The sequence below is a fragment of the Arthrobacter sp. FW306-1B-G06A genome, assembly GCF_058781765.1.
Genome location: NZ_JBYSXB010000023.1, coordinates 1 through 56,180, shown reverse-complemented (window position 1 = coordinate 56,180; position 56,180 = coordinate 1). Strand labels below are relative to the sequence as shown.

General features: G+C 64.9%; 51 protein-coding genes and 3 tRNA genes. 38 read left to right on the top strand and 16 right to left on the bottom strand.

Going from position 1 to position 56,180, the window contains the following annotated elements; all coding sequences use genetic code 11:
- The first annotated feature begins 167 nt into the window (after positions 1-167).
- From AC3WJM_RS13405 to AC3WJM_RS13375, 7 genes are all read left to right on the top strand, one after another.
- On the top strand, positions 168-1,322 hold the full coding sequence (locus AC3WJM_RS13405) for an ABC transporter substrate-binding protein (RefSeq protein ID WP_284990960.1): 1,155 nt from the start codon (positions 168-170) through the stop codon (positions 1,320-1,322).
- 106 nt (positions 1,323-1,428) lie between these two features.
- Complete coding sequence (locus tag AC3WJM_RS13400) at positions 1,429-2,166, top strand: ABC transporter ATP-binding protein (protein WP_307053605.1); 738 nt, start codon at positions 1,429-1,431, stop codon at positions 2,164-2,166.
- On the top strand, positions 2,156-3,106 hold the full coding sequence (locus AC3WJM_RS13395; RefSeq protein WP_284990962.1) for an ABC transporter permease: 951 nt from the start codon (positions 2,156-2,158) through the stop codon (positions 3,104-3,106). The genes AC3WJM_RS13400 and AC3WJM_RS13395 overlap by 11 nt, the downstream gene beginning before the upstream one ends.
- Positions 3,107-3,183: 77 nt before the next feature.
- Positions 3,184-4,224, top strand: a complete 1,041-nt coding sequence (locus AC3WJM_RS13390) for an LLM class flavin-dependent oxidoreductase (protein ID WP_284990963.1) — start codon at positions 3,184-3,186, stop codon at positions 4,222-4,224.
- A gap of 79 nt (positions 4,225-4,303) precedes the next feature.
- Positions 4,304-5,560 (top strand): uroporphyrinogen-III C-methyltransferase, encoded by a 1,257-nt coding sequence (gene cobA / locus AC3WJM_RS13385; RefSeq protein WP_492272106.1) that lies wholly within the window; start codon positions 4,304-4,306, stop codon positions 5,558-5,560.
- Positions 5,561-5,590: 30 nt separating this feature from the next.
- Entirely contained in the window at positions 5,591-7,057 is a 1,467-nt protein-coding gene (locus tag AC3WJM_RS13380) for an FAD-dependent oxidoreductase (protein ID WP_307052448.1), read from the top strand.
- 109 nt (positions 7,058-7,166) lie between these two features.
- Entirely contained in the window at positions 7,167-8,546 is a 1,380-nt protein-coding gene (locus AC3WJM_RS13375; RefSeq protein ID WP_492272105.1) for a rhodanese-like domain-containing protein, read from the top strand.
- Between the two features lie 237 nt (positions 8,547-8,783).
- On the opposite strand, the gene AC3WJM_RS13370 is transcribed toward AC3WJM_RS13375, so the two are convergent.
- The 3 genes from AC3WJM_RS13370 to AC3WJM_RS13360 all read right to left on the bottom strand — a co-directional run bounded on the left by AC3WJM_RS13370 (position 8,784) and on the right by AC3WJM_RS13360 (position 12,343).
- Entirely contained in the window at positions 8,784-9,464 is a 681-nt protein-coding gene (locus AC3WJM_RS13370; protein ID WP_492272104.1) for a FadR/GntR family transcriptional regulator, read from the bottom strand.
- Entirely contained in the window at positions 9,461-10,726 is a 1,266-nt protein-coding gene (locus AC3WJM_RS13365; protein WP_332602758.1) for an MFS transporter, read from the bottom strand. Before AC3WJM_RS13365 ends, AC3WJM_RS13370 begins: the two co-directional genes overlap by 4 nt.
- Positions 10,727-10,900: 174 nt before the next feature.
- Positions 10,901-12,343: a PucR family transcriptional regulator gene (locus AC3WJM_RS13360; protein WP_284990969.1), complete on the bottom strand. Its 1,443-nt coding sequence runs from the start codon at positions 12,341-12,343 to the stop codon at positions 10,901-10,903.
- A gap of 144 nt (positions 12,344-12,487) precedes the next feature.
- Here AC3WJM_RS13360 and AC3WJM_RS13355 point away from each other — a divergent pair, with 144 nt between their 5' ends.
- Together AC3WJM_RS13355 and gabT are read left to right on the top strand one after the other, a co-directional pair.
- Positions 12,488-13,918, top strand: a complete 1,431-nt coding sequence (locus tag AC3WJM_RS13355; protein WP_492272103.1) for a gamma-aminobutyraldehyde dehydrogenase — start codon at positions 12,488-12,490, stop codon at positions 13,916-13,918.
- 69 nt (positions 13,919-13,987) lie between these two features.
- Complete coding sequence (gene gabT / locus AC3WJM_RS13350; RefSeq protein WP_492272102.1) at positions 13,988-15,352, top strand: 4-aminobutyrate--2-oxoglutarate transaminase; 1,365 nt, start codon at positions 13,988-13,990, stop codon at positions 15,350-15,352.
- Between the two features lie 122 nt (positions 15,353-15,474).
- Here the strand turns inward: gabT and rarD are convergent, their stop codons facing one another.
- Positions 15,475-16,482, bottom strand: a complete 1,008-nt coding sequence (rarD, locus tag AC3WJM_RS13345; RefSeq protein ID WP_332602760.1) for an EamA family transporter RarD — start codon at positions 16,480-16,482, stop codon at positions 15,475-15,477.
- Between the two features lie 186 nt (positions 16,483-16,668).
- On the opposite strand from rarD, the gene AC3WJM_RS13340 reads away from it, so the two are divergent.
- The 9 genes from AC3WJM_RS13340 to AC3WJM_RS13300 all read left to right on the top strand — a co-directional run bounded on the left by AC3WJM_RS13340 (position 16,669) and on the right by AC3WJM_RS13300 (position 27,009).
- Positions 16,669-18,102, top strand: a complete 1,434-nt coding sequence (locus AC3WJM_RS13340) for an FAD-dependent oxidoreductase (protein ID WP_332602761.1) — start codon at positions 16,669-16,671, stop codon at positions 18,100-18,102.
- A gap of 114 nt (positions 18,103-18,216) precedes the next feature.
- A complete protein-coding gene (locus tag AC3WJM_RS13335) occupies positions 18,217-19,662 on the top strand; it encodes an amidase (protein WP_492272101.1) in 1,446 nt (481 codons plus the stop codon).
- Positions 19,663-19,688: 26 nt separating this feature from the next.
- On the top strand, positions 19,689-19,961 hold the full coding sequence (locus AC3WJM_RS13330; protein WP_306973042.1) for a hypothetical protein: 273 nt from the start codon (positions 19,689-19,691) through the stop codon (positions 19,959-19,961).
- A 70-nt stretch (positions 19,962-20,031) separates the two neighbouring features.
- Positions 20,032-21,396 carry a GAF domain-containing protein gene (locus tag AC3WJM_RS13325; RefSeq protein WP_492272100.1) on the top strand — a complete coding sequence of 455 codons (1,365 nt, stop codon included), beginning with the start codon at positions 20,032-20,034 and terminating at the stop codon, positions 21,394-21,396.
- Between the two features lie 83 nt (positions 21,397-21,479).
- Positions 21,480-22,106, top strand: a complete 627-nt coding sequence (locus AC3WJM_RS13320) for a hypothetical protein (RefSeq protein WP_492272099.1) — start codon at positions 21,480-21,482, stop codon at positions 22,104-22,106.
- A 132-nt stretch (positions 22,107-22,238) separates the two neighbouring features.
- Positions 22,239-23,762, top strand: coding sequence for an acetaldehyde dehydrogenase ExaC (exaC, locus tag AC3WJM_RS13315; protein ID WP_441432622.1), 1,524 nt, complete (start codon positions 22,239-22,241; stop codon positions 23,760-23,762).
- A 124-nt stretch (positions 23,763-23,886) separates the two neighbouring features.
- The gene (gene adhP, locus AC3WJM_RS13310; protein WP_284990979.1) at positions 23,887-24,909 is read left to right on the top strand and encodes an alcohol dehydrogenase AdhP; all 1,023 of its coding nucleotides are present in this window, start codon (positions 23,887-23,889) and stop codon (positions 24,907-24,909) included.
- Positions 24,909-25,325 carry a DUF779 domain-containing protein gene (locus AC3WJM_RS13305; protein WP_059387249.1) on the top strand — a complete coding sequence of 139 codons (417 nt, stop codon included), beginning with the start codon at positions 24,909-24,911 and terminating at the stop codon, positions 25,323-25,325. The genes adhP and AC3WJM_RS13305 overlap by 1 nt, the downstream gene beginning before the upstream one ends.
- A 112-nt stretch (positions 25,326-25,437) precedes the next feature.
- A complete protein-coding gene (locus AC3WJM_RS13300) occupies positions 25,438-27,009 on the top strand; it encodes an amino acid permease (protein ID WP_306959028.1) in 1,572 nt (523 codons plus the stop codon).
- Between the two features lie 45 nt (positions 27,010-27,054).
- Here the strand turns inward: AC3WJM_RS13300 and AC3WJM_RS13295 are convergent, their stop codons facing one another.
- From AC3WJM_RS13295 to AC3WJM_RS13285, 3 genes are all read right to left on the bottom strand, one after another.
- Positions 27,055-27,690: a DUF2461 domain-containing protein gene (locus tag AC3WJM_RS13295; RefSeq protein ID WP_284990985.1), complete on the bottom strand. Its 636-nt coding sequence runs from the start codon at positions 27,688-27,690 to the stop codon at positions 27,055-27,057.
- 159 nt (positions 27,691-27,849) lie between these two features.
- The gene (locus AC3WJM_RS13290; RefSeq protein ID WP_492272098.1) at positions 27,850-29,334 is read right to left on the bottom strand and encodes a catalase; all 1,485 of its coding nucleotides are present in this window, start codon (positions 29,332-29,334) and stop codon (positions 27,850-27,852) included.
- A 7-nt stretch (positions 29,335-29,341) separates the two neighbouring features.
- Complete coding sequence (locus tag AC3WJM_RS13285) at positions 29,342-29,821, bottom strand: Fur family transcriptional regulator (RefSeq protein WP_059387252.1); 480 nt, start codon at positions 29,819-29,821, stop codon at positions 29,342-29,344.
- A 206-nt stretch (positions 29,822-30,027) separates the two neighbouring features.
- On the opposite strand from AC3WJM_RS13285, the gene AC3WJM_RS13280 reads away from it, so the two are divergent.
- Positions 30,028-31,299, top strand: a complete 1,272-nt coding sequence (locus AC3WJM_RS13280) for an MFS transporter (RefSeq protein ID WP_492272097.1) — start codon at positions 30,028-30,030, stop codon at positions 31,297-31,299.
- A gap of 154 nt (positions 31,300-31,453) precedes the next feature.
- A complete protein-coding gene (gene htpX, locus AC3WJM_RS13275; RefSeq protein ID WP_284990988.1) occupies positions 31,454-32,323 on the top strand; it encodes a zinc metalloprotease HtpX in 870 nt (289 codons plus the stop codon).
- A 50-nt stretch (positions 32,324-32,373) separates the two neighbouring features.
- Here htpX and efeB read toward each other — a convergent pair whose 3' ends face one another.
- The 4 genes from efeB to AC3WJM_RS13255 all read right to left on the bottom strand — a co-directional run bounded on the left by efeB (position 32,374) and on the right by AC3WJM_RS13255 (position 36,661).
- The gene (efeB, locus tag AC3WJM_RS13270) at positions 32,374-33,765 is read right to left on the bottom strand and encodes an iron uptake transporter deferrochelatase/peroxidase subunit (protein WP_492272096.1); all 1,392 of its coding nucleotides are present in this window, start codon (positions 33,763-33,765) and stop codon (positions 32,374-32,376) included.
- On the bottom strand, positions 33,762-34,973 hold the full coding sequence (gene efeO / locus AC3WJM_RS13265) for an iron uptake system protein EfeO (RefSeq protein WP_492272095.1): 1,212 nt from the start codon (positions 34,971-34,973) through the stop codon (positions 33,762-33,764). Before efeO ends, efeB begins: the two co-directional genes overlap by 4 nt.
- Positions 34,974-35,008: 35 nt before the next feature.
- On the bottom strand, positions 35,009-35,863 hold the full coding sequence (gene efeU / locus AC3WJM_RS13260) for an iron uptake transporter permease EfeU (protein ID WP_492272094.1): 855 nt from the start codon (positions 35,861-35,863) through the stop codon (positions 35,009-35,011).
- Positions 35,864-36,169: 306 nt separating this feature from the next.
- The gene (locus AC3WJM_RS13255) at positions 36,170-36,661 is read right to left on the bottom strand and encodes a YajQ family cyclic di-GMP-binding protein (RefSeq protein WP_059387254.1); all 492 of its coding nucleotides are present in this window, start codon (positions 36,659-36,661) and stop codon (positions 36,170-36,172) included.
- Positions 36,662-36,847: 186 nt separating this feature from the next.
- On the opposite strand from AC3WJM_RS13255, the gene AC3WJM_RS13250 reads away from it, so the two are divergent.
- Positions 36,848-37,108: a hypothetical protein gene (locus AC3WJM_RS13250; RefSeq protein ID WP_306959021.1), complete on the top strand. Its 261-nt coding sequence runs from the start codon at positions 36,848-36,850 to the stop codon at positions 37,106-37,108.
- A 133-nt stretch (positions 37,109-37,241) separates the two neighbouring features.
- Positions 37,242-37,323: transfer RNA gene (locus AC3WJM_RS13245), tRNA-Tyr, on the top strand.
- A 182-nt stretch (positions 37,324-37,505) separates the two neighbouring features.
- Here AC3WJM_RS13245 and AC3WJM_RS13240 read toward each other — a convergent pair.
- Positions 37,506-37,730 (bottom strand): hypothetical protein, encoded by a 225-nt coding sequence (locus AC3WJM_RS13240; RefSeq protein WP_441415060.1) that lies wholly within the window; start codon positions 37,728-37,730, stop codon positions 37,506-37,508.
- A gap of 139 nt (positions 37,731-37,869) precedes the next feature.
- On the opposite strand from AC3WJM_RS13240, the gene AC3WJM_RS13235 reads away from it, so the two are divergent.
- Together AC3WJM_RS13235 and AC3WJM_RS13230 are read left to right on the top strand one after the other, a co-directional pair.
- Positions 37,870-38,415 carry an acyl-CoA thioesterase gene (locus AC3WJM_RS13235; RefSeq protein WP_059387273.1) on the top strand — a complete coding sequence of 182 codons (546 nt, stop codon included), beginning with the start codon at positions 37,870-37,872 and terminating at the stop codon, positions 38,413-38,415.
- Between the two features lie 111 nt (positions 38,416-38,526).
- A complete protein-coding gene (locus AC3WJM_RS13230; RefSeq protein ID WP_059387274.1) occupies positions 38,527-38,898 on the top strand; it encodes a thioredoxin family protein in 372 nt (123 codons plus the stop codon).
- 51 nt (positions 38,899-38,949) lie between these two features.
- Here AC3WJM_RS13230 and AC3WJM_RS13225 read toward each other — a convergent pair whose 3' ends face one another.
- Positions 38,950-39,228 carry a putative quinol monooxygenase gene (locus AC3WJM_RS13225; protein WP_059387275.1) on the bottom strand — a complete coding sequence of 93 codons (279 nt, stop codon included), beginning with the start codon at positions 39,226-39,228 and terminating at the stop codon, positions 38,950-38,952.
- A gap of 102 nt (positions 39,229-39,330) precedes the next feature.
- Here AC3WJM_RS13225 and AC3WJM_RS13220 point away from each other — a divergent pair, with 102 nt between their 5' ends.
- On the top strand, positions 39,331-41,004 hold the full coding sequence (locus AC3WJM_RS13220; RefSeq protein ID WP_492272093.1) for an AMP-binding protein: 1,674 nt from the start codon (positions 39,331-39,333) through the stop codon (positions 41,002-41,004).
- A 38-nt stretch (positions 41,005-41,042) separates the two neighbouring features.
- A complete protein-coding gene (locus AC3WJM_RS13215; protein ID WP_492272092.1) occupies positions 41,043-42,005 on the top strand; it encodes a hypothetical protein in 963 nt (320 codons plus the stop codon).
- 26 nt (positions 42,006-42,031) lie between these two features.
- Here the strand turns inward: AC3WJM_RS13215 and AC3WJM_RS13210 are convergent, their stop codons facing one another.
- Positions 42,032-43,021: a DNA-3-methyladenine glycosylase family protein gene (locus AC3WJM_RS13210; protein ID WP_492272091.1), complete on the bottom strand. Its 990-nt coding sequence runs from the start codon at positions 43,019-43,021 to the stop codon at positions 42,032-42,034.
- A gap of 138 nt (positions 43,022-43,159) precedes the next feature.
- Here AC3WJM_RS13210 and AC3WJM_RS13205 point away from each other — a divergent pair, with 138 nt between their 5' ends.
- Positions 43,160-43,567: a VOC family protein gene (locus AC3WJM_RS13205; protein WP_059387279.1), complete on the top strand. Its 408-nt coding sequence runs from the start codon at positions 43,160-43,162 to the stop codon at positions 43,565-43,567.
- A 52-nt stretch (positions 43,568-43,619) separates the two neighbouring features.
- Here the strand turns inward: AC3WJM_RS13205 and AC3WJM_RS13200 are convergent, their stop codons facing one another.
- The gene (locus AC3WJM_RS13200) at positions 43,620-43,928 is read right to left on the bottom strand and encodes a VOC family protein (protein WP_306959017.1); all 309 of its coding nucleotides are present in this window, start codon (positions 43,926-43,928) and stop codon (positions 43,620-43,622) included.
- Between the two features lie 55 nt (positions 43,929-43,983).
- Between AC3WJM_RS13200 and AC3WJM_RS13195 the strand changes: the two genes are divergently transcribed.
- From AC3WJM_RS13195 to AC3WJM_RS13180, 4 genes are read left to right on the top strand one after another with little or no spacing between them, the layout of a single operon-like run.
- Positions 43,984-45,369, top strand: coding sequence for a cystathionine beta-synthase (locus AC3WJM_RS13195; RefSeq protein ID WP_306959016.1), 1,386 nt, complete (start codon positions 43,984-43,986; stop codon positions 45,367-45,369).
- Positions 45,370-45,383: 14 nt separating this feature from the next.
- The gene (locus AC3WJM_RS13190) at positions 45,384-46,547 is read left to right on the top strand and encodes a cystathionine gamma-synthase (protein WP_284990999.1); all 1,164 of its coding nucleotides are present in this window, start codon (positions 45,384-45,386) and stop codon (positions 46,545-46,547) included.
- A 53-nt stretch (positions 46,548-46,600) separates the two neighbouring features.
- Entirely contained in the window at positions 46,601-47,128 is a 528-nt protein-coding gene (locus tag AC3WJM_RS13185) for a winged helix-turn-helix transcriptional regulator (protein ID WP_492272090.1), read from the top strand.
- Positions 47,125-48,486, top strand: a complete 1,362-nt coding sequence (locus tag AC3WJM_RS13180; protein WP_492272089.1) for an MFS transporter — start codon at positions 47,125-47,127, stop codon at positions 48,484-48,486. The genes AC3WJM_RS13185 and AC3WJM_RS13180 overlap by 4 nt, the downstream gene beginning before the upstream one ends.
- 30 nt (positions 48,487-48,516) lie before the next feature.
- Here AC3WJM_RS13180 and AC3WJM_RS13175 read toward each other — a convergent pair whose 3' ends face one another.
- Complete coding sequence (locus tag AC3WJM_RS13175; RefSeq protein ID WP_492272088.1) at positions 48,517-49,701, bottom strand: acyl-CoA dehydrogenase family protein; 1,185 nt, start codon at positions 49,699-49,701, stop codon at positions 48,517-48,519.
- A gap of 91 nt (positions 49,702-49,792) precedes the next feature.
- Between AC3WJM_RS13175 and AC3WJM_RS13170 the strand changes: the two genes are divergently transcribed.
- The 7 genes from AC3WJM_RS13170 to AC3WJM_RS13140 all read left to right on the top strand — a co-directional run bounded on the left by AC3WJM_RS13170 (position 49,793) and on the right by AC3WJM_RS13140 (position 56,067).
- A complete protein-coding gene (locus AC3WJM_RS13170) occupies positions 49,793-51,277 on the top strand; it encodes a sensor histidine kinase (protein WP_306959011.1) in 1,485 nt (494 codons plus the stop codon).
- Positions 51,274-51,948 carry a response regulator gene (locus AC3WJM_RS13165; protein WP_059387283.1) on the top strand — a complete coding sequence of 225 codons (675 nt, stop codon included), beginning with the start codon at positions 51,274-51,276 and terminating at the stop codon, positions 51,946-51,948. Before AC3WJM_RS13170 ends, AC3WJM_RS13165 begins: the two co-directional genes overlap by 4 nt.
- 21 nt (positions 51,949-51,969) lie before the next feature.
- Positions 51,970-52,632, top strand: a complete 663-nt coding sequence (locus AC3WJM_RS13160; RefSeq protein ID WP_059387284.1) for an MOSC domain-containing protein — start codon at positions 51,970-51,972, stop codon at positions 52,630-52,632.
- A 427-nt stretch (positions 52,633-53,059) separates the two neighbouring features.
- Complete coding sequence (locus AC3WJM_RS13155) at positions 53,060-55,249, top strand: DEAD/DEAH box helicase (RefSeq protein WP_492272087.1); 2,190 nt, start codon at positions 53,060-53,062, stop codon at positions 55,247-55,249.
- A 126-nt stretch (positions 55,250-55,375) separates the two neighbouring features.
- The gene (locus tag AC3WJM_RS13150; protein ID WP_306959009.1) at positions 55,376-55,738 is read left to right on the top strand and encodes a LysM peptidoglycan-binding domain-containing protein; all 363 of its coding nucleotides are present in this window, start codon (positions 55,376-55,378) and stop codon (positions 55,736-55,738) included.
- 118 nt (positions 55,739-55,856) lie between these two features.
- Positions 55,857-55,928, top strand: a tRNA-Thr gene (locus AC3WJM_RS13145).
- A gap of 62 nt (positions 55,929-55,990) precedes the next feature.
- A tRNA-Met gene (locus AC3WJM_RS13140) sits at positions 55,991-56,067 on the top strand.
- Positions 56,068-56,180: the final 113 nt, after the last annotated feature.

Here is a 56,180-nt window from a genome sequence, read left to right as displayed (position 1 = left end):
TGAACGTGCGTGACCCCGGGTTTCCGGGTCGTTGAACGGCAAATATGACAGTCCCTATGGTGAATCCATGACCTCATCGGATTGGTCCTTGCCCGCCCGTTCGGGGCGATGTCGCAGGGCCTGATACACGCTCTGCCCCTTCCGCAACGCATCCCAAGGATTTCCCCATGTCAAACACCCCAGAACCCACGCCGCCCGGCTCGAACCCGGGAACCACGCGCATCGTCGCCGGCGAAACCAGCAAACCCAAGCGCCGCCGCACGCTCGAGATCGGCATCGCCGTCGGGCTCGTCCTGCTGATCGGTGCCGGCGCCGCCGTCGCATCGGTTGTCGCGAAGAACAACGAAACCCAGGCCGCGGCTGCAACGACGCCCGCCGCGGAACTCAAGCTGGGCTACTTCGGCAACGTCACCCACGCCCCCGCACTCGTCGGCGTGAGCAAGGGCATCATCGCCGGCAAGCTGGGCAGCACCAAGCTCACCACCCAGATCTTCAACGCAGGGCCCGCCGCGGTTGAGGCCCTGAACGCCGGCGCGATCGACGCCGCCTACCTTGGCCCGAACCCGGCCATCAACTCCTTCGTCCAGAGCAAGGGCGCGTCCATCAGCATCATCGCGGGCGCAGCCTCCGGCGGCGCGCAGCTGGTAGTCAAGCCAGGCATCAACACTGCCGCGGACCTCAAGGGCAAGACCCTGGCCTCCCCGCAGCTCGGCGGCACCCAGGACGTGGCACTGCGCGCCTGGCTGGGCAAGCAGGGCCTGAAGACCAACCCGAACGGCGGCGGCGACGTCGCCATCAACCCGACGGACAACGCCCAGACCCTCAAGCTCTTCCAAGACGGAAAGCTCGACGGCGCGTGGTTGCCTGAGCCGTGGGCCTCGCGTCTGGTGCTCCAGGCCGGCGGCAAGGTCCTGGTGGACGAGAAGGATCTGTGGGACAAGGGTGCGTTCCCCACCACGATCCTGATCGTGAGCAAGAAGTTCGCTGCCGAACACCCGCAGACCGTGACCGCATTGCTCCAGGGCCACGAAGCCTCCGTCAACTGGCTCAACAGCGCTTCGGCGGCCGACAAGGCCACCGCGATCAACGCCGCGCTGAAGGCGACCGCGGGCAGCACGCTGCCGGCCGACGTCATCGACCGCTCCCTGAAGAACATCACCTTCACCGTGGACCCGCTCGCCGGGACCTACAAGAAGCTGCTTCAGGACGGCGTCGACGCCGGCATCACCAAACCGGCCGACATCAACGGCATCTTCGACCTCCGCGCCCTCAACAGCGTGACCGGCCAGAAGACCTCGGCCGCAGGACTGGGCCAAGACTGAACCGACCGGCCCAACTAGCTCGCATTAATTGTCGCTTTGACGGCTCATAACGACAACAACTGCGAGCTAGTTGGGAAACAACAAGCAACAAACGAAGGACGGGACCATGCCAGTCGTACTGGAACACCTGGGTAAACGCTTCGGCGACGGCGCCCCGGTGCTGGACGACGTCAACGCCACCATCCAGCAAGGCGAGTTCGTCGCCCTGCTCGGTGCGTCCGGCTGCGGCAAATCCACCCTGCTGAACATCCTCGCGGGGCTGGACCAGCCGACGTCGGGCGCTTTGGAGGTGCCCAGCGACGGCGCCGCCTTCATGTTCCAGGATTCGGCGCTGTTCCCGTGGCTCACTGCCCGCGGCAACATCGAACTCGCACTGAAGCTCGCGGACAAGTCCGGCAGCCAGAGCAAAGCGTCGCGTGCTGCCCGTGCGGGGGAGCTGTTGGACCTCGTCCATTTGGGCGGCGCGGGGGACAAGCGCCCGCACGAGCTCTCCGGCGGCATGCGGCAACGCGTCGCCCTGGCCCGCGCTTTGGCCCAGGACCGGCAGTTGTTGCTCATGGACGAGCCGTTCGCTGCCCTCGATGCCATCACCCGTGACCTTCTGCACGACGAACTCGAGCGGATCTGGAAGGAAACGGGCCGCACCATCGTGTTCGTGACGCACAACGTGCGCGAAGCCGTCAGGCTCGGCCAGCGGGTCCTGCTGCTGTCCTCCCGTCCGGGGCGGGTCGTGGCCGAGTGGAACGTCACCGAGGAACACCGGACCGACGCCGGCCGTGCCGGGGAACTGACTGGAACCATTACCCGCCGCCTGCGCGAGGAGATCCGCCGCCATGCCAATTGAACAAGAGACCCGGCTTGCCGAAGGAGACACCGCCGAGCAAGCTCCACAGTCCCGCCACATCACCTCGCCGTCCCTGAAGGGAAACCCGGACGAACTCCGTGACCTCGAGGCCGGCCTGGACAAGCTGCAGTCGGATGCCCACCGCAAGGCGCACATCGACTGGACCCGGATCATCCTCCCGATTGCGGCACTTCTGGTCCTCATCCTGGCGTGGCAGTTCTATGTCTCCCTCGGTTTCAAGCGCCGCGACCAAGTTCCCGGACCGCTCGACGTCCTGAGCCAGTTCGGTTCCCTCTGGGCCGAAGGCAAAGCCCAGGAAGCCGTCTGGACCTCCCTTCAGCGCGGCGTGATCGGCTTCCTCATCAGCGTCGCCGTCGCCACCCCGGTGGGCCTGCTCCTCGCACAGGTGCAGCCGCTGCGCCGCGCCTTCGGACCCCTCATTTCAGGTCTCCAGGTCCTGCCGTCGGTGGCGTGGGTTCCTGCGGCAATCATTTGGTTCGGGCTCTCGGACGGCACCGTGTACTTCGTCGTCCTGATGGGTGCCATCCCGTCCATCATCAACGGGCTGATTTCCGGCGTGGACCAGATCCCGCCGCAATACCGGAGCGTCGGCAAGGTCCTCGGGGCATCGCGACTTCAGATGGCCCTGCAGATCGTCCTGCCGGCGGCCCTCCCCGGGTACCTCGGCGGACTCAAGCAGGGCTGGGCTTTCTCCTGGCGCTCCCTCATGGCCGCCGAAATCATCGCGGTGGGCGGCACCATCGGCTTCGGACTCGGTTCGCTCCTGGACCAGGGCCGCACCTTGTCCGATATGGCCACGGTCATGTCCGCGATCCTGGCGATCCTCTTTGTGGGCATCCTGATCGAGCTTGTCGTGTTCGCGCCGATTGAGCGCCGCCTCCTGCTGCGCCGCGGCCTGCTCGCGGGCAGCACGCGCTAACTGGCGGGGAGCACGCGCTACGGCGCGGGCAGCACGCGCTAAGGAATTCCCCGGCTTGTCCCGTGGTTGACGCGGGCATGAAACGAATCGGTTTTCTTTCCTTCGGCCATTGGGGTCCAGTCCAAGGCTCGCGCACTCCTTCGGCCGGCGACGCCTTGCTCCAAGGAATCGACCTAGCGGTTGCGGCGGAGGAACTCGGCATCAACGGCGCCTTCTTCCGGGTGCACCACTTTGCGCGCCAGCAGGCCTCGCCGTTCCCCTTGTTGGCGGCCATCGCGGCCCGGACCAGCATGATCGAGATGGGCACGGGCGTGATCGACATGCGCTACGAAAACCCGCTGTACATGGCAGAAGAAGCCGCGGCCACGGACCTCATCAGCCAAGGCAGGCTCCAATTGGGCATCAGCCGTGGTTCGCCCGAGCCGGCCCTGCACGGCGCCCGGTACTTTGGCTATGCGCCTGCCGAGGGTGAGGACGACTCCGCGATGGCCCGCCGCCACACCGCCGTATTCCGGCACGCGATCGCGGGCCACGGAGTGGCCGAAGCCGATCCCTCCTTCATGGGCGGCGGACGCGGGCTCCTGCCGATCCAGCCGACGTCGTCCGGGCTGCCGCGACGCATCTGGTGGGGCGCCGGCACCCGCAAAACCGCCGTGTGGGCCGCGGAACAAGGCATGAACCTCATGAGTTCCACGTTGCTCACCGAGGACACCGGGGTTCCCTTCGACCAGCTTCAGGCCGAACAGATCAGCATGTTCCGGGAGGCCTGGTCCGCAGCCGGACACGGTTTTGAGCCGCGGGTCTCAGTCAGCCGCAGCATCATTCCCGTGGTGGACGCCGAGGACGAACACTATTTCGGGCTCCGCGCCCAGGTGGAAAACCGGGACCAAGTGGGCATGCTCGACGGTGCGTTGTCGCGGTTCGGCAAGAGCTACGTCGGCGCTCCCGACGCCTTGGCCGAGGATCTGGCGCAGGACGCCGCGGTCCAGGCTGCTGACACGGTGCTGGTCACGGTACCCAACCAGCTCGGGGTGGAATACAACGCCAAGCTGCTGGGCAACATCGCCAAATACGTCGCTCCCGCGATCGGCTGGGAGGCACCCACCCCGCAGGCGTAATGTGACGCCGGGTTACCTAGCGTGAACTGGTGTTTCCGGACCTTTGAAGCATGTTACGGCCCGGCCCTACAGTTTTTTCATGGCAATACAGGACATCTACCCCACAGCCCTGCGGCTGCTTGGCCGCCCGGTGCTGGTGGTGGGCGGCGGACCCGTGGCTGCCCGACGCGCCAAGGGGCTGCTCGACGCCGGCGCCCGGGTGACCGTGGTGGCCCCCGTTGCCTCTGACGCGCTCCGCGAACTCGCCGCCTCCGGCCTGCTCACCTGGGAGCCGCGCACTTACCTTTCCTCCGACGTCGACGGCGCCTGGTTCGTCCAGACGGCCACCGGCGTCGCCGCTGTGGACGCCCAGGTAGCCGCCGACGCCGAGGCGCAGCGCATCTGGTGCGTCAACGCCTCGGACCACGAATCCTCGGCAGCCTGGACGCCCGCCGTCGCCGTCGTCGACGACGTGAAGATCGCCATCAACGCCGGGGGAGACCCTCGCCGCGCCATGGCCCTGCGCGACGCAGTTGCCACCGCGCTGGAAACGGGAGACCTCCCGCTCCGCCGTCGTCGTGCGTCCACCGCAAGCGTCGCGCTCGTGGGTGGCGGTCCCGGTGACTCGGGACTTATCACTGTCCGCGGCCGTCGCCTGCTGGGCCAAGCCGACGTCGTCGTCGCGGACCGCCTCGGACCGCGCGACTTGCTGCAGGAACTTGCTCCGGACGTCCGCGTGATCGAGGTCGGCAAGACCCCCGGCCACCACCCCGTGCCGCAACTGGAGATCAACCGGATCCTGGTGGAGGAAGCCCTGGCCGGCCACCGTGTGGTGCGGCTCAAAGGCGGCGACCCCTACGTCCTGGGCCGCGGCGGCGAGGAAGCCGAATTCTGCCGGCAGAACGGCGTCGAGGTAGAAGTTGTTCCCGGTGTGACCTCGGCGATCTCAGTGCCGGCCGCAGCGGGCATTCCCGTGACGCACCGTGGACTCGCAAAGGGTTTCAGCGTGGTGACCGGCCACGAGGAACTGTCCGAGGTCCCGGCCCGCCCCGACCACACCGTGATCCTGCTCATGGGTGTAGCCAAACTCCGCGAATCCGCCGCTGCCCTCGCGGACTCCGGAATGCCCTTGGACACGCCGGTAGGTATCGTAGAGAACGGCTACATGCCCGAACAGCGCGTCACGATCGGCACTTTGGCGACGATTGCCGATCAAGCCGAGGCCGCCGGCGTCGCAAATCCCGCAGTGATTGTGATCGGCGATGTGGTGCGTGTCAGCCCGTTTGCCCCCGAACATTTCAAGACCGCTGACTACAGCACCCTGACCCCCAACAAGCCCCGCGTCGTTACCCCCTAGCCCCGTTGCACACTGAAAAGGAACACAGCCGTGTCATCTAGCACCACCGTAGGAACCGCCGCACGTCCGCTGCGCGTCGCCGTCGTCGGCTCCGGCCCGGCCGGCGTCTACGCAGCTGACATCCTGACCAAGAGCGAGGCCGTCAAGAGCGGCGAGCTGACGGTCAGCATCGACCTCTTCGACCGCTACCCGGCCCCCTACGGCCTGATCCGCTATGGCGTTGCCCCGGACCACCCACGCATCAAGGGCATCGTGAACGCCTTGCACAAGGTCCTGGACCGCGGCGACATCCGCTTCTTCGGCAACGTCGACTACGGCACTGACATCTCCATCGAAGACCTGCGCACGCACTACGACGCCGTCATCTTCGCCACCGGCGCCATCAAGGACGCGGACCTGAACATTCCGGGCATCGAGCTGGAAGGTTCCTTCGGCGGCGCCGACTTCGTCTCCTGGTATGACGGCCACCCCGACGTTTCCCGCGAATGGCCGCTCGACGCCACATCGGTGGCCGTGCTCGGCAACGGCAACGTAGCACTGGACGTGGCCCGTGTCCTCTCCAAGCACGCCGACGACCTCCTGGTCACCGAAATTCCGGACAACGTCTACGCCGGCCTCAAGGCTTCCCCGGTCACCGACGTCCACGTCTTCGGCCGTCGCGGTCCGGCGCAGGTGAAGTTCACCCCGCTGGAACTCCGCGAATTGTCCCACTCCAAGGACGTGGACATCATCCTCTACGCCGAGGACTTCGAGTTCGACGACGAGTCTGACCGCCAGATCCAGACGAACAACCAGACCAAGACCATGGTAGGCACCCTCACCAACTGGATCGCCGAGCAGCCCGAGGACCTTTCCGAGCTCAAGGCCTCCCGCCGGCTGCACCTGCACTTCCTGCACAGCCCGGTGGAGATCGTGGACTCCGCGGAGACTCCCGGCAAGGTAGCCGCGATCAAGTTCGAGCGCACCGAACTGGACGGAACCGGCAACGCGCGCGGTACCGGCGAGATCGTCGACTACCCGGTCCAGGCCGTATACCGCGCCATCGGCTACTTCGGTTCCGCGCTGCCGGACGTCGAGTTCGACCACCGCCGCGGGGTCGTTGCGAACGACGGCGGCCGTGTCCTGGACGCTTCCGGCGAGCACGTTCCGGGCTTGTACGCAACGGGTTGGATCAAGCGTGGACCCATCGGGCTCATTGGCCACACCAAGGGTGACGCACTGGAGACGGTCACGTACCTCTTGGAAGACCGCGAAAACCTGCCGCTGGCCGCCGTTCCCGAGGCGGACGCCGTCGTCGAGCTCCTGGACGCCCGCGGCGTGAAGTTCACCAGCTGGGAAGGTTGGCTGGCCCTCGACGCCCACGAGCTCGCGTTGGGTGCCGCCGCTTCCGAGGCCGGCACGTCGCACGGCGTCGAGGTCAAGCGCGAACGCATCAAGGTTGTGCCGCGTGAGGACATGGTGGACATTTCCCGCGACGGCGTGGCTGCACAGGTCTAGTTCTACAACTGGGGCCCAAGCAACGCGGGGTCACTTAGCGCCCATCCGGGGCATCGGAATGGGCGTTAAGTGACCCCGCGTTGTTCTTTATCGGGGTTAGACTCTCCGCATGGACGTCGTCGTCGTCGAAACGACCCCACTGGGGGACCGCAGCTACCTCGTTCATGACGGCACTGTGGCGCTCGTGATCGACCCCCAGCGCGATACCGACCGCGTCGAATCAGCAGCGCGTGCTGCGGGAGTGGCCATCACGCATGTCGCTGAGACCCACCTCCACAACGACTACCTCACGGGTGGCCTCATCCTTGCCCGTGATCACGGCGCCCGCTACTTGGTGAATGCCGCGGACAAGGTGGCTTTCCAACATGAACCGATTGTTCCGGGGCAGGCGTTCGCTGTAGGTAGGCTTTCCGTCAAACCGGTGGCCACGCCGGGCCATACGCACACGCATCTGGCCTATATTGTTTCGGACCCCGATCCAGGGGCGGGCGTCCGGCAAGCGGTGTTCTCCGGTGGCAGCCTGCTGTACGGTTCGGTGGGCCGGACCGATTTGATTGGCCCGGAAGATACCGCAGGGCTGGCGCATGAACAGTACTCCTCGGTCCGGCGGCTTGTTGCCGAGGCAGCACCGGACGCGATCCTGTATCCCACCCATGGCTTCGGTTCGTTCTGCTCCATCGGTCCCGCGAGCAGGATCGCCGCATCGACAATCGGAGAGCAGGCCGCCACCAACCATGCGCTCACCGACCCGGACGAAGACCATTTTGTCCGGCACCTCCTGGCGAATATCACGGCCTACCCGAGCTACTACGCGCACATGAGCCCGCTCAATGCCTTAGGCCCGGGCCCCGCGACGCTCCAGATGCCGGAATCGGTGGAGTCCGCGGAACTGGAGCGCAGGCTCGAGGCAGGGGAATGGGTGGTGGACCTGCGCAACCGAGTCGCATTCGCCGCGAGCCACCTGCGCGGCAGTGTGGCCTTTGAATACGGGACAGGCTCGAGCTTCACGAGCTACCTCGGTTGGGTCCTGCCGTGGAACCAGCCGCTGACCCTGCTAGGTGCCCATGACGACGTCGAAAAGGCAATCCGCGACCTCGCGAGGATCGGAATCGACTCCCCGGATGCAGCTGTCGGCGACGATCCTGGGGCTCTTGCACCAGCCACTGCTTTGGTGCAATATCCGATCACCGACTGGGCGGGGCTGGAGCGGGACCGGGCTTCCGGTGAAACAGTTCTGGACGTGCGCCGAACCGAGGAATTTTCCGCCTCCCATGTGCTCGGGGCCGTGAACGTTCCGCTGCACGAGCTTTTGCTTCGGCTGGACGAACTGCCGGACTCAAGGATCTGGGTGCATTGCACTTCCGGCTACCGGGCCAGCGTCGCCGCAAGCCTGCTGCATCGTGCCGGCCGCAGCGTAGTGCTCATCGACGCACTCTTCCGCGAGGCGGCTCATGCCGGCGTCGAGCTGGTGAGCGCCGCTCCGGCCTAGATGCCCGGGCCACTGCGGACGCTCGCTCAGCTATGACGGCTTTTCGTGAAACCCCCGCTCACCTTTGGGGTGTTTCCTATAGACGCCCGCTCACATGATGTGAGCGGGCGTCGGTCAAAACCGCGATAGATGTGAGCGGGCGTCGGTCAAAGCCGGTCAGATGTGAGCGGGCGTCGGTCAAAACCGCGATAGATGTGAGCGGGCGTCGGGGAAAAACCAGCCATATGTGAGCGAGGGTCAGTGCGTGAGCCATTCCGCGGCGAAGTCCAGGTTGCGGTAAACGCTCGCGACGGCGGCGGCCTCGTCGCGTGCCTCGATGGCGTCGGCGAGCTCGTCATGGCCCTCGTGGGGGATGCCGTTGAAGCCGGCCTTGCGCTGTTGGCGCAGGAGGTCGTCGTGGAAGACCCCGCCGAAAGACACATACAACTGGTGCAGCAGCGGGTTGCCCGAAGCCAGGGCCACCCGTTCGTGGAAATCCCAGTCCGCCCGGGCCCAAGCGGGGTAGTCGGCCGCGAGCCATGCGTCGTGGCGTACTTGGAGGAGGGCACGCATTGCGGCGATGTCCTCGGCCGTGGCGTGCTTCGTGGCCAGTCGGGCGGCCTGGGTGTCCAGCCCCACCCGGACCTCGACCACGTGCTCCTGCGTGTGTTCCTTGTACATTCGTTGGGCCGCGCCGGAGATCTCGCTGGTGGCCCGGACATAGGTTCCGTCGCCGCGGCGAACCTCCAACATGCCGCTGTGCGCCAAAGCTTTGATGGCTTCGCGGAGCGTCCCGCGCGAGACTCCGAGCGAGGCCATGAGTTCCGGCTCGGCCGGGATCTTCTCCTGCAGGGGCCACTCCCCGGACTTGATCATGGTGCGCAGCTGGCGGGTGACCTCATCAGCCAGGACGGGCCGGTGCGAAGGTGTGAGGCTCATGCGACAGGCCTTGGCCCGGCCTTGATCGGCGTCCGCTTGCTGGTCAACTGGTGGCAGGTGACCATGAGGGCCAGGGCAACCGCGGCAAGGAGCGCCAAGGGGAGCGTCCAAGCACCGGTGGCGCTATGGAGCAGGCCCATGCCGAACGGACCCAAAGCCGCAATCAAGTACCCCACGGACTGGGCGACGGTGGACATGGCGGTGGTCTCCGCCGTCGTACGCCCGCTGCGGCTGATGATCACCAGGACCAGGGGGAAGATGCCCAGCCCGAAACCGAACATCACGGCGGGAACCGCGGCGAACGACGTCGGGAGCAACAGCATTGCGGGGATGGCCAGAAGGGTGGTCCCGCTACCCAGGTACAGGGCAGGCCGCATCATGCCGGGCCGCGAGCCGATGGCCAGCAGGATCATGCCCGCTGCCACCGAAACCAGCTGCATGAGCCCGAACTGGAGGCCGCTCTCCGAGGCGCTGAGTCCTTGGCTTGTCAGGATGTAGGCAAACCAGCTCATCACGGCATACGCCAGGAGGGCCTGCAACGTGAAGATGGAAGTGATGAGGAATCCCAGCCGGGTGCGCAGGAGGGGCCACATCGACACGTGCTCCTGGCTGGCCTTCCGTGAAGTGCGATGGGTGTGGAGGACCATCGGGAGGAAGCCAAGAAGTGCGGCGACGCCAAGGAGTCCCCATGCGGCCAGACCCATCGAGGGCGAGCCCAGCTGTTGGGCCAAGGGGACGCTGACCGCTGCCGCGAAGGTGGCACCTGCGGACATCGTGAAGGTGTAGAGGCCGGTCATCATGGACGTCTTGCTTGCATAGTGCTCGCGGATGTACGACGGCATGGCCACGTTACACACCGCCAGGCCGGACATCGCCAGCACGGTCCCGGCGAGGAGGGCGCCGGTCGCGGGGATGCTGCGGACGAGGAGTCCGGCGGCCAGCATGGCCAGCGCAACGAGGATGGACTTCTCGACGCCGATCCGGCGCGACAGCCACGAGGTTCCCAGCCCTGCTACGGCGAAGCACAGCAAGGGGATCGACGGAAGAATCGACGCGACAAGCGCCCCGTAGCCGAGGAACGCCTGCAGATCGTGGAACAGTGCCGCCGCGCTGGTGATGCCGGCGCGCAGGTTCAGGCCGATCAGGATGACGGCGATGATCCCGACGACGGCGACCACCCGGGATTTCGGCGCCACCGTACCGCCGCTGGTGGGCACAGTTGTTGCTTCCGTTGCGTGGGGAGTCGGGTGAGTCGAGGCCATGCTTAAAGGTTAGACGTTTGACGTTTGATGCGTGAAGTTTTGTGGTGAATCTCTCCACGCTGCGCAGGAGCCCAACTGACTCGCACTTAATGTCGTATTCAGCCCCGAAAACGACAACAAATGCGAGCTAGTTGGGCCGACGGCGGCGGGGCTGGCCGACGGCGGCAGGGGACCTTAGCGCGGGTTGCGGGCACCCAGCCGCTGCACCGCGAGGGCAAGCCACAGCTGCACGCGGTCCGGCGTCTGGGCGGGGTCGTAGCCGGTGAGGTCGGTGATTTGCGCCAAGCGGTAGCGCACCGTATTGCGGTGCAAAGTCAGGGCTTCGGCGACGGCGGCCACCGAGCCGTTGTGGTTGAGGTAGCTCTCAAGGGTCGAAACGAGCTCGGAGCCGTGCGTGGCGTCGAACTTGCGCAGGGGAGTGAGCGCTTCGCTGGCCATGTCCGCCAACGGCACGTCCTCGCTCGCGAGCAACAGAGAGGTCAGGCTGAGCCGCTCAGGTTCGTTGACCGGCAAACCGTGCGCCACGGCGTCGCGCGCTTCGAAATAGCTCCAGCGCACGCCGTTCGGCTTGGTGTACGCGCCGCCGATCCCGATCACTGCGTGGATTCCCGCTTCCAACAGGTGATCGCTGAGGTCCTTGGCGAGCGCGCTCGCGGAACTGCCGTCGTCGGGCACTACCGTCACCAGGTCCTTCCCGACGACGGCGGTCACCCCGCCGTCGAGCGACTGCGGCAGCGATGTGCTGCTGAGCTGTTTGTGGTGGGCGGCGGAGACCACCAGGAGCACCACGTTCTTGCGGGTGCTGTTGATTCCGACGCCGGCCAGGCGGCGGGCGCCCTCGACGGTGTCCAGGGTTCCGTGGATGACATCGTCCAGCACCTGGCCCGCCAAGGCCCGCTGGCTCTGGCGCTGCTTGACCATGTTGTTGAGTTCCACGCTGATCAGGTTCTGCGCATAACTGACAATCCCGGTGTCGCCGAAGGGTTGCTTGATCCATAGGGTGCAGGCGTCGCGGCGGCCTGTCGGGATGGGGAAGGATGCCCAGTCGTCGGCCGTCGGCGCGGGGTTGCCGGCCACGCTGTTGTAGAGCTGCGCGCTGAACTGGGTGAGTGCGATGTCGGACCGGAGCATGCTGCCCAATTGCTTGAGCAATTCCCCGAGCCCGCCACCGGTCAGCAGGGCCCGGGCCAGGATCTGGTGGCCGGCGATAAGGCGCTCCAGCTTGGAGTAGTGGTCGGCGGATTGGGAATCGGCCACGAGTTTGCCGATGGCAATGAACGGGGTCTCGTACGGGACTTCCACGAGGGGCAGCCCCCAGCGGTTCGCTTCCGCAACGAGGGCGGGGGGCACGGCTTCGTGGGTCAGCCCGGTGCCGAAACCGATGCCGACTGCTCCTGCGCGCTGGACCTGGCGCACGAAGCGGCGTTGTTCCGCGGCCCCGTTGAGCCGGAGCCCGGTGGTCAGGATCAACTCGCCGCCGTTGAGGAAGCGCTGGGGATCCTCCTGCTCGGTCACGGCCACCCAGCGGATATCTTCGTTCCAGGTGGTTTCCGCGAGGCCGGCTTTGCGGAGCCGAAGGGAGGGGACGGCGACGAGCGCGGCGATTGACATTGCCATGCCAAAAAGAATATCCCCGCACTGGTCATTCGCACTAAGTCGGGGGAGTCGGGGTGTGCACCTGACTATTCCGCGCCGGGGGGTGCTGGCATAGGCTCGGAGCAGCTGCAACCAATGCCTAGACACCGAAAGAGGTTGTACACCGTGGTCCAAACCTTGCAGAACTTCATCAACGGCGAGTTCGTCACGCCGGCAGGCACCGAACTGCTCGACATCGTGAACCCCACCAACGGGGAGATTGTCGCCCACGCGCCTATCTCCACCGCGGCCGACGTCGATGCTGCCATGAACGCGGCGAAGGAAGCCTTTAAGTCCTGGAAGCATGTCACGCCTGGCCAGCGCCAGCTCATGCTGCTCAAGCTCGCTGATGCCATCGAAGCCAACAGCGACGAGCTCGTCGAGGCACAGCACCGAAACACGGGCCAGGTCCGCGCCCTCATCGCGTCCGAGGAAGTTGCCGCCGGCGCAGACCAGCTCCGTTTCTTCGCGGGCGCCGCGCGCATCATGGAAGGCAAGTCCGCCGGCGAGTACTTCGAGGGTCACACCTCGTACGTCCGCCGCGAACCGATCGGCGTCGTGGCACAGGTTGCACCGTGGAACTACCCGTTCCTCATGGGCATCTGGAAGGTCGGCCCCGCCCTCGCAGCAGGCAACACCGTCGTCCTCAAGCCCTCCGACACCACTCCGGAATCCACCTTGGTCCTGGCACGTCTTGCGGGGGAGATCTTCCCGGCCGGCGTCCTCAACGTGGTCCTCGGCAACGGGGCCACGGGCTCCATGATGGTTGAGCACAAGGTCCCGGGCCTCGTCTCGATCACCGGTTCCGTCCGCGCCGGCATTGCCGTAGCCAGTGGAGCGGCCAAGGGCCTCAAGCGTGCCCACCTGGAGCTCGGCGGCAAGGCCCCGGCCATCGTCTTCAAGGATGCCGATATCAAGAAGAGCGCAGCCGCCATCGCCGAATTCGCCTTCTTCAACGCCGGCCAGGACTGCACGGCCATCACCCGTGTGCTGATCGAGGACTCCATCCACGACGACATGGTTGCCGCCATGGTGGAGCACACCAAGACGCTGCACACCGGTTCGCAGAACGACGACGAGAACTACTTCGGCCCGCTCAACAACGTGAACCACTTCAACGCCGTGAACTCGGTGGTGGAGCACCTTCCGGCCAACTGCAAGATCGAAACCGGCGGCCACCGTGCGGGTGACAAGGGCTTCTTCTTCGAGCCGACCATCATCACCGGCGCCAAGCAGACTGACGACGTCGTCCAGAAGGAAACCTTCGGCCCCGTCATCACCGTCCAGAAGTTCACCACGGAGGCCGAGGCGCTCGAGCTGGCCAACGACGTCGAATACGCCCTGGCTTCCAGCGTCTGGACCACGGACCACGGCACCGCCATGCGGATGAGCCGCGACCTGGACTTCGGCGCGGTCTGGATCAACACGCACATCCTGCTGACTGCTGAGATGCCGCACGGCGGCTTCAAGCAGTCCGGCTATGGCAAGGACCTGTCCATGTACGGCGTCGAGGACTACACGCGCATCAAGCACGTGATGAGTGCGCTGGACGCATGACTCAGATGCCTGACTCAGGCGCAACGCCCGACGCCCAAACACGGCAAGCATAAGAAAGAAAGAACCATCATGACCGCAACAGCACATGAAATCACCTACCGCCTGGACCAGAAGCGCAGCCTCAACGGCGCCTTCCCCGGCCCCAAGTCCCAGGCCCTGAACGAGCGCCGCGCGGCCGTCGTCGCCGCCGGCGTGTCCTCGGGCGTGCCGGTTTACGTTGAGGACGCCGACGGCGGCATCATCCGCGACGTCGACGGCAACTCCTTCATCGACCTCGGCTCCGGCATCGCGGTGACGAGCGTCGGCGCCTCGGACCCCGCCGTCGTCGCCGCCGTCCAGGACGCTGCAGCGCACTTCACCCACACGTGCTTCATGGTTACCCCGTACGAGGGCTATGTCGCCGTCGCCGAGCAGCTGAACCGCCTTACCCCGGGCGACCACGAGAAGCGCACCGTGCTTTTCAACTCCGGCGCCGAGGCAGTGGAGAACGCCGTCAAGGTGGCTCGCCTGGCAACCGGCCGTGACGCCGTCGTCGCTTTCGACCACGCCTACCACGGCCGCACCAACCTCACCATGGCACTCACCGCCAAGGCCATGCCGTACAAGACCAACTTCGGACCGTTCGCGCCCGAGGTCTACCGCATGCCGATGAGCTACCCGTTCCGCGAGGAAAACCCGGAGATCACCGGTGCCGAGGCCGCCAAGCGCGCCATCACCATGATCGAGAAGCAGATCGGCGGCGACCAGGTTGCCGCGATCATCATCGAGCCGATCCAGGGCGAGGGCGGCTTCATCGTTCCCGCTGAGGGCTTCCTGCCAGCACTGGCCGCCTGGGCCAAGGAAAAGGGTATCGTCTTCATTGCCGACGAGGTCCAGTCCGGTTTCTGCCGCACGGGTGAATGGTTCGCCGTCAACCACGAGGGCGTTGTCCCGGACATCATCACCATGGCCAAGGGCATCGCCGGCGGCCTTCCGCTGTCCGCGATCACCGGCCGCGCGGACCTGCTCGACGCCGTCCACCCGGGCGGCCTGGGCGGCACCTACGGTGGAAACCCGGTTGCTTGTGCCGCAGCCCTTGCGGCGATCGGCACCATGGAGCAGCACGATCTCAACGCCCGCGCCCGCCACATCGAGGAAGTCGCACTCGGCCGCTTGCGCGAACTCGCGGCTGATCCTTCTGCAGGTGGGGTCATCGGCGACGTCCGTGGACGCGGTGCCATGCTGGCGATCGAACTGGTCCAGGCCGGCTCCAAGGAGCCGAACGCCGAACTGACCAAGGCCGTTGCCGCGGCGTGCCTCCAGGAAGGCGTCATCATCCTGACCTGCGGTACCTACGGCAACGTGATCCGCCTGCTGCCGCCGCTGGTGATCAGCGACGAACTGCTCCTGGACGGCCTTGAGGTCCTGGCAGCGGCCATCAAGGCCAACGCTTAGCCGCAAACCTTCAGGTGGACCTGCCCACCTCTACGCACCAAGGATGGACATAGTCTGACTATGTCCATCCTTGGCGTTTAACGAGGGGCATGTCCGGTATGGGCGCCAGGCAGGCAAGCGGACTAGGCCGCGCTGAGGCGTGCGCTTTTCCTGATGACCGAGTTCTTGCGTGCCGTGCGCAGCATGTCGAGGGTCAGGAGCAGTAGGGCCAGCCACACGATGCCGAAGCCCACCCAGCGGTCCGGCGTCATGGCCTCGTGGAAGACGGCCAGGGCCACGATGAACTGGAGGACCGGCGCGAAGTACTGCAGGAGGCCGATGGTGGTCATGGGCAGTCGGCGTGCGGAGGCCCCGAAGAAGAGGAGCGGCACGGCGGTGATGATGCCCGAAGCCGCCAAAAGCCAGAAATGGCCCGGGCCGTTGCTTCCCAATGTTCCGGCTCCCGTGAGGCCGAGGACAATCATGGTGGCGCCGGCGATCGGAGCGAGGACAACAGTCTCCACCGTGAGGCTCGTGATGGCATTGACCTTCGGCCCCACGCGCTTCTTCACGAATCCGTAGAGTCCAAAGCTGAACGCCAGGACCAGGGCGATCCACGGCAGCTTGCCATAGGAGACCGTCAGGACCCCGACGGCGATGAAGCCGATCCCGACGGCGGCCCACTGGAGCGGGCGGAGCTTTTCCTTCAGGACGAACACCCCAAGAAGGACCGACACGAGCGGGTTGATGAAGTAACCGAGCGAGGCTTCGACCGCGTGGCCGGTGGTAACGCCGAAAGTGTAGGTCAACCAGTTGATGGCGATGAGCCCGGCAGCGATGGCGAGCGGGCCAAGGACCGCCCGGTCCCTGAAGGCGTTGCCGAGGAGGCGCCATGTCCGGGTGATGGTGATGAGCAGGGCGCAGAAAATGAGCGACCACACCACCCGGTTGGCGACGATTTCCACCGCTCCGGCGGGGTGCAGCACCAGGAAGTAGAGCGGAAGCAGCCCCCACAGACCGTACGCGCCGATACCGAAGACGACGCCCGCCGTCGTCTCTTTCTTCGCCGTGGCAGCGGCGGAAGCTGCAGTTGCAGCATTCGAAGCGGTGGTGGCGGACGGGGCGGGCGCGGTTTGCTCGGGCGTAGACACAAAGTCAAGAACATCACATATTGCGGAGGTATTCCTGACCGTACGGCCGGAAAGTTATTGTGAGTTTCCTCGCCCCGTTGTGTCACCTCGCGCCACGTACTGACACTCCGGCCGCAACCGAGAACTAGAATTGGAAACTGCGCGCCCCACCACGCGGGGCGGATTCCCGTCTCAGAAGGGTTCACGGTGTCCAACTCGGCCGAAACCACCTCAAAACGTCCGTTGCGCGTCGCCATCGTCGGCGCAGGACCGGCCGGCGTGTACGCCGCGGATATCCTGACCAAATCGAACGAGGTCAAGGACGGCGACGTTGAGGTCAGCATCGACCTCTTCGAGGCATACCCTGCGCCGTACGGCCTGATCCGCTATGGCGTAGCTCCTGACCACCCCCGCATCAAGGGCATCGTCAACGCGCTTCACAAGGTCCTGGACCGCGGAGACATCCGCTTCCTCGGCAACGTGACGTACGGCCGCGACCTTACGCTGCACGACTTCCGCTCGTTCTACGACGCGGTGATCTTCTCCACGGGGGCCATCAAGGACGCGGACCTGAACATCCCGGGAATCGAACTGGAAGGCTCCTTCGGCGGCGCCGACTTCGTCTCCTGGTACGACGGACACCCCGACGTGCCCCGCGAATGGCCGCTGGATGCCAAGGAAGTGGCGGTCATCGGCAACGGCAACGTGGCGCTGGACGTGGCCCGCATGCTCTCCAAGCACGCCGACGACCTCCTGGTGACCGAAATCCCGGACAACGTCTATGCCGCCCTCAAGGCCTCCCCGGTCACGGATGTGCACGTCTTCGGACGCCGTGGCCCCGCCCAGATCAAGTTCACTCCGCTGGAGCTGCGCGAACTCTCGCACTCTAACGACGTGGACATTGTGCTGTACCCGGAAGATTTCGAGTTTGACGAAGCCTCGGACGAGGCCATCCGCAGCAACAACCAGATCAAGACCATGGTCAACACTCTGACCAACTGGCTCGTCGAAGAACATGCCGAAGCCGAGCAGCCCTCGTCCCGCCGCCTGCACCTGCACTTCCTGCACAGCCCGGTGGAGATCGTTTCCGAAGACGGCTCCGGGAAAGTCTCCAGTATCAAGTTCGAGCGCATGAAACTGGACGGCACGGGCAACGTCAAGGGCACCGGAGAGTTCGTGGACTATCCGATCCAGGCCGTCTACCGCGCCATCGGCTACCACGGATCGCCGCTGGACGAGCTTGAATACGATGCCCGCCGCGGCGTCATTCCCAACGACGGCGGACGGGTGCTGGACGCCGACGGCAAGCCGGTGCCCGGTATCTACGCAACTGGCTGGATCAAGCGCGGACCCGTCGGCTTGATCGGGCACACCAAGGGCGATGCACTGGAAACCATCGGCTGCCTCCTGGAGGACCGCCTCACCCTGCCCCCGGCCGAAAACCCGGACCCGCAGGCCATCATCAACCTCCTGGAAGAGCGGGGCATCGAGTACACCACCTGGGAAGGCTGGAACAAGCTCGATGCGCACGAACTAGCCCTCGGTGCCGCATGGACCGCTGAAAACCCGGACGCCGGCGTCGTACGCGAACGCATCAAGGTGGTCCCGCGCGAGGACATGATCGAGATCTCCCGCGGCTAGGGGACGCGGCTCGCGCCTGACGGCTCGCGGACCGCGCCTAGCGGCTCGCGCACCGCGCCCATCGGCTCGCGGACCGCGCCTAGCGGCCCCGGCCGACCGGTCCTAAAATGAGCCATGGACGAGGAGCTCCGCTGGACGGACGCCGTCGGGCAGGCAGAACTGGTGCAGAGCGGCGCGATCTCGCCGGGCGAACTGCTCGACGCCGGCCGTGACCGTATCCGCGAGATCGATCCGGTCCTGCATTGCATCGTCGCGCACCTGGAGCCCGGAGCAGAAGGCCCGGCTCCTGGCGCTCCGTTTCCCCGGGTTCCCTTCCTGGTGAAGGACCTCTCGCTCGAGATCGCCGGAGCTCCCTTCAACGAAGGCTCCCGCTGGTTGAAGGACAACGTCTCAAGCCAGGACCAGGAACTTGCCCGCCGGTACCGCCAAGCCGGACTTGCGATCCTCGGGAAGACCAACACACCGGAATTCGGGCTCAGCCCGCATTGCGAGCCGGCCTTGCATGGTGCCACCCGAAACCCTTGGGACCTGGGGCTGTCCACCAGCGGCTCCAGCGGCGGGTCCGCCGCCGCCGTCGCCTCCGGAATGGTCCCCATGGCGCACGGAAACGATCTTGGCGGGTCCCTGCGCTACCCGGCCGCCTGGTGTGGGGTTTTCGGGTTCAAGCCGACCCGCGGACGGGTTCCCATGGGCCCGGAGTATGGCGACGTGGCCGGGGGATTCGCCGTCGAACATGCGCTGACGCGGAGCGTTCGCGATTCGGCGGCGCTCCTTGACGCGACGGCCGGTCAGTCGCCTGGCGATCCATATTGGGCGCCGCCCCGGGCCCGGCCCTTCCTGCTTGAGGCCGGAACTGCTCCTGGAAAGCTTCGCATCGCCGCAACCGCGACGCCCAACTCCGGGCAAGAAGTGCATCCGGACTACGTGCGGGTGTTCGAGGAAACCGTGGAATTTCTGGCTGGGCTGGGCCACAGTGTCACGGAAGCGCACCCCGAGGGCCTGGGGCGGGCGGGGCACCGGGCGGTCAGGGCCGTCTATGGAGGCGCGATCGCGTGGATCGAGGCGTACTGGACGCAGCGGATGGGCAGGCCGCCTGAAGCGGGTGAGATCGAGCCGTTCACGGCGGCCGACTTCGAGCGCTCGCGGGCTGTGACAGGTGGCCAGTATCTCCTCGGCATGGAGGAATTGCAGCGCTTCAGCCGCCGCCTGGCTGGATTCTTCGAGGAATTCGACGTCTGGATGACACCCACCGTTGGCTGGCCCCCGTTGCCGCTGGGAACGCTGCGTGGAACCGAGGAAGAGCCGTTGCGCGGCGAGCGCGAGGCCGGCCGCTTCCTCATGTTCGACGGCGAGTATGCCAACATCTCGGGCAACCCGGCCATGTCGGTGCCACTCGGAGTCGACTCTGACGGCCTGCCGGTGGGCATGTCCTTCCTTGGCCGTTTCGGAGACGAGGCCACGCTCTTTCGCTTGGCTGGCCAGCTCGAGAAGGCCGCACCCTGGGCCGACCGCAAACCCGGAGCCCTCGCGCGGGCACTGGCGGCGTCGCGCCGAAGCTGAAGCACGACAGGAGAGAAGCAATGTTCATGGGCGTCTACCATTTCGACGGAGATCCCGCGCAACTGCTGGAAGGCCACCAGCGCATGGTGGGCCTCCTGCCGCCCGGCGCGTTAAAAATCCACGTGTGCCTATCCACTGAGGGTGGCATCTCGGTCTACGACACCTGCCCGGACAGGGCAACATTTGACCGCTTCAGCAGCGGCCACAGTTTCGCGGAACTCGTCGCGGAAGTCGGCTTGCCCGTACCCCGGATCGAAGCCTTGGGTGAGGTCGAGTCGTACGAGATCCACCCGGAGTGAGCGGGTACACAAACCCCGGCGTCGCAACTAGACTGGCCCGTACTGTGCTGCGTCCGGTTTTGGGAGTTCGATGAGGAATCCGATCCATCCGGCAGCTTCGGTCAATGACGCCGCCGAGCTGCTGCAGCGTCATGCCCGCGCCGGGCACGAACACTTGGAATCGTGGCGTTACGGGCTTCCCGACGCCACGGAGCTTCCCGGTCTACGCAGCCTGATCAAGGAATCCTGGCAGCGATCCGCCCAGCTCAAGGCGAACCCGGACCAGCCCGAGGCGCCGCTGGTCATCGACCTCGACGAGCTCGAGGAATACCGCCGCCAACACCCGCTGGCCACCATCATGCCCGTCATCCAGAAGCTCCTCATCCAGCCCAGCTATGAGAGCGGGCTGCTGGTCGCCGTGGGGGACGAGCTGGGGCGCCTGCTATGGGTGGACGGAAATCCCGCGATGCGGCGCCGCGCCGAAGGCATGATGTTCGTCGCCGGCGCGGACTGGTCCGAAGCCGCGGTCGGCACGAGTGCGCCCGGCACGGCGCTCGCCTTGGGCCGTGGAATCCAGATCTCCGGCGCCGAGCACTACAAGCGCTCCGTCCACCCGTGGAGCTGCACCGCCGTGCCCTTCCATGACCCTGATTCCGGAGCCCTGCTCGGCGTCGTCGACATCACCGGCACGGAAGCCGCCGTCGCACCCCACACACTTTCCCTCGTTGAAGCAACTGTGGCTGCCGCGCAGGCGCAATTGCGTGTGGAAAGGCTCCAACTCGCGGCCACTAAGCACTCTGCGCCTGCCCGACGCCGGAACTCGCCTTCCGCCGTCGGCCCACGCCAGGGGACAGGACTGTACCGGAACAGCCTCCAGCTGCTCGGCCGGGACCAGGCCTTGTTGAGCATCGGAGGGCGCAGCATTCCGCTGTCCGCACGGCACAGCGAGATCCTGGCGTTGCTGGGAACCCGTCCCGAAGGGCTCAGTGCCGAGGAGCTCGCCCTGGCCCTCTATCCGGGGGATGGCTCGAGCGTGACGTTGCGGGCCGAAATGGTGCGCCTGCGCAAGGTGCTCCACGAGCTCGACCCCGCCGCGGTCCCGGAATCACGCCCCTACCGGCTCCCGATCGACCTTGGCCAGGATGCGGCCCAGGTTCTGTCCTGCCTGCAGCGGGGCGCCCACCGCATCGCGCTGGAGATCTACAAAGGCGCCGTCCTTCCGCATTCGGAAGCGCCCGGCATTGTGGAACTCCGCGAGAAGGTTTCGGCGCTCCTGCGCGAGGCGGTCCTGAACGACGGCAGTGCCGAGGCGCTGCTCAAGTATGCCGGACTGCCCGAGGCGAAGAACGACGTCGACGTCCGGCTTGCCGCCCTCAGGCTCCTGCCGCCGCGCTCGCCAAAGCGGGCAGCCGTCGTCGCCGAGCTTGAACGCCTGGAAAGCGAACTGTCGGCCTGACGCTGGCCCCTCGTGTGGCACTCGGGCAATACGGAGTTTTGGACCGTATCGTAGAAGCGAGCCAAACGAAAGAAGCTTCCTCCGTGTTGAACAAACGCCTCGCCGTTGCCCTGACTGTGTCCGGACTCCTTGCCGGAGTCACAGCTTGCGGGGCACCCGCCCAGACAGCCCCCGCGTCGGCAACGCCTTCGGCTTCGGCCACGCCTTCGACTTCGGCCACCACGGCTTCCGCCGCCTGGGGACTTGATCCCGCGGCGGGCGCCCAGAGAATCAAGTCCGCAGGTCTGGATATCCTGACCGCCGAAGGCACAGCCGAGCACTACCACGCCCATCTGGACGTCCTGGTGGATGGCAAAGCCGTCACGGTCCCGGCCGAGATTGGTTTCAGTTTCGGGGCCGACGGGCAACCCAACGGAATCTCGGCACTTCACACCCACGACACGACTGGCGTCATCCACATCGAAGCGCCCACCGCCGGCCTGAAGTACACGCTCGGCCAGGTCCTCAGCGAATGGGGAGTGTTGGACGGCAAGGATGCCACCGGAGCACCGCACGGCGGAACCGGAGGTTGGACCGTATACCTGAACGGCGTAAAACAGAGTGCGCCGGTGTCTGACGTGGTTCTCAAGGCCCACGACGAAGTGGTGCTCTCCTTCGGTTCCGCACCTTCGCCGGTTCCGAGCTCCTACAATTTCCCTGCAGGTCTCTAGCTTTCCGGGCCCGGCAGGGGAGTACTGCCCCGACGTGATCTGAACCACAAGGTTGCAACCTGCTTGCAACCTCCCCGCTCCTACGCTGATGGCACAGCAAAGCCACCATCATGCGCAGCAAAGGAGCTACAGATGACTGTTTATGCACAGCCGGGTGCCGAGGGTTCGAAGGTCACGTTCAAGGACCGTTACGAGAACTGGATCGGCGGCGAGTGGGTTGCCCCGGTCAAGGGGCAGTACTTCGAGAACATCACCCCGGTGACCGGCAAGGCCTTCTGCGAGGTGGCCCGCGGCACGGCCGAGGACATCGAGCTGGCACTGGACGCCGCGCACAAGGTGGCACCGTCCTGGGGCAAGACCTCCGCGACCGAACGCGCCGCAATCCTGAACAAGATCGGCGACCGCATCGATGAGAACGTCGAGCTGCTGGCCGTCGCCGAGACCTGGGACAACGGCAAGCCGATCCGGGAAACCCTGAACGCGGATATCCCCCTCGCGGCGGACCATTTCCGCTACTTCGCCTCCGCGATCCGTGCCCAGGAAGGCCACCTGTCCCAGCTCGACGAGGACACCACCGCGTACCACTTCCACGAGCCCTTGGGCGTCGTGGGCCAGATCATCCCGTGGAACTTCCCGATCCTCATGGCGGTGTGGAAGCTCGCCCCGGCCCTGGCCGCGGGCAACGCCGTCGTCCTCAAACCCGCCGAACAGACCCCCTCCTCCATCCTGGTCCTCATGGAACTCATCTCCGACCTGCTGCCCGCCGGCGTCGTGAACGTCGTCAACGGCTTCGGCGTCGAGGCCGGCAAGCCGCTCGCCTCCAGCCCGCGAATCCGCAAGATCGCCTTCACCGGCGAGACCACCACGGGCCGGCTCATCAGCCAGTACGCGTCACAGAACCTGATCCCCGTGACCCTGGAACTGGGCGGCAAGAGCCCTAACATCTTCTTCGACGACGTAGCCGCGCAGAACGACGCGTTCTACGACAAGGCCCAGGAAGGCTTCACGCTCTTCGCCTTCAACCAAGGCGAAGTCTGCACCTGCCCCTCCCGCGCCCTGGTCCAGGAAGGCATCTACGACTCCTTCATCGCCGACGCCGTGGCACGCACCAACAAGATCATCCAAGGCAACCCGCTGGACACCGACACCCAGATCGGCGCCCAGGCCTCCAACGACCAGCTGGAGAAGATCCTCTCGTACATCGACATCGGGAAGCAGGAGGGCGCCAAGGTCCTCACCGGCGGCGCCCGGACCGAGCTTTCCGGTGACCTCGCCGGCGGCTACTACGTCCAGCCGACCATCTTCGAAGGCCACAACCGGATGCGGATCTTCCAGGAAGAGATCTTCGGCCCCGTGGTGTCCGTGACGAAGTTCAGCGACTACAACGACGCCATCGGGATCGCCAACGACACCCTCTACGGACTCGGCGCCGGCGTCTGGTCCCGCAACGGCAACGTTGCCTACCGGGCAGGTCGGGAGATCCAGGCTGGCCGCGTCTGGGTCAACAACTACCACGCCTACCCGGCCGGTGCCGCGTTCGGCGGCTACAAGTCCTCCGGCATCGGACGCGAGAACCACGCCATGATGCTGGACCACTACCAGCAGACCAAAAACCTCCTGGTCAGCTACAACGAAAACAAACTCGGCTTCTTCTAAGCCGCATTTGACCTGGCGGGGCGGGACCAGCACAGATCCCTCCCCGCCGGCCCACCCTGGCCACCCCTCAGGAAAGCAGCACCTACACCGCACATCTAGTTTTAACGACGCAAGGATTTCGCCAATGACGACGACTATGCAAGCAGCCGTAGTAACAGAATTCGGACAAGACCTTCAGATCCAGTCACTTCCCCTTCCCACGCCCGGCCGAGGAGAAGCGCTGGTCAAGGTCATCACCAGCGGCGTGTGCCACACCGACCTGCACGCCGCCGAGGGGGACTGGCCGGTCAAGCCTTCACCGCCGTTCGTGCCCGGCCACGAAGGCGTGGGTGAAGTGGTTGCCCTCGGTGAAGGCGTCACCGACCTTGCCGTCGGGGACCTGGTGGGCAACGCCTGGCTATGGTCCGCCTGTGGCGATTGCCAGTTCTGCCGGACCGGTTGGGAGACGCTGTGCGAAGCCCAGAAGAACGCCGGCTATAGCGTGGACGGTTCCTTCGGTGAGTACATGCTGGTGGACAGCCGGTTCGCTGCGAGGATCCCGGCAGGTTCGGACCCCGTAGAGGTCGCCCCGGTGCTGTGCGCCGGAGTCACGGTCTACAAGGGATTGAAGATGACCGAGGCCAAGCCGGGCCAATGGGTCACTATTTCCGGCATCGGCGGCCTGGGACACATCGCAGTCCAGTACGCCGTGGCCATGGGCCTGCGGGTTGCCGCTGTGGACATCGCCGACGACAAGCTCGCCCTCGCCAGGAAACACGGCGCCGAGCTCACGGTCAACGCGCTGCACGAAGATCCGGCGGAAGTCATTCAACGGGAAACCGGAGGCTGCCACGGCGTCTTGGTCACGGCGGTGCACCCCTCGGCGTTCGGGCAGGCGATCGGCATGGCCCGCCGTGGCGGGACCATCGTCTTCAACGGACTCCCGCCGGGAGACTTCCCCGCGCCGATCTTCGAGATCGTGCTCAAGGGCCTGACCGTCCGTGGTTCGATCGTGGGAACACGCCAGGACCTGGAGGAAGCCCTGGACTTTTACGCGCAGGGCAAGATCCACCCGACCGTGTCCACGCGGGAGCTCTCCGAGGTGAACGCGGTCTTTGACGAAATGAAGCATGCCAAGATCGACGGCCGCGTGGTGCTGAGGTTCTAATGCCCCGCAACAGGCTTGACGCCGCAGTGACGCTGCCCGGGGAAGACTTTTCCCGGGTGGCGCTCACCGCCGTTTCCATCGAACTGCTCCGGAAGCTGTGGGAGCAACACGGTCCCCTCATGTTCCACCAATCGGGTGGCTGCTGCGACGGTTCCTCACCCATGTGCTATCCCGCCGGCGAATTCATCACCGGTGATTCGGACGTTCTGCTCGGACTTTTCGATATTGGCGAGCCCGAACGGCCGCAGCTCCTGGAGTTCTGGATGTCCCGGGAGCAGTTCAATTACTGGTCCCACACCCATCTGACGGTGGACGTAGTGGACGGCCGCGGGAGTGGGTTCTCGGTGGAATCGCCTGAGGGGAAGCGCTTCCTTATTCGTTCCACGTTGATGGATTGGAACGTCTCCAATCTCTGAAGATGGACCGTGCTTGTGTCTCACGATTCGGGACAAATGTGGGGGTCCATTGGCTGGACACTACTCTTGATGAGTCTGTTTCTACCACCTCATCAAGATTGTGGACTCTTCTATGAACCTCTTCCGGACCAAATCGATCGAGCAGTCCATTGCGGACGCCGATGAGCCCGGACGCAAGCTCAAGCGTTCCCTCAGCACGTGGGATCTGATGATCATGGGCGTCGCCGTTGCCGTCGGCGCCGGGATCTTCTCCGTCGGTGCCAAGGCGGCTGCGAACTTCGCCGGCCCGGCCGTCACGATTTCCTTCGCCGTCGCGGCCGTCACGTGTGCCTTGGCCATCATGTGCTACGCCGAATTCGCTACCGCGATCCCTGTTGCTGGGTCCGCCTACGTCTTCACCTACGCCACGATGGGAGAAGTCCTCGCTTGGATCATTGGTTGGAACCTCATCCTTGAACTCTTTACCGCTGCTGCGGTGATCGCCAAGTACTGGGGAATCTACTTGAGCAAAGTCTTTGCGCTCATGGGTGTGGATATGCCTCCGGCCGTGAACATCGCCGGCGTGGATCTCTATTGGGGCGCTTTCCTGATTGTCGCGATCTTCACGGTGCTCCTGGTGCTTGGCACGAAGCTCTCCGCACGGGTGGGCAACGTGTTCACGCTGATCAAGATCGCCGTGGTGCTGTTCGTGATTGTTGTCGGGTTCACCTACGTGAAGTTCTCCAACTACGCGCCCTTCGTCCCGGCATCGCAGCCTACCGGGGGCAACGACGGCGCGGATGTCATGAAGCAGTCCTTCTTCGGCTTCCTCACTGGTGCGGTTCCGGCGCAGTACGGAACGCTGGGCATCTTTGCCGGCGCAGCGTTGGTGTTCTTTGCCTTCATTGGCTTCGACGTTGTCGCCACCTCAGCGGAAGAGGTCAAGAACCCGCAGAAGACCTTGCCACGGGGCATCTTCGGCGGCCTGGCGCTGGTGACGCTGCTGTACATCCTGGTCTCCCTGGCCCTGACCGGCATGGTGTCTTACACCCAACTGGCCGAAGCCAAGAACCCCACCCTGACCACGGCCTTCGAGGCGGTTGGAAACACCGACGCGGCCAAGGTCATTGCGTTTGGCTCGCTCATCGGTTTGACCACCGTCATCATGGTGCTGCTCATGGGCCTGGCCAGGGTGGTCCTTGCCATGAGCCGTGACGGCCTGCTCCCGCGCGCGCTGTCCAAGACCAGTGCCAAGCGTTCGACGCCGGTCCGCCTCCAGATCATCTGCGGCGCTGCCGTGGCAATCGTCGCTGGCCTGACCAACGTGGATCTTCTCGAGGAAATGATCAACATAGGTACCCTTTCGGCCTTCGTCATGGTGAGCCTGGGCATCCTGGTCCTGCGTAAGAAGCGTCCAGATCTGAAGCCGGCTTTCCGGGTTCCGTTCGGCAAGGTGCTTCCCGTGGTCTCTGCCGTCCTGTGCGTCTACCTGATGACAAACCTGGCAGTGGAGACCTGGATCTTCTTCGCCATCTGGCTGGCAATCGGACTTGCCATCTACTTTGCCTATGGACAGCGCCACTCCCGCTTGAACGAGAAGTTCGCATCGGCGAAAGCCGCTGTGGCCGGGAACGCCGCTATGTCCGACAAGGCCGCGGCTTCCGACAAGAGCGGCGACGACGAAGACAGCCTCAGCAAGGTTTGATCCCGGGACCGGGCTCACTGCTTGGCTAGATTCACGGCCCTACGCTTACGGCGCCGCGTGTTCGTTGACCCATTCCACAAGCGGGCGCAGTACCTCCCAACGCTTGGCGATTTCTTCTTTGGCCGAGGGCTTGGACATCCATTCCGGTTCGCCCAAGGTCATGCCTGCGGACAACGACTTGTGCTTCAGAAGCTCGGCCCGGGGATGGTCTTTGTCGAAACCACGAGGCACGGTCTTGAGCTTCTCGCCTTCCACCGCGAAACCTGCCGCGGCGATGGAATCGACGATCTTCTGCAGTTGCTCCCCGCTGGCCGGCGAATCCGTGGCTGCGCGGAAACGGGCAATCTGCTCCGGGGTGCGCGAGTGGCATCCACCCCCGACCAACAGGCCGTCTGCACTGAGCTGGAGGTAGAAGCCGACGCCCTCCTTGTCTGCCGCAAACGCTCCCTGTGCCGTCTTGTAGGGGGACTTGTCCTGGGAAAAACGGATATCCCGGTTCGGACGGAACACCTTGCCCGGCCCGAATCGTGGCTCAAGCTCGTCCAATAACAGCGTCAATGGCTCCTTCACGGCGGAGTCGTAGATGTCTTTGTGCTCCAGCCACCATTCGCGGTTGTTGTTCTCTTCAAGTTCGGCATAGAAGGCGATCGCCTCTGCGGGGATCCCGGTAAATGTGCTCATGTAAGGATCCTATGGATCACCATGCCGAGCTAGCCAGAGCCACTGCTTGCTATGTGGAAAACCCGCCGAGGAACGCTAAACAAGACCCGCTATTCATGCCAAAAAAAGCAACCCCGCCACGTAAATTCCGTAGCGGGGTTGCTTCGTTGGAGGCCGTTGTTACAGCTTGTTGGCTGCTTCCGCGGCCGACTCGCCTTCGCCCGCGCCGAGGTTGGCGCGCAGCTTGGCACCGAGTTCGGCGTCCACGTTGGTCCAGTACTGGATGGCGCGTTCCTTGATGTGGGCGCTCTTGACGCCACCGACGGCGCCGGTGATGGTGTCCAGCAGACGGGCCTTGGCGCCGTCGTCGTACACCTCGCGATAGAGCGCGCCGGCCTGGACGAAGTCGCCGTCCTCGGCGTGCAGGGAGTGTGCGGAGAGCGTCAGCTCGCCGTCGTTCTCCCAGCCGTCGGCCGGGTTCTGCGGCTCAACAGCAGCCGGGCCACCCACGGAGTTCGGTGCGTAGACCGGAACCGAAGGAGCGTTGAACAGGTAGCGTCCCGCGCCGTCCTGGCTGTAGTTGTTGACCTGGTTCTTCGGCTGGTTTACCGGGATCTGGGCGTGGTTGGTGCCCACGCGGTAGCGGTGTGCGTCGGCGTAGGAGAAGATGCGGGCTTGCAGCATCTTGTCCGGGGAGGCGGCGATGCCCGGAACGAAGTTCGACGGCGCGAAGGTGGCCTGCTCGATCTGCGCGAAGTAGTTTTCCGGGTTCTTGTTGAGCTCCATGGTGCCAACGTGGATCAGCGGGTAGTCCGCGTGCGGCCACACCTTGGTGAGGTCGAACGGGTTGAAGCGGTAGGTCTTCGCGTCCTCGTAAGGCATGACCTGGACGTGCAGTTCCCACGACGGGAAGTTGCCGGCGGCAATGTTCTCCTGGAGGTCGCGGATGTAGAAGTCCGCGTCCGAACCGGCCAGCTCTTCAGCCTGGTCGCCCGTGATGGTCTTGACGCCTTGGTTGGACTTGAAATGGTACTTGACCCAGAAGCGCTCGCCCTCGGCGTTGATCCACTGGTAGGTGTGCGAGCCGTAGCCCTGCATTTCACGCCAGGAAGCCGGCAGGCCGCGGTCGCCCATGAGCCAAGTGACCTGGTGTGCGGACTCCGGGGAGAGGGTCCAGAAGTCCCACTGCATGTCGGCGTCGCGCAGGTGGGTGCCCGGGAGGCGCTTCTGGGAGTGGATGAAGTCCGGGAACTTGATGCCGTCGCGGATGAAGAACACCGGGGTGTTGTTGCCCACGAGGTCGTAGTTGCCCTCGGAAGTGTAGAACTTGACGGCGAATCCGCGGGGGTCGCGCCATGTGTCGGGGGACCCGTTCTCGCCTGCGACGGAGGAGAAGCGGATGAGCATGTCCGTCTCGACACCGGGCTGCAGGAAAGCAGCCTTGGTGTACTTGGAAACATCCGAGGAAGTCTTGAAGGTACCGAAAGCGCCGCCGCCCTTGGCGTGGACAACACGCTCCGGGACGCGCTCGCGGTTGAACTGGGCGAGCTTTTCCACCAGGTAGTGGTCGGTCAGGATGATGGCACCATCGGCACCAACGGACTTGGAATGCGCGTCCGAGGTGACGGGGGCGCCCGACTGGGTGGTCGAGATGTTCGCGGTCATCGTTCTCCTATTTCGTGGTTACTTGCGTGTGAGTAGGAAGCTGTTGTTTGGCCTGGCAGTCCTGGCAGATGCCTTGGTACAGGACGTCTGCGATCTGGATGGTCATGGGTTTGGAGTGCTCATCCCAGTGCGGGGTGAGGCAGGGGGCATGGCCGACGGCACAGTCGACATCCTCCACCCGGCCGCAACTGATGCAGACGGCGTGGTGGTGGTTGTCGCCCACCCGGGTCTCATACAGCGCGGGAGAGTGGGGCGGTTCGAACCGTCGCAGCATCTGTAGGTCCGTGAGGTCGCTCAGCACCACATAAACAGACTGCGCTGTCAGTTCGGGAAGTTCCTTGCGCGCGGCAGCCAGGATGCCTTCGGCCGGGGAATGTGGATTGTGCTGAACGGCAGCAAGAACCGCAAGACGCTGCTTGGTCACGCGGCGTCCGTGGGAATGCAGGGCGGAAGCCCACGCTTCCTGGTCTGCCGTGTGATCTGCCATACGCCCATTGAAGCACTTATTATGAGTACTTCACAATAAGGTGAGGCTAACTTCGGATGAACCCGCCGACGGCGGGCGGCACTCGGGCACGACGGCACCCCGCTCGCGGCCCGGACTCGGGCCCGACGGCGGACCGCACCGCAGCTGCGAACCCTGCCCCCGCGGCGCTCCGGGAGGGCGGATGGCTTGGTGGGTAGGGTTGGACGGTGGCAAAACTCCTGGCTGACATGACCCCGCTTCGCGAAAGCCCCGCATTCCGCCGCCTGTGGCTGGGGTCTTCGGTGTCGATGGTCGGATCCCAGCTGACCCTGGTTGCCGTGAGCCTCGAGGTCTACAGCATCACCCAACAGAGCCTCTACGTGGGACTGCTCAGCATCTTTGCCCTGGTTCCGCTGGTGATTGCGGGCTTGTTCGGCGGCGCCCTTTCGGATGCCTATGACCGGCGGAAGGTCGCCATTGTTGCGTCCCTCGTCCTGTGGGCCTGCAGCGTGGCCCTGGCACTCCAGGCCTGGTTCCAGCTCAACAATGTCTGGATCCTGTTCCTCCTCGTCGCTATCCAGAGCGGCGCGCAGGGCATCAACGGACCGGCACGCAGCGCCATTATTCCCTTGCTGGTCCGCAAGGAACTGCTGCCCGCCGCCAACGCGTTGAGCATGCTCAACATGGGCATTTCCATGACGGCAGGCCCCCTGCTGGCCGGTGTGCTGGTCGCGTCGAGCGGTTTTGGCTGGACCTACACGATCGATGCGCTCAGCTTCGCCTTCGCGCTGTGGAGCCTGTTCAAGCTCCCGGCCCTTCCCGCGGCGGAGAACGCGTCGGCACCCGGGCTGCGCTCCGTCGTCGAGGGCTTCCGTTTCCTGGGCACCCGGCCCAACCTTCGCATGACGTTCATCATCGACCTCATTGCGATGATCTGCGCCCAGCCCCGTGCCCTCATGCCCGCGATCGGAGCCACGATGATCGGGGGCGGTGACACCACTGTGGGTGTGCTGCTCGCGTCCGTGGCCGTCGGCGCCTTCCTGGCGGGACTGTTCTCCGGGCCCCTGGGGAGGGTGCGGCGCCAGGGGAGCGCGGTGGTGTGGTCCGTCGCCGGATGGGGCTTCTCCATAGCGGCCTTCGGGCTGGTGGTGGTCCTGGCCGGGGACGCAGGGCGCGATGGCGTCACGCTGTGGATCATCCCGGCGGCCTTGTGTTGTGCCCTTGCCGGGATCTCGGACTCCGTCAGCGCGGTCTTCCGCACCACCATCCTGCAATCGGCCACTCCGGACCATATGCGGGGACGGTTGCAAGGCGTGTTCATTGTGGTGGTTTCCGGTGGTCCGCGAGTGGGCGACATGCTCGCCGGTGGAGTCACGAAAGTTCTCAGCGAGGGCTGGGTGCTGCTCCTCGGCGGCGTGCTGTGCGCAGTGCTTGCCTGGCTGGTGGCGCGCGGTCAGCGTGGATTCCTCCAGTACGATTCGCTCCACCCGGTGCCTTAGCCCGGACCCAGCCCCGCGCCCAACTAGCTCGCAGTTGTTGTCGTTATGGTGGTTCAGAACGACAACAAATGCGAGCTAGTTGGGCGGAACGTCCGGGCCGCCGTCGGCGTTAATCGGAACAGAACCAAAAGCCGTACTGCAAGAAAGTAGTGAAGTGCATAATCATCACAATGGCCTGAAGACCGCAGCGCTCTTCGGTGTGCTCTGGGCGGTGCTGCTGGGTCTTGGTGCCGTGATCGGTGTGGGCACCCGCAGTGCGTCGCCCATCTGGATCATGGCAGTGATCGGCGTCGCGACAACGGCTTATGGATATTGGAACAGCGACAAGATCGCCATCCGCTCCATGGCCGCGTACCCGGTTTCGGAAGCACAGGCTCCGCAGCTGTACCAAATCGTCCGGGAGCTCTCCGTGCGGGCCAACCAACCCATGCCGCGGATCTACGTTTCTCCGACCATGACCCCCAATGCCTTCGCCACGGGACGCAATCCCAAGAACGCCGCCGTGTGCTGCACCGCGGGGATCTTGAACTTGCTCGACGCGCGCGAACTCCGCGGCGTCCTCGGGCATGAACTCATGCACGTCTACAACCGCGACATCCTCACTTCGTCCATCGCGGCCGCCGTCGCCGGCGTCATTACTTCGGTGGGCCAAATGCTGCTGTTCTTCGGCGGCGGGGACCGGCGGAACGCCAACCCGTTTGCCATGATCGCCATGGCCCTCCTGGCGCCGTTTGCCGCCTCGCTGATCCAGCTCGCCATTTCCCGCACCAGGGAGTACGACGCCGACCACGACGGCGCGGAGCTCACCGGCGATCCGCTGGCGCTCGCCTCAGCCCTCCGCAGGATCGAAGCAGGCGTGAAGCAGGTGCCGCTGCCGCAGGATCAGCGCCTCGTGAATACTTCGCACCTGATGATTGCCAACCCGTTCCGCGGCGGTGCCATGACCAAGCTGTTCGCCACCCACCCGCCCATGCGTGAGCGCATCGAGCGGCTCGAACGGATGGCCGGACGGCCGCTTTCCTAGCCAGCGGTCCCGTAGATCGCCCTACCGGCCGCGTCCGACGACGGGCGGCTTCATGCGAACAAGCCCTCACCAATGAAGCCGCCCGCCTTGATGCCCGGAGGCACCGCGAACAGGCCGGAGCCCGTGTGCTTGAGGTACTCCAGGGCCAGCTTGTCGCTCTTTGCCATCGTCATCTGCATGGGCACGTAGTGCGTCCGCGGGTCCTTGACGAAGGCGATGAAGAACAGGCCTGCATCGAGGTGGCCGAGCCCGTCCGAACCGTCGGCGTAGTTGTATCCGCGGCGAAGCATCTTCACGCCGTTGTTCTGGTCCGCGTGGGCGAGGCGGACGTGGGAATCGATGGGAATCAGCGGCTCGCCATCGCGGCCCTTGATTGCGAAGTCCGGCACCGTGAATTCTTCCCCTCCGGACAACGGCGCTCCGGCACCTTTCGTGCGGCCGATCAGCCCTTCCTGTTCGCGGAGCGAGGTCCGGTCCCAGATCTCGATATGCATCCGAATCCGGCGGGAGACAAGGTAGCTGCCTCCCGCCATCCACGCTTCACCCGGGCGGGTTCCGGCGGTGGCCCAGACGTGCTCGTTGAGGAGTGCTGTGTCTTCCGACTTCAGGTTGGCCGTGCCGTCCTTGAAGCCGAAGAGGTTGCGCGCGGTGGTCTGGGCCAGGGAGGTCGACGAGGTGCGGCCGAACCCCAGCTGGGACCAGCGGACGCGCACCTTGCCGAAGCCGATGCGTGCGAGGTTCCGGATCGCGTGCACGGCGACCTGCGGATCGTCGGCGCAGGCCTGGACCACAATGTCGCCGCCGGTACGCGCGGCCTCGAGGGCATCGCCGGGGAAATGCGGCAAGTCGATCAGGGCATCGGGCCTGCGGCCCTCCAGCCCGAAGCGCGGCTTGCCGTCCTTTTCGAAGAGGCCCGGGCCAAAGCCGAACGTCAACGTCAGCTTGCCGGCCGCCAGATCGAAGGCTTCCCCGGTGTCTTCAGGCGGCGCGTCGTAGGGGCCGTCGACGGCGCCAGTCGCGCCGGTCGTGCGACCGGTGGTCATGGCTTCGGCCGCGGCGGTCCAGTCCTTCAGGAGCTGGATCAGTGCGGCGCGGTCCTCGACCGTCACGTCGAAGGCAGCGATGTGGAGGCGATCCTGGGCGGGAGTGATGATCCCGGCTTGGCGTTCGCCATAGAAAGGAACGACGTCGCTCGCAGCACTGGCCGGGGCCGCCTCAGCTGCCACTGCGTCATGGCTGAGGTACCCGGCGGCAAGGCCTGCCACTGCACCGACACCGCCCACGCCGGCGAGGGAGAACAGTCCGCGACGGGACATGCCGCGCTTGCCGTCGTCGTCCTTGGCAGCGGACGCAACGGCCGCATTGGCCGGCCCGACGGCGGCAGCCTGGGTCCCGCCGTCGGGCGCCTCAGCGGTCTCGTGGTTGAAAGGGCAGCCGCTCACAGGACCACGGCTGAGGTGAGCTTGGACAACGGCTCTCCCAAGGCGTCGACCAGCGCGGCGAGCTGCTGGACCTCGGCGGGGCTGAGTTCGTTGTAGTACGCGAAGCCGTCACCCTTGGCGTGCTTCTTGAGTTCGGCCTCAAGGGCAGCGAACTTCCCGTCGAGGCTCGTGGCCAGGGCCGGGTCTTTCTGCGCGAGCGCAGGTTTGAGGTTTTCGAACGCTATCCGGGCGCCGTCGATGTTGGCCTGGAAGTCCCAGAGGTCCGTGTGGGACCAGATTTCTTCCTCGCCTGTGACCTTGCCGCGCGCGACTTCGTCCAGGAGTTCCTTGGCTCCGTTGCCGAGCTTGTCCGCGGAGAGCACCACTGTGCGGGTGCGCTTGCCGAGCTCCTCGGTGTCGGAAACGAGCTGCGTGGCGATTTTGGCCCGCTCGGTGGGCGTCAGCGCTGTGTAGCCCGACGGCGGGAACAAGTCCTTCTCCGCGCGGTGCCAGCCGGTCCATTCCTGGCCCGGTTCAAGGTCGGCTTCGCGGGCGTCGAGTTTGGGGTCGAGGTCCCCGAAGGATTCCGCTACGGGTTCGATCCGTTCCCAGTGCATGCGGGTTGCGGCGTACAGTTCGCGGGCCTTCGTTACGTCCCCCGCCGCGTAGGCATCGGCGAAGGCCTTGGTGCCGGTCACAAGCTGCTCAGTCTGGTCTTTGACGTACGCCGTGTACTGCTGGACCCCAGTGTCCACAAGCTTCTGGAAATCGGCATCGACGCCGGTCTTGTTTCCGGAGTCCGTGACCTCAAAGGCGGCACGGATACCGTCGCCCTGCATGCCGGGCTTGCAGGCGGTGGTGTACTTGCCCGCGGGAGCAGTGACCACCAGGTTGCGGGTCAGGCCGGGACCGATGTTCTCCACTTCGCCGACGATCCGCAGGCCGTCCTCTGCGAGGAGGTAGAACTCGGTAATTTCAGTGCCGTCGTTCTTGACCGCGAAGCTCAGGTTGCCGCTGGGGACGCTGCCCGTGGAGACTTTGCATTCGGTTTTGGTGCTGGTGACCTGGATCGCTCCGGCGGAGGCGCTGGCGCCCGGCGTCTTGGTGTTATCCGTGCAGCCGGTGAGGACGAGCGGCACGGCGGCGGCAGCGGCGACGATGGCGAGCGACGTCCGGCGGCGTGAAGCCGTTGTGGGCAGGGACATTTTGGGCAGGGGAGTGCCAGGCATGGGGGTTTCCTTCTGTTGTGGGGTGCGGGAAGCTTTTAGGCAGCGTTGGCGGCTTGGGCCGTGGGGGCGTTGCCGGTGGACTGTTGCGGCGAGGAACCGTTGGTGCGGATGTAGAAATAGAGCACAGGGATCACGTACAGCAGCCAGGCCCCGGCTTCGAGCCACGTGGTGGCCGGGGACAGGTTGAGGGTGCCCTTCAGCAGGGTGCCGTACCAGGACGACGGCGGGATTGCTGCGGAAACGTCGAACGCGAGGGTGTGGAGCCCAGGCAGGATCCCGGCTTCCTGGAGGTCATGGATGCCATATGCCAGCACGCCGCCCGCGATCACGATGAGGCCGACTCCCGTCCAGGTGAAGAACCGGGAGAGATTGACCTTGAGGACTCCGCGGTGCAGCAAGTATCCGAGCCCGGCAGCAACGGCCAGCCCGAGCAGCGCACCGAGCAGCGGCTGCGACGATTCCCCGGCGGCCTGGGCAGCAGCCCAAAGGAACAGCGCCGTCTCAAGCCCTTCGCGGCCCACCGCGAGTGCAGCCACGACCATGAGGCCCCACGCGGCGCCGTCGGCCATCTTGTCCACTTGGGACTTCAACTCGCCGCCGAGGCTGCGGGCAGTGCGCGCCATCCAGAAGACCATCCAGGTGACGAGCCCGACGGCGGCAATGGACAATCCGCCCCCGATCGCCTCCTGCGCAGCGAAAGTCAGTCCCTGCGGACCGAAGGTGAGCAAGGCGCCGAAGGCGATGGATACGGCCACGGCGATGCCGACGCCGGCCCAGAGCCGGGGGAGCAGCGAGCGGCGTCCCGTCTTGACCAGGTAGGCCATGAGCAGGACCACAACGAGGGTGGCTTCAAGGCCCTCGCGCAGGCCGATCAGGAAGTTCGCGGTCATGTGGAATCCTTCGTTAGGGGAGCCACACTTAGGCTCGCCTAAGGAAGTACAGTACCCGCTGGAAGTGATTGCGCAAAAGAAACGTGTCGTAATTATTTTGGGGTGGATGTCACGCGCCGCAGTCTTTTGACCTCCGCGGATCGGTGCAGTCGCGGAATCCCGGGGCCTTCGCCAGGCCTCGACCCCAAAAAGTTGCCTGGAGTGACGCGCCTGTCTCCATTAACGACGACGACGGCGCGTTGCCCGCTCAGGGGGCAACGCGCCGTCGTCGTACTTCCGGATGGCGGCTTGGGTCGCAACGAAGTCCTAGCTGCGGAAGTTCACGAACTGGAGATCGGCCTCTTCGAACTTCTTGAGGATGTTCATGGTCTCCTGCAGGTCATCGCGGGACTTCGAGGTGACGCGGAGCTCGTCGCCCTGGATCTGGGACTTGACGGACTTCGGGGCTTCGTCGCGGATGATCTTGTTGATCTTCTTCGCGATGTCCTGGGCGATGCCCTCCTTGATGGAGCACTCCAGGCGGAATTCCTTGCCGGAGGGGTAAGGCTCGCCCTGGTCGAGGGACTTCAGGGAGATGCCGCGCTTGATGAGCTTGGACTGGAACACGTCCAGGACAGCGAGGATGCGGTCCTCCGAGTTGGCCTTCATGAGGATCTTCTCGCCGCTGAAGTCGATCTCAGCGCCGACGCCCTTGAAGTCGTATCGCTGTGCGATTTCCTTCTGGGACTGGTGGAGCGCGTTGGCGACTTCCTGCTTGTCTACCTTGCTGACGACGTCGAATGTGGATTCGCCTGCCATGACTCTCCTTGTGATCGTTGGGGGTGGCCCGGAAACGGGCGGTTTTGTCTGCCATCCAGCCTAGTACGGAAGCGCCCGGCGTGTGCTGAACGTTCACAGTTCGCTCACAGCACACGCATGGCCGGAACTGAGACAGCCCCGACAGAGTTGTATCAGTTTGAAGAGCCCGTCCTGAAAAGGAGCACCATGAGCAACCAGGCCGTCCGATACGTCACCAAGTCAGCCGCTGCCGCCGCCGGTTCAATCGGAGTCGCTGCCGCCACGGCCGCAGGCGCGGTTGCAGCCGCAGCGCTCGCCGCCTCCGTGGTCCTGAGCCCGGTCCCGGACGCGGCGTCGCGGATGGATGGCGTCCACGCGGACTTGTTGCGGGCCGTGCAGCTCAACCAGATCACCCTGGAGCAGGCGGCCAGTTTCGAGGCCAAACTTGCAGGACGGATACTTGGTTAGCCTGAGATTTCCGCCGATTTTGGGCCCTTGAGGGCTCGATTCGATTCTTCGGCAGAAGTTCTGTAAGGTTGTCTTGCTCGCGCTTACCGGATCGGAAACGAAACGATGATCGGGAGTGACTTCTTTGAAGTTCGGCAGATTACCCGAGCGGCCAAAGGGGGCTGACTGTAAATCAGCTGGCAACGCCTACGGGGGTTCGAATCCCTCATCTGCCACAAAATTAAATCCCCGGAACCAATGGTTCCGGGGATTTTTTTGTCCGTGTTTTCTGGGGAGGCCCCGTTCGAGGCGCGCGGGGCCGTTCGACGCGGAAAATCCTCTGCGCGGCGCTGGTGGATTCTCGACGCACGAATTCCGGTGTCGACAGGGACTTTGCGTGTCGAAAACGAAAGCCCGATTAGCTCGCGCTGCCCGGTTCCAGCCAGTAACCGTCCTGGTGATGGACGAGTTGCCGGCCCAGGCCTCCGGACAACTGGATCCAGAGCGTGCTGCGATCCTCGGTCATGCCGTCCAAGGTGCCTACGATCCTGTTGCCGCGGGTGTCCTGCAACACGAGCTCCTGGTGAAGCGGAAGTTCCGGCCACACCTCTGCGTGTGTCCTGATGGTTTGGGTGGTGCTCACGGGATCTCCTTGGTGCCTTCTGCAATTTGTTTTCAGACATTCTTCCCTCGGCATGTGAACCGGCGGTAAACGACATGCCATGTAGCGACACACAAAACGGGGCTGTCCCGAAATGTTACTGGGGAGTAACATTGCGGTTATGCATTTGCTTCTCCGAACCCTCTTGCTCTTGTTCACCTCGTCCAGGCGGAGCCGGCTCAGCGTTTGGGGCACGTCTTCCTTGCCCATGCGAGTGCTGCCCACGGACATCGACATTGCGATGCATGTCAACAACGGCATGTATTTCTCGCTGATGGATCTTGGACGCTTCGACCTCATGGTGCGCGCGGGGATCTGGCAAAAGATGCGCAGACGCCGCTGGAGCCCCGTGGCAGCTGGGGAGACCATCGCGTTCCGGAAGTCGTTGCAGCTCTGGCAGCAATACACCATCGAGTCCAAGATCATCGGGCTCGATTCAAAGGCGATCTACTTTGAACAACGAATGGTGGCCGACGGCGAGATCTACGCCCGCGCGCACATCGCCACACGGCTTGTCGCCAAGGGCCGGCCCGTGAGCCAGGAGGAAATCCTGGCCGAGTTCGGCGAGCCCCCCGCGGACCTCGAGCTTCCGGAATGGATCCACGAGTGGCGCGAGAACAACGCGCTCCCCGGTGCCAGGAAGGCCGCCCCGCACCTCTGGCACTAGCCGACGGTACCGGGCGGCCCCAAACGAGCTGCCCGGCGTCGTGCTTTATTCCCGGTTTGCCGGGTAGCGAACAAGCGCGACTTAGGCGGTGCGGTCGCGTACCGTGGAAGCATGGCTACAGTTGACATCACCGGCGAGCAGTTCGCATCGACCATCGAGGGCAATGACATTGTCCTGGTGGATTTCTGGGCTGCGTGGTGCGGCCCTTGCAGGCAGTTTGCCCCCACCTACCAAGCCGCTTCCGAGAAGCATGACGATGTCTTCTTCGCCAAGGTGGACACCGAGGCCGAGCAGCAGCTGGCCGCCGAAGCCGGTATCTCCTCGATCCCCACGCTCATGGCCTTCCGCGAAAAGGTCCTCGTGTTCTCCCAGCCGGGCGCACTGAACGGACCACAGCTGGAGCAGGTCATCGAGGCCGTCAAGGGTCTCGACATGGATGAGGTCCACGCGCACATCGCAAAGCAGCGCGCCGAAAACTCCTAGCAAACGCCATCGGCTGTTGCCCACTTTCCAGTGGGCAAGAGCCGATGCTAGTTAGAGGCGCTCGAGCTTCACCGGCTCCGCGAGCAGGGCGCTGAGGGATTCGTTGAGGTCCTGGACGGCGATGCCCTTGGAATGGGTGTCGAGGTGCTCCTCGGATGCCCACTGTTCGGTCAGGACCAGCTTGTCCTCGTTGGCTTCGGTGAGCTCGTAGCGGATGCAGCCGGGTTCGTTGACCACTTCGTCGATCGCGATTTCCAGCGCGAGCTTGACGCGGAAGAATTCGCCGTCGTTGGGGATGAACGTGGCCTGCAGGTCAATGGGTGCACTCATGGGATTCACATTACCGGCTGGCCCGCCAAGGCCCTGAAATATTTTGTAGGACTTCCAAGCAAAAGTCTTCTCTTGGCCCCCCGGAGTTGGTAGCGTGCGTTCATGCTTTCCTACACAGCCGGGGACACTGACGTCCCGCTGCTTGAAGAGACCATCGGCGCCAACTTCGAACGCGTCGCGGCGCGGTTTCCGTTGCGGGACGCGCTCATCGAAGCCGCCGTGGTGCCGGGCGATGAGGCCAGGCGCTGGAGCTACGAAAAACTGAACGACGACGTCGATCGCCTCGCGCGTGCGCTGCTCGCCATGGGCGTCGCGAAGGGTGACAGGGTAGGCATCTGGAGCCCGAATTGCGCCGAATGGACCATCCTGCAATACGCCACGGCGAAGGTCGGGGCGATCCTGGTCAACGTCAATCCGGCCTACCGCAGCCATGAACTCGAATTCGTGGTCCGCCAGAACGGCATGCGGATGCTGGTGGCCGCGCCATCGGACAAGAACAGTGACTATGTGGCCATGGCCCGGGACGCCTTGACCAGTTGCCCTGAGCTTCGGGAGCTCGTGTTTCTTCCCGATCTGGGACTGGACATGCTTAACGCAGGCGAACCGCAAACTGACGCCGAGCTGACGTACGCCGAACTGCTCAAGCGGGCGGACGACGTCGTCCCCTCAGCGCTCAAGGCTCGGATGGCGGAGCTGGACCCGCACGATCCCATCAATCTGCAATACACCTCGGGGACCACGGGCTTCCCCAAGGGCGCCACCCTGACGCACCACAACATCCTCAACAACGGCAACCAAATCGGCAGGCTGTTGGGATACACGGAACGCGACCGCGTGGTCCTTCCGGTGCCTTTCTACCACTGTTTCGGCATGGTCATCGGGAACCTGAACGCCCTGAGCTTCGGCGCGGCCACCATTATTCCCGGCCGCGGATTCACCCCGGCCGCAGCGCTGGAAGCCGTGCAGGATTTCGGCGGGACCTCGCTGTATGGCGTGCCCACGATGTTCATCGCCGAGCTGGCTTTGCCGGATTTCGCGTCCTACGACCTCTCGACGCTGCGTACCGGCGTCATGGCCGGCTCACTATGCCCTATCGAGGTCATGGAGCGTGTCATCGCCGAGATGAACATGCGGGACGTGGCCATTTGCTACGGCATGACCGAGACTTCTCCCGTATCCACCATGACCCTCGCGGCCGACACCCTGGAGCAAAGGACCACGACTGTAGGGCGCACGATGCCCAGGCTCGAGTCCAAGATCGTGGATCCGGGCACCGCCGAAACCCTGGAACGCGGAGGGATCGGCGAGCTGTGCACGCGGGGCTACGCCGTGATGGCCGGGTATTGGGGCCAGCCGGAGAAGACAGCCGAGGCCATCGACGACGACGGCTGGATGCACACCGGCGACCTCGCCCGGATGGACCCGGACGGTTTCATCATCATCGAAGGCCGCATGAAGGACATGGTCATCCGCGGAGGGGAGAACATCTATCCCCGCGAAATCGAGGAGTTCCTGTATCGCCATCGCGCCATCCAGGACGTCCAAGTCATCGGGGTGCCTGACCCCAAGTACGGCGAGGAGTTGATGGCGTGCATCATCCTCAAACCGGGAGCGGCTTTGGACCTGGAAGGGGTGCAGGAGTTCTGCCGAGGCAAACTGGCCCACTACAAGATCCCCCGCTACGTCGACATCAGGGAGAGCTTCCCCATGACGGTGTCCGGCAAGGTGCGCAAGATCGACATGCGCGAAGAAGCGATCGCCCGCCTCGGACTCTAATTCCAACGCGGGGTCAAATTGCGGACAAACTGGATCCCATGGTCCGCATCATGCCGCTGCCGGAGGAACTCAGTAACCGTCCTTTCACGGTCTATGAATCCCGCGTGCTTGGCGTCGCTCCGAAGCGGCTCCGGGCCAGGGATATGTCCGACGGCGGGCGGCTGATCTACTTGCCTGCGGGTCGTGACTTTGAGTTTGCCGAACAGGCGCGGGTCCTTGCCGCGGCAACACCGGGCGCCTGGGTGTCCCATGAGAGCGCCGCGGTACTGACCCGGCTCGGCCTTCCTCCGTGGCTGGGCGACTGCGAGACGGTCCACCTGAGCAAGCCCCATGAGCTTCCCCGGGTCCGCCGGACCGGGGTGACGGGGCACCGAGTCCGTGTCCTCCAGGGCGAAGTCACGGAGATAGACGGTATCCCGGTGTCCTCCCCGTCCCGGACGTGGCTTGACCTGGCGCATCAGTTGCCGCTGCGGTACGTGATTGCCATGGGCGATCAGCTGATCCGTAGGCCTCGGCCTGGCCTTGAAGGAAGGACGGAGGCCTACGCCACCAAGGAAGGATTGCGGCTCCTGATCCGGCAGCATCCGAACATGAAAGGCGTGGAGAAGGCCCGGCTTGCCCTTGAAGACATGCGGGTTGGAGCAGATTCGTTTCAGGAGACATTCCTGCGGCTCGCAATGTCGGATGCGCGATTGCCTGAACCGGAACTGCAGCTCCGCCTCGACCCGGACGATCCGTGGTCGCCGTCCGCGGACCTGGGGTACCGGCGGTTTCGGATCGCCGTGCAGTACGACGGCGCACCACATCTCACGCGGGAACAGCAGACACGGGACAACCGGAGGGACGAAGCGTTCACCAATGCCGGCTGGTCCTACTTCAAGGCCAACGCCGATGATCTGGCCGAAGGGTTCTCTGGCCTGATTGTCCGGATCAAACGCGCGAAACTCCGAACGCGGGGTCACTTACGGCCCATGCTGGGCGGCAACATGGGCCGTAAGTGACCCCGCGTTGGGGGGCGTTGGTGGCGTTAGTGTCCTCGGTGGTCCTGGATGGTCATCCGTGGTCCGAAGGTCGGCTTGCGGAAGCCGCTGAGCCCCAGCATCCGGACTACCCGCTGGCGGTGCCCACGCCACGGTTCCAGGAGGGCGATCATTCCGGCGTCGTCCGTCTTCCTGCCTGTGAGCGCATAACCGACGTACGAGGCCAAATGGTAGTCGCCCACCGCGATCGAATCAGGGCAGCCATGGGTCCGCTGGACCACCTCGGCCGCCGTCCAGATGCCGATGCCCGGGATGGTCTGCATCTTTGCCCCGGCTTCAACCGCGCTGAGTGAGGCGAGTCGTTCAAGCGCGACGGCGGATCGCAGCGCCCGCATGACCGTCGCCGAACGCTGGGGACCCACGCCTGCCTTGTGCCATTCCCACGAAGGGATGGCCAGCCATTGGGCGGCGGTCGGCGCCACGAGCAGCCCCGACGGGCCCGACGTCGGGAGGCGGCCTGCGCTTGGCGCTGCGGTGCCGTACCTGTACATCAGGTAGCGGTAGCCCCGGCGGGCTTCGATAGTGGTGACCTTTTGCTCAAGAATCGTGGGCACGAGGGAGTCCACCACGCGGCCGGTGGTGGGCAAACGGACGGTGAGGTTCCGGCGTCGGGCTTCCCGGACCATGCGCGGGAGGGTGGCATGGAACGCAGGCTCGTCGAAGCCGGACCAGTCGTCCCCGCTCCCCAACAACGCAGGCACGGAGGCAATGGCGGAGCCCGCGCCGGGGCCCCACGCCTGGGCATCGACACGGGTGCCTTGGCCGGTTCCCGCGGCGGTGAGGCGCAGCGTGGCCGGGCCGTCCGGCGTCGTGAAGGCCATCCACACCCCGTCCTGCCGTGCAGCGAAGGACGGATCGCCGTTGCCGCGCATGAGGATTCCCACGGTCTGCAGGAGGTCGAAGGGGCCGCCGGGGTGCCATCGCACTGATGCGTCGGCCGCAGCCGCTGCGGCGGGTGGGGCATCGACGATGATCATTCATTCATGGTCGCATGCTCGTGTGACAACACTCGAAAAGAGCCGCGCTCAAGACCTTACGCCGCGAAACCCACACGACTAGACTCCACGTGTGGCGCGGGGCGTCTGCGCCTTCCATGACAATCTCAGGAGAACGCAATGGCCGGTGTAGTGCATTTCGAGATCCCCGCGGACGACAAGGAGCGGGCCAACACTTTCTACCAGGGTGCCTTCGGCTGGATGCTCAACCCCATGCAGGAAATGGACTACACGATCGCCATCACCACGCCTTCGGACCCACAGACGGGCATGCCGAGCGCGCCAGGGGCCATCAATGGTGCACTGTTCCCGCGTACAGAGGAATTGAAGACGCCCATCATCACCGTTGACGTCGAAGACATCGAGGCTTCGCTCGGCCAAATCGAGAGTGCGGGCGGTTCTGTGGTCAAAGGCAAGGATGCTGTTCCGGGCATGGGTTACTACGCCTATTTCAAGGACACCGAAGGCAACATCCTTGGCCTCTGGCAGACGGACTCTTCGGCAGGAGGCACTGCACCGGCAGAGTGAGTGGGTTGCTCGGGCCGGCCCTTTACGCGGAGCTGGCCCTACGCTCCCGAAACTACTCTCCGAAGCGCCCGCGGGACTCCGCCGGAATCAGCGGCTTCTCGGCCCGGACCTTGAGTTCCTGCACGGCCCACGTGTTGCCGTCCGGATCGCTGAAGCCGAAGAACGTGCCGCCGTCGCGCTCGTCGAAGACGGTGATTTCACTGGCCTCGACCCCGCGGCCGAGCAATTCCTCGCGTGCGGCGCGGGCATCGGCGACCACAAGCTGAAGGCCCCGCATGGAACCCGGCGCCATCTCGCTCTGCGCCGGCAAGTCTCCGACGACGATCGAGCAGCCGGAGCCCGGCGGAGTCAGCTGTGCCACGTGCTGAGCCTCCGCTGCACCGGAGCAGTCCCGACCAAGCGGTAACTTGGTACCTATGAAGTACGCCCAGTCCGTCCTGGACCTCATTGGCAATACACCGCTCATCAAGCTCAACCACGTGACCGGGGACATCAAAGCCACCATTCTGGTGAAGCTCGAATATGTGAATCCCGGTGGCTCCATCAAGGACCGCATCGCGGTGAAGATGATCGAGGAAGCGGAGCGGGACGGAAAGCTCAAGCCGGGCGGAACCATCGTGGAACCGACCTCGGGCAATACCGGCGTCGGACTCGCCCTGGTGGCCCAGCAAAAGGGCTACAAATGCATCTTTGTTGTCCCGGACAAAGTGGGCGAGGACAAGCGTGCCGTACTTCAGGCGTACGGCGCCGAAGTTGTCGTGACGCCTACTTCCGTGGCCCCGGACAGCCCGCAAAGCTACTACAGCGTCTCCGACCGGCTCGTGTCGGAGATCCCCGGAGCCTACAAGCCGGACCAGTTCTCCAACCCCGCAGCCCCCGGCAGCCACTACGAAACCACCGGGCCCGAGATCTGGCGTGATACCGACGGGAAGATCACCCACGTCGTGATCGGCGCCGGGACGGGCGGCACCATCACCGGCACCGGGCGCTACCTCAAGGATGTGTCCGCCCAGCGGCCGGAGTCCGACGGCGGCCGCGTCAAGGTCATCGGCGCGGACCCGGCAGGCTCGGTCTACTCGGGCGGCACGGGGCGGCCCTACTTCGTGGAGGGCGTCGGCGAGGACATGTGGCCGGCCAACTACGACAAGACTGTGCCGGACGATGTCATCGCCGTCAGCGACGCCGACTCCTTCGAGATGACCAGGCGCCTGGCCCGCGAGGAAGGACTCCTGGTAGGGGGTTCCTCGGGCATGGCAGTGGTTGCCGCGTTGCAGGTGGCCAAAGACCTTGGCGAGGAAGCCGTCGTCGTCGTGATCCTGCCGGACTCCGGCCGGGGCTACCTGGCGAAGATCTTCAACGACAAGTGGATGCGTTCCTACGGCTTCCTCTCCGGCGGCGAGGAAGCCTCGGTGGGCGAGGTCCTGAAGTCCAAGACCGGCGAAATGCCGGACCTCGTCCACATCCATCCCAACGAGACCGTCCGCGATGTCATCAACATCATGAACGAATTCGGGGTTTCGCACATCCCGGTCCTCTCGCAGGAGCCGCCCGTGGTCATGGGCGAGGTGCTCGGCGCTGTCGATGAGCGCACGCTGACCTCCAAGCTGTTCCGTGGCGAGGCGAAATTGACCGACAAGATCTCCGAGCACATGGGGGAGCGCCTGCCCGTGATCGGCTCCCTGGAGACCATTTCCGCCGCACGCGAGCTGCTGTCCGACGTCGACACCGTCATGGTGACGTTCGTTGGAGCTCCCGTGGGCATCCTGACCCGCCACGACCTTCTCGCCTACCTGAGCAACTGACACTAGGAGTTCATATGTCTGCAAACGAAGCAGGATTCAACACGCGTGCCGTCCACGCCGGCCAGGCGTTCGAACCGCGCACCGGCGCCGTGGTTCCGCCGCTGCACTTCAGCTCGACGTATGCCCAGGACGGCATAGGTGGTTTGCGCGACGGCTACGAGTATGGCCGCGGCGGCAACCCCACCCGAGATGCGCTGCAGGAACAGCTCGCCGCGCTCGAAGGCGGCACCCACGCCTTCAGCTTCAGCTCGGGCCTCGCAGCGGAGGACTCACTGATCCGTGCTGTTGCCCGGCCCGGCGACCACATCGTCCTCGGCAACGACGCGTATGGCGGAACCTACCGGCTCATCAACCGCGTGCTCGGTGAGTGGGGCATCGGCAACACACCAGTGGACATGTCCAACCTGAACGCCGTTGCCGCGGCCGTCGCGGCGAACAAGACCCGCATCGTCTGGGTGGAAACGCCTTCCAACCCCATGATGAAGATCACCGATATCGAAGCGCTCGCCAAAGTAGCGCACGACGCCGGTGCCCTCCTGGTGGTCGACAACACCTTTGCGTCCCCCTACTTGCAGACCCCGCTCGCCCTGGGGGCCGACGTCGTGGTCCACTCGACCACCAAGTACATCGGCGGCCACTCGGATGTGGTGGGCGGGGCGATCGTGGTCAAGGACGCCGAACTGGCAGAGAAGATCGGCTTCGTGCAGTTCGCTGTCGGCGCCGTGTCCGGACCCATGGATGCGTTCCTGACCACGCGTGGCCTCAAGACGCTCGGCGTGCGCATGGACCGCCACAGCGAGAACGCCCAGGCCGTGGCCGAGTGGTTGCTGGAGCGCCCCGAGGTTGAAGCCGTGCTGTATCCGGGGCTGCCTTCCCACCCGGGCCACGAGCTCGCGGCCAAGCAGATGAAGAAGTTCGGCGGCATGATTTCCGTGCAGTTCAAGGGCGGCGAAGCTGCGGCCCGCAAGGTGGCAGAGTCCACCCAGGTCTTCACTCTGGCCGAGTCCCTGGGCGGCATCGAGTCCCTCATGAACTACCCCTCGGAGATGACGCACGCTTCGGTCAAGGGCACTGAGCTGGCCGTGCCTGTCAACCTGATCCGGCTTTCCTGCGGCATCGAGGACGTCGAAGACCTGATTGCGGACCTCGAGCAGGCGATCGGCAACATCACCGACTGAAAACCCCTCCAAATCACCTAGCTTTCTTTAGAAAAGCCAGCTAATCTCGAACCATGCCTTTACGATCCGATTGGTCCGAGCGGACGTGCAGCCTGGCGCGCGGCCTCGATATCCTCGGGGACCCCTGGGGAAGCCTGGTGTTACGGGAAGTCTTCTTCGGCAACGGCCGCTTCGATGCCATCAAAACCCGCCTCCACATCGCAGACAACGTCCTCAGCAAAAGACTGGGCTGGCTGGTCGAGGCAGGCCTCCTTGTCCAACGGCCCTACCTGGACGGCGCCCGCACGCGCCAGGAGTACGTCCTCACCCCCAAGGGCGAAGATGCTTTGCCGGTCTTGAACGCCATCATCATCTGGTCCGAAAAGCATCTCGATGCGCCGGCGGACAACGCCCACATGCGCGTGATCCACACCGGCTGCGGGCTGCCGACCGCGTCGGCCGATACGTGCTCCCATTGTGGGTCCCGCCTGACCGCCGCCAACACCAGCTGGCATAGCCTCACGCGATCCGAACACCCGTTGGCCTTGGCCACCGCCCCCGCCAGACGTGACCTCCTGGACGAATCGGAGCCCTCCGTATGACCGCACCCAATCCCACCGAACTTTCCGCCGGCAAACCAGCCGGCAAGACTCCGCGGAAGCGGCGCCTCCACCCCGCCTGGATGGTCGCCGCCGTCGCGTTCCTGGCCCTTGTGGGCGCAGCCGGATTCCGTGCAGCCCCCGGCGTACTTATGGTGCCGTTGCAACAGGAATTCGGCTGGTCAACCACCGTGCTGTCGCTCGCCGTCAGCATCAACCTGGTGTTGTTCGGCCTCACGGCGCCCTTCGCTGCCGCGCTCATGGAACGCTTCGGCATCCGTACCGTCACCTCGATTGCCCTCTGCCTGATCGGCCTCGGCTCCGCCCTGACGGTGTTCGTCAACCAGTCGTGGCAGATCCTGTTGACCTGGGGCGTGCTGATCGGACTTGGTACCGGCTCCATGGCCCTGGTTTTCGCGGCCACCATCGCCAATACGTGGTTCTCCAAGAACCGCGGACTGGTGATCGGCATCCTGACGGCGGGCAGCGCGGCCGGGCAGCTAGTGTTCCTGCCCTTCATCGCGGTGCTTGCCCAGAGCCCGGGCTGGCGCGGTGCCTCGCTCCTCATCGCAGCGGGTGCGCTTGCCGTAGTGCCGCTCGTGCTGCGCTGGCTGAAGAACTCACCTGCCGACGTCGGGGTCCAGCCCTACGGAGCCGAAGAAGAGCAAGCGACGACGGCGGAGCCCGCCCCGGTCCCGGAAGCCGCCAACGCGGAAGGTGCCAAGACGCCCAACGCGGCGGTGCGGGCATTGCAGGTCCTCAAACGCGCCAGCAAAGTGCGCACCTTCTGGGCCCTGGTTGCCGGTTTCGCCATCTGCGGTGCTACCACCAACGGCCTGATCGGCACCCACTTCATCCCCTCGGCGCACGACCACGGCATGCCGGAAACCACCGCGGCCGGGTTGCTGGCCGTCGTCGGGATCTTCGACATCGTGGGCACCATCGCCTCCGGTTGGTTGACGGACCGCTTCAATCCCAAGGTGCTCCTGGCTGTGTATTACCAGTTCCGCGGGATCGGGCTCCTGGTGCTGCCCGTGCTTTTGGGCTCCACCGTGCAACCGAGCATGATCCTGTTCGTAGTGGTGTACGGCCTGGACTGGGTGGCCACCGTGCCCCCGACGGCGGCCATCTGCCGGAAGGTGTTCGGCGCGGACGGCTCGGTGGTGTTCGGGTGGGTCTTTGCCGCGCACCAGCTCGGGGCCGCTGCGGCCGCGTTGCTCGCGGGTTACATCCGCGATGCCACTGGCCACTACACCTACGCATGGATCGGCGCCGCAGCGATGTGCACGGTGGCCGCCGTCATCAGCGCCACCATCCGCAAGGACGCGGGAAAGAAGGAACCGGTTTCGGTCGGAGCCTAGCTCGCTGGGCTGGTCCCCCCGCGCGCGGAGCTAGCGGAAAGCCGGGACGCCCGTGATGTGCTGGCCAAGGATCAGCGTGTGCACCTCGTCCGTCCCTTCGTAAGTGCGCACGGATTCCAGGTTGTTGGCATGGCGCATGGGCGGGTAGTCCAGCGTGATGCCGTTGCCACCGAGGATGGTGCGCGCTTCGCGGGCGATCTTGATTGCCTCCCGCACATTGTTGAGCTTGCCCGCCGAGATCTGCTCCGGGTGCAGTTTGCCCGCATCCTTGAGCCGCCCAAGGTGCAGGGCGAGCAAGGTACCTTTCTGGATCTCCAGGACCATGTTCACGAGCTTCTCCTGGGTCAACTGGTAGCCGGCCAAGGGCTTGCCGAATTGCATGCGGCTCCCGGCATATTCGAGCGCGGCCTCGTAGGAGTCGCGGGCCGCGCCCATGGCACCCCAAGCAATGCCGTACCGCGCCTCGTTGAGGCAGGAGAACGGGCCGCGGAGTCCCATGGCACCCGGGAGGAGTGCCTCCGGACCCAGCCGGACGGCGTCGAACACCACATCGCACTGGATCGAGGCACGCATGGAGAGCTTCGCGTCGATGGGAGTCACGGCGACTCCCGGGGTGCCGGCCGGAACCAGGAAGCCCCGGATGCCGTCGTCGGTGTTTGCCCACACCACCATGACGTCCGCGATCGATGCCATCCCGATCCAGCGCTTCGAACCGTTCAGCACCCAGCCGGTGTCGTCGCCCGTCCCGTCGCGGCGCGCAAAGCTGGCCATGGACGACGGGTCCGAACCCGCCGTCGGCTCCGTCAAGGCAAAACAGCCGATCAGTTCGCCGGCAGCCATGCGCGGGAGCCATTGTTCCTTCTGCTCTTCGCTGCCCCACTTGTGGATCGCCGTCATGGCCAGGGAGCCTTGGACGGACACGAAGGTCCGGATGCCGGAATCGCCGGCCTCGAGTTCCATGGCGGCAACGCCGTATTCGACGGCGGTGCGGCCGGGGCAGCCGTAGCCCTCCAGATGCATGCCAAGGACGCCGAGTTCGCCGAGTTCCGCCGGCAGTTCCCGCGGGAACACCGCGTCCTCGTACCAGCGGGCGATGTTCGGCCGGATCCGCTGGTCCGTGAAATCGCGTACCTTCTCGCGAAGCTCCAGTTCCTCGGAGCCCAAGAGGGAATCGAGGGCAAGGACATCGGAGGTATCCGTCGTTGAATGGCTCATGCCAGCATCCTAAGGCCGGACATGTTCCCCGCAGCGTCCTGTAAGGACCGTCGGCGCCGGCGCGGCACCTGCGCCGTGCCAGAATTGAGCCATGGCCGCCGCGGATGTGAACGCAATAGGGCTGCAGCTACCGGCAGTCAAGGGAATCGGGCGACCCCGAATTCTGGCGGGCCTAGTCCTGGCCCTGCTGCTACCTTCTGCGATCGAAGTCCTGGTCTCCGCGCTGCAATACCGGAACTTCGCCATGATCATGCTCTTCCAATTGGCCGTCTCCGCCGCCGTTGCCGCGATCGGCGGGTTGTGGCCGGCGGTGGTGTCCGCCGTCCTCGGCAGCATGCTCTTGAACTACTTCTCAGCCGATCCCGTGGGCTCCCTATCCATCGCGGATCCCGCCACGCTTTTCACCCTGGTCATCTTCCTTGCCGTGGCGTGCGGCGTGGCGCTCGCCGTCGGTTTGGCGACCCGACGGGCCCAGGAAGCCGCGCATTCCGGAGCCGAGGCGAGGGCACTGAGCGAATTGGCCCTTCGTATCCTGAGCTCGGACGGCAGCCTCGAGTCGTTCCTGGACAAAATCCGCGTCAACCTCGGCATGGAAGCGATGACGCTGCTCTCCACGTTTGACTCGCCGGACGCCACCGGACCGGGTTGGAAGGTCCTTGCAAGCTCCGGGATTCAACCGCCGGTGACCCATGCGGCCGCCGACCATGCCGCCGTCGTCGATCGCAACTACACGCTCCTGCTCAGGGGCGGACCGCTCTCCGAACAGCACCGCCGCATGCTCGCCGCGTTCGGCGCCTTCGTGGTGGCCGTGCGGGAGCGCCAGCAGCTGGTCAAGAGCAGGCAGGACAACGCGCGCCTGGCGGAAGGCAACAAGATGCGGACCTCCATCCTGCGAGCCGTCTCCCATGATCTCCGCACTCCTTTGGCGGGCATCAAGCTTGCCGTCAGCAGCCTGCGCCAGGAAGACGTGACCTTTGCTCCCGAAGACGAGCGCGAACTATTGGCCACTATCGAGGACTACGCGGACCGTTTGGATCACTTGGTGGATAACCTGCTGGACATGTCCCGTATCACCGCGGATGCCGTGAACCCGCTGCTGCGCGGACTGGGCTGGCACCAGATCCTGCCGGAGGCTTTACGCGGGGTGCCGGGGGAGCGCATACGCAACGAGCTACTGGCCAACCTTCCGTATATAGAGGCCGACGCCGGGATGCTGGAACGCGTCGTCGCGAACCTCGTGGAGAACGCGGTGAAATACGCGCCCGATTCCGATGTTGTGCTGGTGGCGCGGACCGGTGCGGGCATCATGGTGGATGGTCGGCCGGCCAGCGAACTGCGGGTGATGGACCATGGCTCGGGGATAGCGCCCGCGGCCGTGCTGGAGCTTTTCCAGCCTTTCCAACGCCTCGATGATTCTCCATCCAGCCGTGACGGCCGCAGCGGAATCGGCCTGGGACTCGCTGTCGCCAAGGGCTTCACCGAGGCCATGGGCGGTACGCTCATGGCCGAGGCGACGCCGGGAGGCGGGCTGACCATGGTGGTCACACTCCCTCTGTGGACGGGAGGGCGGCCATGAGCCTCGTGCTGATCGTGGAAGATGAAGCCCAGATCGCCCGGGCAATGCAGATCAATCTCCATGCCCACGGCTACCGTGCCATCAGCGTCGGCAACGGCGCGGACGCACTCAAGGCGGCGGCCCAGCAGCCCGTGGACATCGTGGTGCTCGATCTCGGCCTGCCGGACATGGATGGCGTGGACGTGATCAAGGGAATCCGCGGCTGGAGCACCATGCCCATCATCGTGTTGTCTGCCCGCCACGGTTCGGAAGACAAAGTTGAGGCCCTCGATGCCGGGGCCGACGACTACGTGACCAAGCCCTTCGGCCTTGACGAACTCCTGGCCAGGCTCCGTGCAGCCTCGAGGCGGGCAGCGCCCCGGCATGAAGCGCCGACGCTCCAGACCGCCGACTTCCTGGTTGACCTGGCCGGAAAGAAGATCACCAAAGACGGCGCGGAAGTCCGGTTGACGCCCACGGAATGGAACATCCTGGAATTGCTGGTGCGCAACGCCGGACGGCTGGTCAGCCAGCAGCAGATCCTCACACAGGTCTGGGGACAGGCCTACGCCAAGGAGACCCAGTACCTGCGTGTCTATATTGCCCAGCTCCGGCGCAAGCTCGAACGCGACCCTGCACAGCCCCGACACCTCCATACCGAGGCCGGCATGGGATATCGCTTCGATCCGTAGCTGCGTACGTAGACTGTAGTCATGGATACCGCATCGTTGCTTGCTGTTTGCCGGGTATACGAGCTCCTGCCCGATCCCGAAGGGTCGGTAGGAGTGACGGCCATTGACAAGCGCCCCGTTGACGGGCCGGTGAAGGTCCACAAGCTGGGAATCCACGGCGACATCCAGGCGAGCCGGATCCACCACGGCGGCGAGGACCAGGCGCTCTACGCGTATTCCCAGGCGGATGCCGATTACTGGGCGAATGAACTCCAGCGGGACATGCCCGCCGGGATCTTCGGGGAGAACCTCCGCGTTGCCGGAATCGAGACCAGCGGTGCGGTGATCGGCGAACGGTGGAAGATCGGCTTGGACGTCGAAGTCGAGGTCACGTCCCCGCGTGTGCCGTGCGCAACGTTCCAGCGCCGCATGAACGAACCACAGTGGGTCAAGCGCTTCACCGAAGCAGGGCGGGTCGGCACCTACCTGCGCGTAGTGAAGACCGGCACCATTTCGGCCGGTGACTACATCCACAAACTGTTTGTGCCGAAACACGGCATCACGGTGGGGCAGTGGTTCAGCAACCCCAACCTCGATGACATGCAATTGCTGCTCGACGCAGAGGCGGACGGAGAAATCCTGCTGCAGTCCGACTACCACGACTCTTTCGAAAAGCTCATGCGCCGCAACGGGGTGGACGCCTGAAGATGCCCTCGAACGGCCGTCCTGAGGGGCGGTCTTGAGGGTGCCCGGCGCGGCTTTGTGCGCAAGCTCACCGCCGCCGTCGGCAGTTATGTCGCCGCGGGACCAATCTGTGCCCTACACTAGAAGTATCCCCCACTCCGGAAATCCCTTTTTCCTGCCCAATTCTTGAGGCAGGACTGGTCAGTGTTGGGGCCCGCAAAATGTGTGTGGGCAGTTTCATAGGGAGAGCCGGGCGAAGAAAACGCTGTACAGACTGCTGAGATAGCAGCCAAGAGATGCAGCGGGAAGTCCTGCCATGGGATTGCGACAGCGCCGGACTTCTTGCGAGCACCAGAGCCTTCGGGTTCTTTTGCCCGCAACGTGTACTGCGGCCAAGCCCAACCGGGCCGCGCCGACTGGCCCCCTATGGATGAGGAAACTTTCCCCTATGCCCGAAAACCTGAACGACCCGTTCGTCGCCGAGTCTGCTGAAGAAGCAGAGACCGCCGTCGAGATCGTCGAAACCGCACCCGCCGAAACCGCCGCACCCGCCGCTGAGTTCATCGAGGCTGCAGCGCCCGTTGAGGCCCCGGCCGAGGCACCCGCCGAGGCTTCCGCCAAGGCCCCGGCTGCGGTTCCGGCCGAATCGCCTGTCGAAGAAGAGGAAGAGGGCATCCGCTTCGTCGACCTCGGAATCGACCCCCGCGTCCTTGCGGCCCTGCAGGACGTCGGCTACGAGAAGCCGTCTCCGATCCAGGCAGCAACCATTCCGCTGCTGCTCGAAGGCCGCGACGTCGTCGGCCTCGCCCAGACCGGCACCGGTAAGACTGCAGCATTCGCAGTACCGGCACTGTCCCGCCTGGCCGAACTCCACGACCTGAACGGCCCGTCCCGCAAGACGCAGGCACTGGTCCTCGCTCCGACCCGCGAGCTTGCGCTCCAGGTTGCCGAGGCCTTCACCTCGTACGCCAAGCACATCGATGACTTCACGGTTCTCCCCGTCTACGGTGGCTCCGCCTATGGCCCGCAGCTTGCTGGCCTTCGCCGCGGTGCACAGGTTGTTGTGGGTACCCCGGGCCGCGTTATCGACCACATCTCCAAGGGTTCCCTGGACCTGTCCGAGCTGCAGTACCTCGTCTTGGACGAAGCCGACGAAATGCTCCGCATGGGCTTCGCCGAGGACGTTGAGCAGATCTTCCAGCAGACCCCGGAAGACCGCCAGGTTGCGCTGTTCTCTGCCACGATGCCGGGCCAGATCCGCCGTATGTCCAAGCAGTACCTGAACAACCCTGCCGAGATCTCGGTCAAGTCCAAGACCACCACCGGCGCCAACACCCGCCAGCGGTACCTGCAGGTCATGGGCCCGCACAAGCTCGATGCCCTGACCCGCATCCTCGAGGTGGAAGAGTTCGACGGCGTTATCGCCTTCGTGCGCACCAAGATGGCTACCGAGGACCTGGCTGACAAGCTGAAGTCCCGCGGCTTCCAGGCCGCCGCCATCAACGGCGACATTCCGCAGCAGCAGCGCGAACGGACTGTCGACGCGCTGAAGGAAGGCCGCATCGACATCCTGGTCGCCACCGACGTCGCGGCCCGTGGCCTTGACGTTGAGCGCATCAGCCATGTGGTCAACTACGACATCCCGCACGACACCGAGTCCTACGTCCACCGAATCGGCCGTACCGGCCGTGCAGGCCGTAGCGGCGACGCCATCCTCTTCATGACGCCGCGGGAGAAGTACCTGCTGCGTTCGATCGAGAAGGCCACCCGCCAGCCGGTTGAGCAGATGCACCTGCCCACTGCCGAGACGGTCAACACCTTGCGCCTTGGCAAGTTCGCGGACAAGATCACGGAGACCCTCGAGTCCGAGGACGTTGCCGCGTTCCGCGACCTGATCTCTTCCTACGAAGAGGAGCACAACGTTCCGGCTTCGGAGATCGCAGCTGCACTGGCCGTCATGGCACAGGGCGGCCAGCCGCTCCTGGTCAAGGAACTGCCGGCTGCACCGGAATTCCAGAAGCGCGAGCGCTCCAAGGACGGCTTCGGTTCCCGTGGCCCGACCCGCGCCCTGACGGAGGGCAACGCCACCTACCGGATCGCCGTCGGACGCCGCCAGCGCGTCATGCCGGGTTCGATCGTTGGCGCCATTGCCAACGAAGGCGGCATCTCCTCGGCACAGATCGGCGGCATCGACATCCGCTCGGACCACTCCCTGGTGGAGCTCCCGGCGGACCTGAGCCCCGAGCAGTTGCGTGCCCTGTCCCGCACCCGGATCGGCGGCGAGTTGATTCACCTCGAGCTGGACAACGGCCGCAAGCCGGCCTCTGACCGTGGCGGCGAGCGTGGCGGTTACTCCGGAGGCAGCCGCGGCGGCGACCGTGGTGGCTACTCCGGTGGTGACCGTGGCGGAAACTTCAAGGGCAACGGTGGCTTCAAGAAGGAGTTCCGTAAGACTGAAGGCGACCGTGGCGGCTACTCCGGTGGCGAGCGCACTTCCGCTGATCGCGGCGGCCGTTCCTACAGCGAGCGCAGCAGCGCCGGTACCGGGACGGGCAGCTACGCCGACCGCGGCGCACGCAAGCCGCGCACTGGCGGCGACGCGGGCAACCGCGATTTCAACCGCAAGGGTAAGTGGTAAACAGGACTAGTTCCTGGGTTTCTCGTCAGAGGCCGGCTTTCGAGCCGGCCTCTGGCCGTTTAACGGTGGCCCCACTTTAACGCCCGCCGAGGTTCCGCGCTTGCCCGGCTGTGGAAAGCTAGGTTCATGGGATTCCTCGATGGGTTGAAGAAGAACCTCGGCTTCGAGAAGGCCGAACACAAGCCGACTGGACGGCCGTCTGAGGCCCCACAGGAGGCCGCTGAAGCCTCAACGGGGGAGACGGTCCAAAGCCCGGTTCCGGAGCCGTCAGTGGAGGCTCCCGTGGCGCCCGGCCCCGCACTGCCCGACGCCGGTGCTTCCGCCGCCAACGCAGGGCCGGTCACGGAAGTCGTTGTGGAGGCCGACGATACCCTCAGCGGCATCGCCTTGCAGTTCGGGGTTGACTTGGGTGCCCTGATCGCCGTGAACGCGGACACCGTGCCCAACCCGGACCACATCTACCCTGGCCAAGTGCTCCGACTGCCCTGATTCGGACCCTTTCCTGCCCAAGAAAACGGGGCGGATGCAAATTGTGTCGGTGCCGTTTTTCCCTGTCCCGCAGCCGATTTGTGGCCTGAGAAATCGTCCGGTAGAGTATTTACTCGTTGCCCCCCTAGCTCAGTGGTAGAGCGCGTTCTTGGTAAGAACGAGGTCACCGGATCGATTCCGGTGGGGGGCTCTGAATGAGGGCCTGTGTCAAGGCGGTTTTTGACCGGCTTGACGCAGGTTTTTCTCATTCGTGGCGGTGTAGCTCAGTTGGTTAGAGCGCACGACTCATAATCGTGAGGTCGGGAGATCGAGCCTCCCCACCGCTACCAAGTAAAACCCCCGGAATCCGCGAGATTCCGGGGGTTTTTCGTGTACGCCCGGCATGGGCATTTGCTTGGAGGTGTAAGTCCTCTGGAGGAGAAGGTGGTTTAACTCCTAGCCG

Excerpts from the sequence above, each read along its gene's own strand:
- AC3WJM_RS13180 (WP_492272089.1), top strand. The coding sequence starts at position 47,125 with ATGACCGCACCCAATCCCACCGAACTTTCCGCCGGCAAACCAGCCGGC.
- AC3WJM_RS13235 (WP_059387273.1), top strand. The coding sequence starts at position 37,870 with ATGCATTTGCTTCTCCGAACCCTCTTGCTCTTGTTCACCTCGTCCAGG.
- AC3WJM_RS13290 (WP_492272098.1), bottom strand. The coding sequence starts at position 29,334 with ATGACCGCGAACATCTCGACCACCCAGTCGGGCGCCCCCGTCACCTCG.
- AC3WJM_RS13395 (WP_284990962.1), top strand. The coding sequence starts at position 2,156 with ATGCCAATTGAACAAGAGACCCGGCTTGCCGAAGGAGACACCGCCGAG.
- AC3WJM_RS13365 (WP_332602758.1), bottom strand. The coding sequence starts at position 10,726 with ATGGCCTCGACTCACCCGACTCCCCACGCAACGGAAGCAACAACTGTG.
- gabT (WP_492272102.1), top strand. The coding sequence starts at position 13,988 with ATGACCGCAACAGCACATGAAATCACCTACCGCCTGGACCAGAAGCGC.
- AC3WJM_RS13175 (WP_492272088.1), bottom strand. The coding sequence starts at position 49,701 with ATGAGCCATTCAACGACGGATACCTCCGATGTCCTTGCCCTCGATTCC.
- AC3WJM_RS13370 (WP_492272104.1), bottom strand. The coding sequence starts at position 9,464 with ATGAGCCTCACACCTTCGCACCGGCCCGTCCTGGCTGATGAGGTCACC.
- AC3WJM_RS13300 (WP_306959028.1), top strand. The coding sequence starts at position 25,438 with ATGAACCTCTTCCGGACCAAATCGATCGAGCAGTCCATTGCGGACGCC.
- AC3WJM_RS13360 (WP_284990969.1), bottom strand. The coding sequence starts at position 12,343 with ATGGCAATGTCAATCGCCGCGCTCGTCGCCGTCCCCTCCCTTCGGCTC.
- AC3WJM_RS13390 (WP_284990963.1), top strand. The coding sequence starts at position 3,184 with ATGAAACGAATCGGTTTTCTTTCCTTCGGCCATTGGGGTCCAGTCCAA.
- AC3WJM_RS13185 (WP_492272090.1), top strand. The coding sequence starts at position 46,601 with ATGCCTTTACGATCCGATTGGTCCGAGCGGACGTGCAGCCTGGCGCGC.
- AC3WJM_RS13230 (WP_059387274.1), top strand. The coding sequence starts at position 38,527 with ATGGCTACAGTTGACATCACCGGCGAGCAGTTCGCATCGACCATCGAG.
- AC3WJM_RS13305 (WP_059387249.1), top strand. The coding sequence starts at position 24,909 with ATGCCCCGCAACAGGCTTGACGCCGCAGTGACGCTGCCCGGGGAAGAC.
- AC3WJM_RS13220 (WP_492272093.1), top strand. The coding sequence starts at position 39,331 with ATGCTTTCCTACACAGCCGGGGACACTGACGTCCCGCTGCTTGAAGAG.
- AC3WJM_RS13155 (WP_492272087.1), top strand. The coding sequence starts at position 53,060 with ATGCCCGAAAACCTGAACGACCCGTTCGTCGCCGAGTCTGCTGAAGAA.
- AC3WJM_RS13400 (WP_307053605.1), top strand. The coding sequence starts at position 1,429 with ATGCCAGTCGTACTGGAACACCTGGGTAAACGCTTCGGCGACGGCGCC.
- AC3WJM_RS13165 (WP_059387283.1), top strand. The coding sequence starts at position 51,274 with ATGAGCCTCGTGCTGATCGTGGAAGATGAAGCCCAGATCGCCCGGGCA.
- AC3WJM_RS13190 (WP_284990999.1), top strand. The coding sequence starts at position 45,384 with ATGTCTGCAAACGAAGCAGGATTCAACACGCGTGCCGTCCACGCCGGC.
- AC3WJM_RS13170 (WP_306959011.1), top strand. The coding sequence starts at position 49,793 with ATGGCCGCCGCGGATGTGAACGCAATAGGGCTGCAGCTACCGGCAGTC.
- AC3WJM_RS13330 (WP_306973042.1), top strand. The coding sequence starts at position 19,689 with ATGGGCGTCTACCATTTCGACGGAGATCCCGCGCAACTGCTGGAAGGC.
- AC3WJM_RS13160 (WP_059387284.1), top strand. The coding sequence starts at position 51,970 with ATGGATACCGCATCGTTGCTTGCTGTTTGCCGGGTATACGAGCTCCTG.
- efeO (WP_492272095.1), bottom strand. The coding sequence starts at position 34,973 with ATGCCTGGCACTCCCCTGCCCAAAATGTCCCTGCCCACAACGGCTTCA.
- adhP (WP_284990979.1), top strand. The coding sequence starts at position 23,887 with ATGACGACGACTATGCAAGCAGCCGTAGTAACAGAATTCGGACAAGAC.
- AC3WJM_RS13295 (WP_284990985.1), bottom strand. The coding sequence starts at position 27,690 with ATGAGCACATTTACCGGGATCCCCGCAGAGGCGATCGCCTTCTATGCC.
- efeU (WP_492272094.1), bottom strand. The coding sequence starts at position 35,863 with ATGACCGCGAACTTCCTGATCGGCCTGCGCGAGGGCCTTGAAGCCACC.
- AC3WJM_RS13285 (WP_059387252.1), bottom strand. The coding sequence starts at position 29,821 with ATGGCAGATCACACGGCAGACCAGGAAGCGTGGGCTTCCGCCCTGCAT.
- cobA (WP_492272106.1), top strand. The coding sequence starts at position 4,304 with ATGGCAATACAGGACATCTACCCCACAGCCCTGCGGCTGCTTGGCCGC.
- AC3WJM_RS13205 (WP_059387279.1), top strand. The coding sequence starts at position 43,160 with ATGGCCGGTGTAGTGCATTTCGAGATCCCCGCGGACGACAAGGAGCGG.
- AC3WJM_RS13250 (WP_306959021.1), top strand. The coding sequence starts at position 36,848 with ATGAGCAACCAGGCCGTCCGATACGTCACCAAGTCAGCCGCTGCCGCC.
- AC3WJM_RS13255 (WP_059387254.1), bottom strand. The coding sequence starts at position 36,661 with ATGGCAGGCGAATCCACATTCGACGTCGTCAGCAAGGTAGACAAGCAG.
- AC3WJM_RS13375 (WP_492272105.1), top strand. The coding sequence starts at position 7,167 with ATGGACGTCGTCGTCGTCGAAACGACCCCACTGGGGGACCGCAGCTAC.
- AC3WJM_RS13225 (WP_059387275.1), bottom strand. The coding sequence starts at position 39,228 with ATGAGTGCACCCATTGACCTGCAGGCCACGTTCATCCCCAACGACGGC.
- AC3WJM_RS13325 (WP_492272100.1), top strand. The coding sequence starts at position 20,032 with ATGAGGAATCCGATCCATCCGGCAGCTTCGGTCAATGACGCCGCCGAG.
- AC3WJM_RS13335 (WP_492272101.1), top strand. The coding sequence starts at position 18,217 with ATGGACGAGGAGCTCCGCTGGACGGACGCCGTCGGGCAGGCAGAACTG.
- exaC (WP_441432622.1), top strand. The coding sequence starts at position 22,239 with ATGACTGTTTATGCACAGCCGGGTGCCGAGGGTTCGAAGGTCACGTTC.
- AC3WJM_RS13195 (WP_306959016.1), top strand. The coding sequence starts at position 43,984 with ATGAAGTACGCCCAGTCCGTCCTGGACCTCATTGGCAATACACCGCTC.
- AC3WJM_RS13210 (WP_492272091.1), bottom strand. The coding sequence starts at position 43,021 with ATGATCATCGTCGATGCCCCACCCGCCGCAGCGGCTGCGGCCGACGCA.
- AC3WJM_RS13405 (WP_284990960.1), top strand. The coding sequence starts at position 168 with ATGTCAAACACCCCAGAACCCACGCCGCCCGGCTCGAACCCGGGAACC.
- AC3WJM_RS13215 (WP_492272092.1), top strand. The coding sequence starts at position 41,043 with ATGGTCCGCATCATGCCGCTGCCGGAGGAACTCAGTAACCGTCCTTTC.
- AC3WJM_RS13150 (WP_306959009.1), top strand. The coding sequence starts at position 55,376 with ATGGGATTCCTCGATGGGTTGAAGAAGAACCTCGGCTTCGAGAAGGCC.